General features: G+C 61.0%; 53 protein-coding genes and 3 pseudogenes (2 of these 56 cut by a window edge). 34 read left to right on the plus strand and 22 right to left on the minus strand.

The genetic code is table 11. From position 1 onward, the window contains the following. On the plus strand, positions 1-581 hold the 3' portion of the coding sequence (locus N4R57_08180) for an arylesterase (GenBank protein ID UYV38977.1). 79 nt of this gene lie to the left of the window's left edge; only the last 581 of its 660 coding nucleotides appear in the window; the start codon falls outside the window, past its left edge; it ends in the stop codon at positions 579-581. A gap of 105 nt (positions 582-686) precedes the next feature. On the opposite strand, the gene N4R57_08185 is transcribed toward N4R57_08180, so the two are convergent. From N4R57_08185 to N4R57_08205, 5 genes are all read right to left on the minus strand, one after another. Next, on the minus strand, positions 687-893 hold the full coding sequence (locus N4R57_08185; protein UYV38978.1) for a cold-shock protein: 207 nt from the start codon (positions 891-893) through the stop codon (positions 687-689). 261 nt (positions 894-1154) lie between these two features. Beyond that, a complete protein-coding gene (locus tag N4R57_08190; GenBank protein UYV38979.1) occupies positions 1155-2696 on the minus strand; it encodes a Ppx/GppA family phosphatase in 1542 nt (513 codons plus the stop codon). Between the two features lie 276 nt (positions 2697-2972). Next, a complete protein-coding gene (locus N4R57_08195) occupies positions 2973-5147 on the minus strand; it encodes an RNA degradosome polyphosphate kinase (GenBank protein UYV38980.1) in 2175 nt (724 codons plus the stop codon). Positions 5148-5255: 108 nt separating this feature from the next. Beyond that, on the minus strand, positions 5256-5930 hold the full coding sequence (locus N4R57_08200) for a DnaA/Hda family protein (GenBank protein UYV38981.1): 675 nt from the start codon (positions 5928-5930) through the stop codon (positions 5256-5258). Continuing rightward, on the minus strand, positions 5930-7042 hold the full coding sequence (locus tag N4R57_08205; protein UYV39537.1) for an AI-2E family transporter: 1113 nt from the start codon (positions 7040-7042) through the stop codon (positions 5930-5932). Before N4R57_08205 ends, N4R57_08200 begins: the two co-directional genes overlap by 1 nt. A 230-nt stretch (positions 7043-7272) precedes the next feature. On the opposite strand from N4R57_08205, the gene N4R57_08210 reads away from it, so the two are divergent. Together N4R57_08210 and N4R57_08215 are read left to right on the plus strand one after the other, a co-directional pair. Beyond that, positions 7273-8625, plus strand: a complete 1353-nt coding sequence (locus N4R57_08210) for a proline--tRNA ligase (GenBank protein UYV38982.1) — start codon at positions 7273-7275, stop codon at positions 8623-8625. Between the two features lie 533 nt (positions 8626-9158). Then, positions 9159-9899, plus strand: a complete 741-nt coding sequence (locus N4R57_08215) for a YebC/PmpR family DNA-binding transcriptional regulator (GenBank protein ID UYV38983.1) — start codon at positions 9159-9161, stop codon at positions 9897-9899. 148 nt (positions 9900-10047) lie between these two features. On the opposite strand, the gene N4R57_08220 is transcribed toward N4R57_08215, so the two are convergent. Then, positions 10048-10992, minus strand: a complete 945-nt coding sequence (locus tag N4R57_08220) for a LysR family transcriptional regulator ArgP (protein ID UYV38984.1) — start codon at positions 10990-10992, stop codon at positions 10048-10050. 89 nt (positions 10993-11081) lie between these two features. Here N4R57_08220 and N4R57_08225 point away from each other — a divergent pair, with 89 nt between their 5' ends. Then, positions 11082-11681 (plus strand): LysE/ArgO family amino acid transporter, encoded by a 600-nt coding sequence (locus N4R57_08225; protein UYV38985.1) that lies wholly within the window; start codon positions 11082-11084, stop codon positions 11679-11681. Here N4R57_08225 and N4R57_08230 read toward each other — a convergent pair. Further along, the gene (locus N4R57_08230) at positions 11641-12576 is read right to left on the minus strand and encodes a LysR substrate-binding domain-containing protein (GenBank protein UYV38986.1); all 936 of its coding nucleotides are present in this window, start codon (positions 12574-12576) and stop codon (positions 11641-11643) included. The genes N4R57_08225 and N4R57_08230 overlap by 41 nt on opposite strands. A 96-nt stretch (positions 12577-12672) precedes the next feature. On the opposite strand from N4R57_08230, the gene N4R57_08235 reads away from it, so the two are divergent. Next, the gene (locus N4R57_08235; GenBank protein UYV38987.1) at positions 12673-12972 is read left to right on the plus strand and encodes a hypothetical protein; all 300 of its coding nucleotides are present in this window, start codon (positions 12673-12675) and stop codon (positions 12970-12972) included. A gap of 48 nt (positions 12973-13020) precedes the next feature. Further along, positions 13021-13926, plus strand: coding sequence for a DMT family transporter (locus tag N4R57_08240; GenBank protein UYV38988.1), 906 nt, complete (start codon positions 13021-13023; stop codon positions 13924-13926). 91 nt (positions 13927-14017) lie between these two features. Here N4R57_08240 and choV read toward each other — a convergent pair whose 3' ends face one another. Genes choV through N4R57_08260 form a run of 4 tightly spaced genes read right to left on the minus strand, consistent with a single transcriptional unit; the run spans position 14018 to position 17623 of the window. Continuing rightward, positions 14018-15052, minus strand: a complete 1035-nt coding sequence (gene choV / locus N4R57_08245; GenBank protein ID UYV38989.1) for a choline ABC transporter ATP-binding protein — start codon at positions 15050-15052, stop codon at positions 14018-14020. 1 nt (position 15053) lies between these two features. Next, positions 15054-15887: a choline ABC transporter permease subunit gene (gene choW / locus N4R57_08250; GenBank protein ID UYV38990.1), complete on the minus strand. Its 834-nt coding sequence runs from the start codon at positions 15885-15887 to the stop codon at positions 15054-15056. After that, entirely contained in the window at positions 15888-16673 is a 786-nt protein-coding gene (locus N4R57_08255) for a GIY-YIG nuclease family protein (protein UYV38991.1), read from the minus strand. It lies immediately after the preceding gene. Positions 16674-16681: 8 nt separating this feature from the next. Beyond that, on the minus strand, positions 16682-17623 hold the full coding sequence (locus tag N4R57_08260; protein ID UYV38992.1) for a choline ABC transporter substrate-binding protein: 942 nt from the start codon (positions 17621-17623) through the stop codon (positions 16682-16684). Positions 17624-17722: 99 nt separating this feature from the next. Between N4R57_08260 and betI the strand changes: the two genes are divergently transcribed. From betI to N4R57_08295, 7 genes and pseudogenes are all read left to right on the plus strand, one after another. Further along, a complete protein-coding gene (gene betI, locus N4R57_08265; GenBank protein UYV38993.1) occupies positions 17723-18307 on the plus strand; it encodes a transcriptional regulator BetI in 585 nt (194 codons plus the stop codon). After that, positions 18304-19811 (plus strand): annotated as a pseudogene (gene betC / locus N4R57_08270) (choline-sulfatase). Before betI ends, betC begins: the two are co-directional and overlap by 4 nt. Positions 19812-19986: 175 nt before the next feature. Then, on the plus strand, positions 19987-20631 hold the full coding sequence (locus tag N4R57_08275) for a glutathione S-transferase family protein (protein ID UYV38994.1): 645 nt from the start codon (positions 19987-19989) through the stop codon (positions 20629-20631). 10 nt (positions 20632-20641) lie between these two features. Continuing rightward, positions 20642-22099, plus strand: coding sequence for a betaine-aldehyde dehydrogenase (betB, locus tag N4R57_08280; protein ID UYV38995.1), 1458 nt, complete (start codon positions 20642-20644; stop codon positions 22097-22099). Between the two features lie 50 nt (positions 22100-22149). After that, positions 22150-23808, plus strand: a complete 1659-nt coding sequence (gene betA, locus N4R57_08285) for a choline dehydrogenase (protein UYV38996.1) — start codon at positions 22150-22152, stop codon at positions 23806-23808. Positions 23809-24113: 305 nt separating this feature from the next. Further along, a complete protein-coding gene (locus N4R57_08290; GenBank protein ID UYV38997.1) occupies positions 24114-25136 on the plus strand; it encodes an amidohydrolase family protein in 1023 nt (340 codons plus the stop codon). A 178-nt stretch (positions 25137-25314) separates the two neighbouring features. Beyond that, positions 25315-25551 (plus strand): DUF465 domain-containing protein, encoded by a 237-nt coding sequence (locus tag N4R57_08295; GenBank protein ID UYV38998.1) that lies wholly within the window; start codon positions 25315-25317, stop codon positions 25549-25551. Here N4R57_08295 and N4R57_08300 read toward each other — a convergent pair. The 3 genes from N4R57_08300 to N4R57_08310 all read right to left on the minus strand — a co-directional run bounded on the left by N4R57_08300 (position 25548) and on the right by N4R57_08310 (position 29525). Continuing rightward, a complete protein-coding gene (locus tag N4R57_08300; protein UYV38999.1) occupies positions 25548-26375 on the minus strand; it encodes an alpha/beta fold hydrolase in 828 nt (275 codons plus the stop codon). The two genes, N4R57_08295 and N4R57_08300, sit on opposite strands and share 4 nt — an antisense overlap. Before the next feature lie 304 nt (positions 26376-26679). Next, a complete protein-coding gene (locus N4R57_08305) occupies positions 26680-28104 on the minus strand; it encodes a short-chain fatty acyl-CoA regulator family protein (GenBank protein ID UYV39000.1) in 1425 nt (474 codons plus the stop codon). A gap of 200 nt (positions 28105-28304) precedes the next feature. Continuing rightward, positions 28305-29525, minus strand: coding sequence for a multidrug effflux MFS transporter (locus tag N4R57_08310; protein UYV39001.1), 1221 nt, complete (start codon positions 29523-29525; stop codon positions 28305-28307). A gap of 264 nt (positions 29526-29789) precedes the next feature. Here N4R57_08310 and N4R57_08315 point away from each other — a divergent pair, with 264 nt between their 5' ends. From N4R57_08315 to N4R57_08345, 7 genes are all read left to right on the plus strand, one after another. Then, a complete protein-coding gene (locus tag N4R57_08315) occupies positions 29790-31322 on the plus strand; it encodes an acyl-CoA carboxylase subunit beta (GenBank protein UYV39002.1) in 1533 nt (510 codons plus the stop codon). Positions 31323-31419: 97 nt separating this feature from the next. Next, positions 31420-31830 (plus strand): DUF6497 family protein, encoded by a 411-nt coding sequence (locus N4R57_08320; protein UYV39003.1) that lies wholly within the window; start codon positions 31420-31422, stop codon positions 31828-31830. Positions 31831-32044: 214 nt separating this feature from the next. Then, entirely contained in the window at positions 32045-32185 is a 141-nt protein-coding gene (locus tag N4R57_08325) for a hypothetical protein (GenBank protein ID UYV39004.1), read from the plus strand. Positions 32186-32257: 72 nt separating this feature from the next. After that, complete coding sequence (locus N4R57_08330; protein UYV39005.1) at positions 32258-32626, plus strand: hypothetical protein; 369 nt, start codon at positions 32258-32260, stop codon at positions 32624-32626. A gap of 337 nt (positions 32627-32963) precedes the next feature. Then, a complete protein-coding gene (locus N4R57_08335; GenBank protein UYV39006.1) occupies positions 32964-33173 on the plus strand; it encodes a hypothetical protein in 210 nt (69 codons plus the stop codon). 141 nt (positions 33174-33314) lie between these two features. Then, a complete protein-coding gene (locus N4R57_08340) occupies positions 33315-35360 on the plus strand; it encodes an acetyl/propionyl/methylcrotonyl-CoA carboxylase subunit alpha (protein ID UYV39007.1) in 2046 nt (681 codons plus the stop codon). A 49-nt stretch (positions 35361-35409) separates the two neighbouring features. After that, positions 35410-35895, plus strand: a complete 486-nt coding sequence (locus N4R57_08345; GenBank protein ID UYV39008.1) for a hypothetical protein — start codon at positions 35410-35412, stop codon at positions 35893-35895. A gap of 10 nt (positions 35896-35905) precedes the next feature. Here N4R57_08345 and N4R57_08350 read toward each other — a convergent pair whose 3' ends face one another. After that, complete coding sequence (locus tag N4R57_08350) at positions 35906-36337, minus strand: DUF4174 domain-containing protein (GenBank protein ID UYV39009.1); 432 nt, start codon at positions 36335-36337, stop codon at positions 35906-35908. A gap of 114 nt (positions 36338-36451) precedes the next feature. Between N4R57_08350 and N4R57_08355 the strand changes: the two genes are divergently transcribed. The 9 genes and pseudogenes from N4R57_08355 (at position 36452) to N4R57_08395 (ending at position 43471) form a co-directional block, all read left to right on the plus strand. Then, positions 36452-37462, plus strand: coding sequence for a hypothetical protein (locus N4R57_08355; GenBank protein ID UYV39010.1), 1011 nt, complete (start codon positions 36452-36454; stop codon positions 37460-37462). Further along, a pseudogene (gene scpA / locus N4R57_08360) lies at positions 37425-39555 on the plus strand (methylmalonyl-CoA mutase). The gene N4R57_08355 and the pseudogene scpA overlap by 38 nt, the downstream one beginning before the upstream one ends. A 157-nt stretch (positions 39556-39712) precedes the next feature. Continuing rightward, the gene (locus N4R57_08365) at positions 39713-39871 is read left to right on the plus strand and encodes a hypothetical protein (GenBank protein UYV39011.1); all 159 of its coding nucleotides are present in this window, start codon (positions 39713-39715) and stop codon (positions 39869-39871) included. A gap of 8 nt (positions 39872-39879) precedes the next feature. Beyond that, positions 39880-40197: an MAPEG family protein gene (locus N4R57_08370; GenBank protein ID UYV39012.1), complete on the plus strand. Its 318-nt coding sequence runs from the start codon at positions 39880-39882 to the stop codon at positions 40195-40197. A gap of 2 nt (positions 40198-40199) precedes the next feature. Next, a complete protein-coding gene (locus N4R57_08375; GenBank protein UYV39013.1) occupies positions 40200-40814 on the plus strand; it encodes a VOC family protein in 615 nt (204 codons plus the stop codon). Continuing rightward, positions 40811-41290 carry a GNAT family N-acetyltransferase gene (locus N4R57_08380; protein ID UYV39014.1) on the plus strand — a complete coding sequence of 160 codons (480 nt, stop codon included), beginning with the start codon at positions 40811-40813 and terminating at the stop codon, positions 41288-41290. Before N4R57_08375 ends, N4R57_08380 begins: the two co-directional genes overlap by 4 nt. 72 nt (positions 41291-41362) lie before the next feature. Continuing rightward, positions 41363-42043: a molecular chaperone DjiA gene (locus tag N4R57_08385; protein UYV39015.1), complete on the plus strand. Its 681-nt coding sequence runs from the start codon at positions 41363-41365 to the stop codon at positions 42041-42043. A gap of 3 nt (positions 42044-42046) precedes the next feature. Then, positions 42047-43078, plus strand: coding sequence for an endonuclease (locus N4R57_08390; GenBank protein UYV39016.1), 1032 nt, complete (start codon positions 42047-42049; stop codon positions 43076-43078). Between the two features lie 117 nt (positions 43079-43195). Continuing rightward, positions 43196-43471: a hypothetical protein gene (locus N4R57_08395; protein UYV39017.1), complete on the plus strand. Its 276-nt coding sequence runs from the start codon at positions 43196-43198 to the stop codon at positions 43469-43471. Positions 43472-43480: 9 nt separating this feature from the next. Here the strand turns inward: N4R57_08395 and N4R57_08400 are convergent, their stop codons facing one another. From N4R57_08400 to N4R57_08415, 4 genes are all read right to left on the minus strand, one after another. Then, positions 43481-45019: a trimethylamine methyltransferase family protein gene (locus tag N4R57_08400; GenBank protein ID UYV39018.1), complete on the minus strand. Its 1539-nt coding sequence runs from the start codon at positions 45017-45019 to the stop codon at positions 43481-43483. 223 nt (positions 45020-45242) lie between these two features. Further along, positions 45243-46157, minus strand: a complete 915-nt coding sequence (locus N4R57_08405; GenBank protein UYV39019.1) for a TPM domain-containing protein — start codon at positions 46155-46157, stop codon at positions 45243-45245. Positions 46158-46220: 63 nt separating this feature from the next. Next, a complete protein-coding gene (locus tag N4R57_08410) occupies positions 46221-47396 on the minus strand; it encodes a pyridoxal phosphate-dependent aminotransferase (protein ID UYV39020.1) in 1176 nt (391 codons plus the stop codon). A 56-nt stretch (positions 47397-47452) separates the two neighbouring features. After that, entirely contained in the window at positions 47453-47815 is a 363-nt protein-coding gene (locus N4R57_08415) for an MmcQ/YjbR family DNA-binding protein (protein ID UYV39021.1), read from the minus strand. 173 nt (positions 47816-47988) lie between these two features. Here N4R57_08415 and cysS point away from each other — a divergent pair, with 173 nt between their 5' ends. From cysS to N4R57_08435, 4 genes are all read left to right on the plus strand, one after another. Further along, positions 47989-49413 carry a cysteine--tRNA ligase gene (gene cysS / locus N4R57_08420; GenBank protein UYV39022.1) on the plus strand — a complete coding sequence of 475 codons (1425 nt, stop codon included), beginning with the start codon at positions 47989-47991 and terminating at the stop codon, positions 49411-49413. Positions 49414-49615: 202 nt separating this feature from the next. Next, a complete protein-coding gene (gene cimA / locus N4R57_08425) occupies positions 49616-51229 on the plus strand; it encodes a citramalate synthase (protein UYV39023.1) in 1614 nt (537 codons plus the stop codon). After that, a complete protein-coding gene (locus tag N4R57_08430; GenBank protein ID UYV39024.1) occupies positions 51226-52215 on the plus strand; it encodes a lysophospholipase in 990 nt (329 codons plus the stop codon). The genes cimA and N4R57_08430 overlap by 4 nt, the downstream gene beginning before the upstream one ends. Continuing rightward, positions 52212-52976 carry a squalene/phytoene synthase family protein gene (locus N4R57_08435; GenBank protein UYV39025.1) on the plus strand — a complete coding sequence of 255 codons (765 nt, stop codon included), beginning with the start codon at positions 52212-52214 and terminating at the stop codon, positions 52974-52976. The genes N4R57_08430 and N4R57_08435 overlap by 4 nt, the downstream gene beginning before the upstream one ends. 37 nt (positions 52977-53013) lie before the next feature. Here the strand turns inward: N4R57_08435 and N4R57_08440 are convergent, their stop codons facing one another. From N4R57_08440 to cobA, 3 genes and pseudogenes are all read right to left on the minus strand, one after another. Beyond that, the gene (locus N4R57_08440; GenBank protein UYV39026.1) at positions 53014-54297 is read right to left on the minus strand and encodes an MFS transporter; all 1284 of its coding nucleotides are present in this window, start codon (positions 54295-54297) and stop codon (positions 53014-53016) included. 81 nt (positions 54298-54378) lie between these two features. After that, on the minus strand, positions 54379-55656 hold the full coding sequence (locus N4R57_08445; protein ID UYV39027.1) for a cobyrinate a,c-diamide synthase: 1278 nt from the start codon (positions 55654-55656) through the stop codon (positions 54379-54381). Further along, positions 55653-56512, minus strand: a pseudogene (gene cobA / locus N4R57_08450) (uroporphyrinogen-III C-methyltransferase). The gene N4R57_08445 and the pseudogene cobA overlap by 4 nt, the downstream one beginning before the upstream one ends. A 228-nt stretch (positions 56513-56740) precedes the next feature. Here cobA and N4R57_08455 point away from each other — a divergent pair. After that, on the plus strand, positions 56741-56807 hold the beginning of the coding sequence (locus tag N4R57_08455) for a twin-arginine translocase TatA/TatE family subunit (protein UYV39028.1). 158 nt of this gene lie beyond the right edge of the window; only the first 67 of its 225 coding nucleotides appear in the window; it begins with the start codon at positions 56741-56743; its stop codon lies off the right edge, out of view.

The raw sequence follows: 56807 nt of genomic DNA on the forward strand, positions 1-56807 counted from the left end.
CGGCCGACAAGCTGCGTATCCTTGCCTTTGGTGACAGTCTGACGGCGGGCTATGGGCTTGAGAGCGGGCAGGGGTTGGTGCCGGTGCTGCAAACATGGCTCGATGCACAGGGCGCGGAGGTTGAAATCGTGCAAGGCGGGGTGTCGGGGGATACCACGTCGGGCGGTCTCGCGCGGCTTGATTGGGTGCTGAGCGACGCGGTGCAGGGGATCATTCTGGAACTGGGCGCGAATGACATGCTGCGCGGTGTCGCGCCAGAGCTGGCGCGGGCCAATCTGTCCAAGATGATCGAAATCGCACAGGCGCGCGAGCTTGAAGTGTTGCTGGTCGCGATCCCCGTGGCGGCGAATTTCGGGGCTGACTACAAACGCGACTTTGAGGCGATCTGGCCCGATCTGGCAGAGCAATATGGCGTCACGCTTTACCCGGATTTCATGGCCGGACTGGGCGAAACACCGACCGAGGCGTTGCAGCATATGCAAGGCGACGCAATCCACCCCAACGCCGAAGGGGTGAAGCGCATTGTCGAGCGGCTGGGACCGCAGGTGCGTGCACTGGCCGAGCGGATCAGGGCAGAGTGAGGGGGTGGGTTTCCGTCTGGTTTTCCTCTAGCCAAACGAAAACGGGCGCCCCTAAAAGAGCGCCCGTTTACAATGCGTTATAGCGTGAAGCTAAACCAGAAAGGCTTAGGCCAGCGCGATGTTGATAGCGGCTTCGCGGCCATCGCGGCCGGGCTCGATATCAAAGGTCACTTTCTGGTTGTCGGCCAGACCGGTCAGGCCCGAACGCTCAACAGCCGAGATGTGTACAAACACATCTTTGCCGCCAGTTTCAGGTGCAATAAAGCCGTAGCCTTTGGTGGTGTTGAACCATTTGACGGTGCCATTTGCCATCGTCGTTTCTCCTAGTTTGGTCCTGCCCGCGGAGTGCGGCAGGTCGGCGTAGTCAGTGCAAGATCGAGTGACTGGGCCGTGTAGGAGCAGTGGTCGATAGTGGTAACGTCGCTATAAATAATTGGAATCGGGCGCGATGAAAATCAAGAAAAATTTTTGTAACAGCCTTTTAGGAAGGTGAAATAGGCGGGGATTTGCCCGTTAAACGCGAGTTTGGGATGCGCAATTAAACCGCTAGAGCCGCCAAATCGGGGCAAAAGGTTAACCGAGTTTCACATCCGCCGACGCCCCAAGCGCCGAGCAGAGAGACTGGAATCGCGCCTCGGCGACCTCACCATAAAGCGGGGCGGAATCGCGGTTGAGATGCAGCTCCAAGACCTTCTTCTTGGGGCGGTATTTAAGCTGGCCCAGCTCGGCGTCTTTCTTGAGCCAGAGCATCGCGCCAAAGCGCATCGCCTTGCCGACCACCTCGGCGGCGTTCTGCTCGGCTTCGGAGATCAGCGCGAATTGGTCGTCAAACCGCGTGCCCTTGCGCGAGTTGGAATAGCGGTGCAGCAGCGACAGCCCGAGGAAGATCCGCTCGGAATGGCGCAACCCCCCGAGGTTGGCGCGGGTGGCGTTGTCGAAACAGACCTCGGCGCGGTAATCGGGGTGGGCGCGCCATGTCACGTCATGCAACAGGCAGGCCGCCTTGATCAGGCGCTTGCGTTCGGGGGCGGCGGTGTTGAACAGCGGCAGGATAAACTCATAAAGTGTGCGGCCAAAACCGGGCAGGCGGGCGTCTTTGGTTTCGGCAAACTGGCAGGCTTCGATCAGCGGATCACGGTCACGCAGGCGTTGCGGCATCTGCTCGTAAAGCATGCCTTCGCGGATGCCATAGGAGGAGATCGCGATGTCGCGCGGATGGAAGGTTTTGACAACCTCGCGCAGCACTTCGAGGGCGACCGGCACCAGTGCCATCCGAGAGCTTGAGACGCCGCACTGTAGGCGCAGCTCTTCTGGATCATGCTTGGCGATATAGTCGGCGGTGGCCGAAACCGCTTTGCGGCTCATCCGATATTCATGAAGCACATGAAGGGGATAGCCGCGTCTGTGCATGTCGATTTTGGCGATTGCACGCCATGAGCCACCGACCAGAAACAGGCGGTTGTGTTGCTCGCCCATGGTATCGCGTAGGTCGGACATGACCGATTTGATGTGGGCCTTGCGCCCCTTCTTGCCGCCCTTGATCCCCTTGAGCTGGAGCGGGCCGAGGCGGGAGCTGACGCGGCGGCCGACCTCGCCGCCGTTGATCTCGGCCAGCTCCATCGAGGCGCCGCCGATGTCACAGACAAGCCCATAGGCACCGGGCCAACCGAGCAGCACGCCCTGAGCCGAGAGGCGCGCCTCTTCCAGACCGTCGATCACATGGAGTTTGAGGCCGGTTTCGGCCTCGACAAGGTCACGAAACTCTGACCCGTCTTCGGCGTCACGCACGGCGGCGGTGGCGACGGCGGTCAGCGGGCCGGTGTTCATCCCTTCGGCAAGGCGCTGAAAGCGGCGGATCGCCGAGAGGGCGCGAACCCGGCCTTGAGGGCTCAAACGGTTGGTTTCGCTGATGGATTCACCCAAGCCGCACATGATTTTTTCGTTGAAAAAATACGCCGGAGATCGGGCCGCCCCGTCAAACACCACAAGGCGGACCGAGTTGGAGCCAACATCGACCACACCAACACGCGACAGCGCGCGGGCAGAAGGATCATCGAAAAGCGGACGGCCAAAGGGGCCAAAATCGCCTGATGTCGCGTGAGTTTCGCCGTCCATCATAGTCCCCCTGCGGGTCGTTCAGCGCGGTTTTAGGACACCGAGGGAAACGGGTCAATGAAGGCATTGTCGCAGAGGCAAAAAAGCTCGGGCTGACCTTGGGTTAAGCTGGCAGAGGTTAAGAGAGCGCGCTGTGGCGTAAGTTTTGGCGTCCGGTCGAAAAGGGGGGGTGACATTCGGCTGACTCCCGGCTGACATCCGGCTGCCGGGGGGCGTGCGGTTTGGCGGAGGGGCAAAGTGTTAACGCAGGCACCCCTCGCTGGACCGGCTTGGCGCTCAATCCTCGCTATGGGTCAGCTGTGGCACATCCGACGCGCCAGCAGAGCCGCGACCCGACAGCGAAGGGTTCTCCATAAAGAAGCGATGGCAGTTGAACGAGAACACCCCTTCGGGGACTTCGGCGCGGGTAAAGGTGCCATCGGGCGCCATGACCCAGCTTTGCGATTGATCGGCCATATTGGCGGCCATGACCTGATCCGTGATCTGGGCTTTGACCGTAGCGTTCTTGATCTCGACCAGAGTTTCGACCCGCCGGTTGAGGTTACGCCCCATCCAGTCAGCCGAGGAAATGAACACCCGTGCCTTCTTGTGCGGCAGCCCCTTGCCGGCGCCGAAACAGACGATGCGCGAGTGTTCCAAGAACCGCCCGACGATGGATTTCACGCGGATATTCTCGGACAGGCCCTTGATGCCGGGGCGCAGGCCACAGATGCCACGGATCACGAGGCTGATCTTTACCCCGGCCTGGCTTGCGGCATAGAGCGCGTCGATCACTTCGGAATCGATCAGCGCGTTCATCTTGGCCCAGATTTCCGCCGGGCGGCCCGCTTTGGCGTGTTCGATTTCGGCGCCGATCATCTCAAGCAGTTTCGGCTTGAGAGAGATCGGCGAGATCGACAAGTTTTCAAGCGAATCCGGCTGGGCATAGCCCGACAGGTAGTTGAACACTTTGGTCGCGTCGCGCCCCATGCCGGCATCGCAGGTGAACAGCGACAGGTCGGTATAGATGCGCGCCGTGATCGGGTGGTAATTGCCGGTGCCAAAATGGGTGTAAGTGACCAGCTTGTCGCCTTCACGGCGCACCACGGTCGAAATCTTGGCGTGGGTTTTGAGGTCAAGAAAGCCATAGACCACATGCGCCCCGGCGCGTTCAAGGCGGCGCGATTGGCGGATGTTGGCGGCCTCGTCAAAGCGCGCTTTAAGCTCGACAAGGGCGGTGACGGATTTGCCATCCTCGGCGGCCTCGCAGAGCGCCGAGACGATCGGGCTGTCGCGCGAGGTGCGATACAGCGTCTGCTTGATCGCCACCACATCGGGGTCGGTTGCGGCCTGTGCAAGGAAGCGCACCACCATGTCGAAGGTTTCGTATGGGTGGTGCAGCAGCATGTCTTTCTGCTTGATCGCGGCGAACATGTCGCCTTCGAAATCCTGCACCCGTTCGGGGACGCGCGGCGAAAACGATGGCCACAGCAGATCGGGGCGCGAGTCGATCACCAGCTCGCCAAGGTTGGCCATGCCGATCATGCCTTCGACCTCGACGATCTCGTCATTGGTGACATGCAGTTCGCGCTTGATCATCTCAAGCAGGGCGGAGGGCGCATTGGCCGAGATTTTCATCCGCACCACTTCGCCGCGACGCCGCCGTTTGAGGGCGGTTTCAAACTCGCGCACAAGGTCTTCGGCCTCGTCCTCGACCTCGAGATCGCTGTCGCGCAACACGCGAAAGGCGCAATGGCCTTTGAGCGCGTAACCGGGGAACAGCGAGGTGATATGCTCAAGCAGCAGGTCTTCGAGCGGCAGGAAGCGGGTTTGCCCCTCGGGCGCGGGCAGGGCGACAAAGCGGTCGATCTGATGCGGGATCGGCAGCAAGGCCTGCAGCTTGCGCTTGTCGGATTTGCGTTCAAGTTGCAGCGCAAGGCTGAACCCGGTGTTGGGGATGAACGGGAACGGGTGCGCGGGGTCAATCGCCAGCGGTGACAGCACCGGGAAAACCCGGCTGAGGAACATATCCGCAAGGAACGTGCGGTCTTTCGCGCTCAGCGTGTCGCGCGAGCAGAGCACGATCCCGGCTTCCTCAAGCTCGGCGCTGAGGCGCACGAAGGTGGCTTGCTGATGGGCCATGAGGCGGCGTGCCTCGGCATGGATCAGGACCAGCTGTTCCGCCGGGGTTAGCCCGTCAGCGGCGGGGGTGGTGACGCCTTCATGGGTCAGCTCGCGCAGACCAGCCACGCGCACGGTATAGAACTCGTCCAGATTGGTGGCCGAGATCGACAGGAAGCGCAGCCGTTCCAACAGCGGCACACGCATGTTGTCGGCCTCTTCCAGCACGCGCCAGTTGAAGCCGAGCCAGCTAAGCTCGCGGTTAAAGAAGCGGGCGGGGCTTGTCGGGTCGAGCGCGGGCATCTCGGTGGCATCCGGGAAGGGGCTCTCAAGGAAATCAGCGTTTGTCATGTGGGCCTTATGGGGCGGAATTGTCACGGGAATATGAAGGCGAGGGCGGATTGTGCGCTTGTTGCGGTGGGATGTCCAGATGCGGGGCGGGGAGCGGGGTGTTCGCGCCTATCCCAGCATCCCGTCGAGCACATCTGCGGCGAGCTTGCGGTTGATCTCGCGCCCTTGCGACAGGGCGGCGGCGTCAAGCGCGCTGACCACCTGTCGGGCCATATCAAAGCTGCGGTCGATGCGGCGCAAAAGATAGGGCAGCGTGTCGGGCGTGGGCGAAAGCTGTCGGTCGGCAAAGAGCTTCATCAGCACCGCCGCAAGCAAGGCGTCATCCGGCGTTTCAACGATCACCGAGGCGGTGCCCTCCATCCGGCTTCTGAGGTCGGGCAGGCGCAGCCCCCAACGGCTGGGCGGCACATGCGCGGTAAAGAGAAGCGAGCGCCCCTCGGCAAGGGCGAGGTTGTGCAGGTGGAACAGCGCCACCTCGGCCTCGGCGTTGCCGGCGATCATGGCGACATCCTCGACCGCGATGTTGCTGCGCGCCAGCTCGGGAATGTCCAGCCGGGGCAGGGCCGTGGCAGGCACGATCTGTGCCGCCGCCATTTCGGCCCAGACATGGGCGAGATGGGTTTTGCCCGCGCCCGAGGGGCCGATCACGGCCAGCTTGCGGTTGGGCCAATTGGCCCAGTTTTCGACCATCCCCACAGCCGTCGCATTCGCGGGAGAGACGAAAAACGCCTCGCGCCCAAGCGCGGTTTTGGCGGGCAGGTCAAAGGAAAGCTGCTGTGGCATCACTCGACAGCGGTCCCGTCCGAGGCGGCCTCGCTGAGGTGTTTGGCCTTGATCTCGACCGCATCAAGCCCGCGATAAAGCCGGCTATCGCGATAGCGGTCGGCAAAGAACCGCGTCAGCACCCCAAGCGCGGCGGCCAAAGGCACGGCGACCAGCATGCCGACAAAGCCAAACAGCGAGCCGAACACCGACAGCGCAAAGATCAGCCACACAGGGTGCAGCCCGACCGAATTGCCAACCAGCTTGGGCGTCAGGAAATTGCCCTCGATCACTTGGCCGAGCACGAAAATCCCGGCCACAAGCCCAAGCGACAGCCAATCGCCCCAGAACTGGAACAGACCCAGCCCGATGGCGAGCGCGCCACCAAGGATCGCGCCGATATAGGGAATAAAGGTCAGCGCCCCGGCGACAAAGCCGACCACCAGCCCGAATTGCAGCCCGACCAGCATCAGCGCCACGGCGTAATACGTCCCGAGGATCAGGCACACGGTGCCCATACCGCGAATAAACGCGGCGAGCGTTTTGTCGATGTCGGTGGCCAACCGGCGGATCACCGGCGCATGATCGCGCGGCAAAAGGTCGTCGATCTTGGCGATCATCCGGTCCCAATCATAGAGCAGATAGACCGCGACAACCGGCACGATCACGAACAAGAGCACCACGTTGATGATCGAATAGGCCGAGCTGAGCACCGCGTTTAGCAGCTCTCCGCCACGTTCCTGCACTTTTTCGCCCACGGTGGTGAGCGAGTTGCGCAGCGTGCTGTCGGCATCCATCAAGGACGGGAAGCGATCGGTCAGGAAGGTTTGCAAGTCCTTGGCCAGCTGCGGCGCGGTATCAAACAGCGCAATCGCCTGTCCGACCAGCGTCGGAATGACCAGCAGCGCCATGATGACAAAAAGCAGAATGGCGACCAGCGTGATGATCCCCGTGGCCAACCCGCGCGACGCGCCCATGCTTTCCAGCTTGTCCGCGACCGGATCAAGAAAATACGCCACCGCCCCGCCCAGAACAAACGGCAGGATCACGTCGCCAAGGAACCACATCGCAAGGCAGAATACCACGGCGGCAATGCCCCAGTATTTAAGCTGATGCTGGACCGGTAATGCCATAAAGCCGTATTCCTTCCGCCTTTCGCGCGTCGATACGCCCGCGTCTGTTCCTATGTCGCCGTAGCGTGGTCGCATTTCAAGCCCCGAAATTGAAACCACCCGCTTTGCCGTAACCCCGCCGATATGCGCCGCTTTGGTTGGGTTGGCGCCGCGCGCGCTAGCGGATTGCTTGCCACAGTGCAGCAATTCCGTTAGCTCTCGCAGCGACACTTTTGACAGGATCAAGCCCCATGCGCCTTAGCCGTTATTTTCTGCCCGTCTTGAAAGAAAACCCCTCCGAGGCGCAGATCGTCAGCCACCGGCTGATGCTGCGTGCCGGGATGATAAAACAAGCCAGCGCGGGGATCTATTCGTGGTTGCCGCTCGGCTTCAAGGTGCTGCGCAAGATCGAGAATATCGTGCACGAAGAGCAGGTCCGCGCCGGGCATATTCCGCTGTTGATGCCAACGCTGCAGAGCGCTGATCTGTGGCGCGAGAGCGGGCGGTATGACGCCTATGGCCCCGAGATGCTGCGCATTCGTGACCGCCACGACCGCGACATGCTGTTTGGTCCGACCAACGAGGAAATGATCACCGATATTTTCCGCGCGCATGTCAATTCCTACAAAGACCTGCCGATGACGCTCTATCATATCCAGTGGAAGTTCCGCGATGAGATCCGCCCGCGCTTTGGCGTGATGCGGGGGCGCGAGTTCCTGATGAAGGACGGCTATAACTTTGACCTGACCAAAGAGGACGCGTTGCACGCCTATAACCGCCATCTCGTCAGCTATCTGCGCACCTATGAGCGGATGGGCCTTCAGGCGATCCCGATGCGCGCCGACAGCGGCCCGATTGGCGGCGATTACACGCATGAGTTCCTTGTGTTGGCCGAAACCGGTGAGTCCGAGGTGTTTTATGACAGCGAGATCACCGATCTGACCTTTGGTCAGCGCGAGATTGATTATGATGATGTCGATCAGTGTCAGGCGGTGATGGACGAGTTCACCTCGCGCTATGCCCGCACGGATGAGACCCACGACACCGAGGTGTTCGATGCCGTCCCCGAGGAGCGCCGCCGCGTGGCGCGTGGTATCGAAGTGGGGCAGATCTTCTACTTCGGCACGATGTACTCCGAGAAACTGGGCGCGACGGTGCAAGGCCCCGAGGGCAAGCCGGTGCATGTGCATATGGGCAGCCACGGCATCGGGGTGAGCCGTCTGTTGGGCGCGATCATCGAGGCGTCGCATGATGACAATGGCATCATCTGGCCCGAAGGGGTCACGCCGTTCCATGTTGGGATCGTCAACGTCAAACAGGGCGACGCCGAGGCCGACGCCGCCTGTGACGCGCTTTATGGTGCGCTTGAGGCGGTCGGGCTTGAGCCGCTTTACGATGACCGCAATGAGCGGGCAGGGGGCAAGTTTGCGACGATGGATCTGATCGGTCTGCCGTGGCGGATCACGGTCGGCCCGCGCGGGTTGAAAAACGGCGTGGTCGAGCTGACCTCGCGCCGCACCGGTGAAAGCGAAGAGATGCCGCCGGAAGAGGCGGTCAAGCGGCTGGTGGCGATCTATGAAGGGCACCGCGTGCGCGGGCTTTGAGGCCGGATTTCCCCTGCACGGAATCAAGGGCGTAGCCCGCCGTGCAGCGCCTGCCCGTTCCGGCGGGCTGGCGCTTTGGTGAGGGCGGTACGACGCCTTTGGGGCGCACGGATTTGGCAAGATAAACTGCCATCCACCAGCGTTAGAGGCGCCACCCCACGGGCAGGCGCAGCACTCCCTTGCACGGTACCAAAGGCGTAGCCCGCCCATTGCCGACAGGCGATTTTGCCTACGCAAAATCTGCCGAAAGGGTGCAGCGATGCCGCGCTCCCACGCGGCGGCGATTGGGTAGCGGTGCGCTCCCCACTTGCCGAGCACAGTTTTGGCCAGCATAAAGCGGCACTTGCAACGGTTGCATCGCCCCCGCGCGCGACAGCAATGCCCGGCTTTCGAATGGGACGATCCAGTCTCGTGGCAATTTTCATCCGCCCACCTGCCCCCCCAACCCAAACTCCTTGTCGTGCTTATCTTGAGCCTGCCCGCCCCTTCGCCTATAGAGACGCCAAGCAAGCAATTGAAGTCGGGAGAGCCAAATGGCCGGCCATTCTAAATGGGCAAATATCCAGCACCGCAAAGGGCGTCAGGACGCAGCACGTTCCAAGCTGTTTTCCAAGCTCGCCAAGGAGATCACCGTGGCGGCGAAAATGGGCGACCCGGACCCCGACAAGAACCCGCGCCTGCGCCTTGCGGTGAAAGAGGCCAAGTCGCAATCCGTCCCCAAGGACGTGATCGACCGCGCCATCAAGAAGGCCTCTGGCGGCGATGCCGAGAACTATGACGAGATCCGCTATGAGGGCTATGGCCCCAATGGCGTGGCCGTGATTGTCGAGGCGATGACCGACAACAAGAACCGCACCGCAAGCACCGTGCGCTCGACCTTTACCAAACACGGCGGCAACCTGGGTGAAACCGGCTCGGTCGGCTTCATGTTCGACCGCAAGGGCGAGGTCAGCTACCCCGCCTCGGTCGGGGACGCCGACACGGTGATGATGGCCGCAATCGAGGCGGGCGCCGAAGACGTGGAAAGCTCGGATGACGGGCATATCATCTGGTGCGCAGACACCGATCTGAACGATGTGTCAAACGCGCTTGAGGCCGAGCTGGGCGAAAGCGAAAGCACCAAGCTGGTGTGGAAGCCGACCACCACGACCGAGCTGGACCTTGAGGGCATGCAAAAGCTGATGAAGCTGATTGATGCGCTTGAGGACGACGACGACGTGCAGCGCGTCACGGCGAATTTCGATGCGTCGGACGAGGTGATGGACCAGCTTTGATGGGGCGGGGCGACAGGTTTCGCCCCGGTTCATAAGGCTGTCTGTAAGCTGTCTGTAAGCTGTCTGTAAGCCGTCTGGCGGGCGTGCGGCCCCGGATCATCTCCGGGGCGCGAAACACAGAGGTGGGCGGCAGAGATGGGCGTGGGCGTTAGCCCGCCTGACGCATCTCGTCCTCAACAGCACCCTCATCGGCGACCGGCTGTCCGACCAGAACCTCGCTGGCGCGGGCTTTGACCGCTTTGGTCAGCGGTTCAAGCACGGGGCGCATCATGCGGCTGACCTGCCAGTAGAGCGGCTTGTCAAAACTCGCGTTCTCCTCAACCAGCGGCACAAGGATACCGCGCCGCACGAGGCGGCTGACCAGCGGGGCGGGGTTCATGCCCCAGCCGATCCCGCGGCGGGCGGCTTCGACAAACGCCTGCGACGAGGGCATGCCGTGACTTGGCGGCGTGATGCCCCGACCGAATTGCGTGCTGAGCCATTCGCTCTGCAACCCGTCTTTTTCGTTAAATTGCAGCATCGGCGCGGATTTGAGCGCCTTGGGCGTGACCCCATCGGGGAAGTATGTCTTCATGAACTTCGGGCTGGCCGTCGCGATATAGCGCAGCGAGCCGAGGGGGATCACGTCACAGCCCTGAACCGGGCGCGAGGATTGCGTGACCGCAGCCAGAACCTCGCCCTTTTTAAGCCACTCTGCCGAATGGCTCTCGTCGTCGATCACCAGATCGAACAGCGTGTCATCCAGCCCGTCAAGCGCGCCGAGGAACCATGTCGCAAGGCTGTCGGCGTTGACGGCGACGCGCAGGCGCGCGTGGCCTTTGGCGGTGCTGGTTCCGTCCTGACCCAGATCGCGGCTGGCTTGATCCTCAAGCAGCGCGACGGCCTCGGCGTGGGCCGAAAGACGGCGGCCCGCGTCGGTGCCGACACATGGGCTTTCGCGCAAGACCAGCACGGTTCCGACCTGTTCTTCCAGCGCCTTGAGCCGCTGGGAGACCGCCGATTGAGTGATGTTTAATGCACCCGCCGCGGCCTCGAAGCTGCCAAGCCGTAGAATTGCGGAAAGTGCGGATAGATGCCTGCTATCAAACTGCATAAGACCCTCTGATTTTGTATTATTATGTTTAATTTGTCATAGCGTGAAACGCGGTTTAATCCAAGGAAAACGTTGATGGGATTTGCCAAATGAGTGCAGCATTTATCGCCGGGTTTTCGCTTGGCTTTTCTCTCATATTGGCGATCGGGGCGCAAAATGCCTTTGTTTTGCGTCAGGGGCTGCGGCGCGAACAAGTGCTGGCGACGGTGCTGATCTGTGCGGTTTCAGACGCGGTTCTGATCGCCGCCGGGGTGGCGGGGTTCGGCGCGCTGGCCGAGGCGCTGCCGGGGTTGGAAACCGTCATGCGCTATGGCGGGGCGGCGTTTTTGCTGGCTTATGGCGCGCGCAATTTCATCGCCGCGTGGCGTGGGGGCGCGGCGCTGAGCACCGATGGAGAGAGCCGCCATTCGCTGGCCGGTGTGGCGATGACGGTGGTGGCGCTGACCTGGCTGAACCCGCATGTTTACCTTGATACGGTGGTCTTGCTGGGGTCGATCTCGGCGCAATACGAGGCCAAGCTGGCGTTCGGGGGCGGTGCGGTGCTGGCCAGTTTCACGTTCTTTTTCGCGCTCGGCTATGGCGCGCGGTTGTTGTCACCGCTGTTTGCGCGCGCTGTGGCGTGGCGGGTGCTGGATGTGCTCGTCGGCCTTACGATGTGGGCGATTGCGGCGAAGCTGTTGTGGGGATGAGCGGGCGGGTTTCGGCGTCTTTTGCCGCCACTTCCTCGGCCCAATCGGCAAAGGCGCGGACCTTGGGGTTGCGCCAGCTGTCCTGCGCCGCAATCAGGCTATAGCGGCCAAAGTCGGTGGCGCAGGCCATGTCGGGAAAGGGCAGATGCAACGCGCCGCTGTCCAACTCCTCGCGACAGAGCGCAAGATCGACCATCAGAACACCGGTGCCAAAACGGGCCGCACGCGCCGCCATATCAAGGTTGGGAAAGCTTTCGCCTTGTGCCGCATCAACGCCGTTGATCCCGAAATGGTCCAGCCAGATCGCCCAATCGGTGCTGCGTGGCCGGTCATGCAAAAGCGTGGTCCGGGCCAGATCGGCAGGGCTGTCGAGCGGCAAAAGACCGGGGGCGCAGGCCGGGGACAGCAGCATGGGAAACAGCGGGCGGGCGGTGATATGCGCAGGCCGTCCGGGGATATGTTCCAGCGAGAGGCCAAGGTCGTATTCGGCGGCATCAAACCCGGTTTCGCCATAGAAATCGGTGGTCACGCGCAGATTGATGTCGGGGTGGCGCTCGCGAAAGGCCTGTAGGCGGGGAAACAACCAGCGGATCGACAGGGCGGGCGGGCAGATCATGCGCAGATCGTCGGCCCCGGCAGAGAGCCGCGAGGTTTCCCGCTCGATCCGCGCAAAAGCATCGGTGAGCACCGGCAAAAGCCGCTGCCCCGCAGTGGTCAGATCGACCCCCTTGGCATGCCTGCGAAACAGCGCCACGCCAAGATGCTCTTCGAGCAGTTTCACATGCCGGCTGATCGCGCCACGGGTGACGCAAAGCTCGTCCGCGGCGGCGATATAGCCATTGTGGCGGGCGGCGGCCTCGAAAGCGCGCAGGGCGTTGAGCGGGGGCAGGGGCATGGGCGTGCCTTTGGGTTAGGTTTGCTGAGCCATGGTACGAGGTTTACTGGTTTGATTGCAAACGCGATGCGCCGGTATCTTGCTTATGCGTAAGTCATGAGTGGAGCGCTGGCGATGGCGTTGGTAACAAGATCAACCAGCGGGCGGCTAACCCGGATCAGTTTTATTGCGCCTTGGATGACCCGTCTGGCGCGGCGATGGCGGGGCGCTTCCCTGCGCCGGGCGATGGAGGATGACCTGTTGCGCCTTGAGGAAACCGCGCCGCATTTGTTGGCTGATGTCGGGTTTGTCGAAAACAGGCAGGCGTCATGCGCGGCGCGAAAAGTGATGGTCGCGCCGGGGCATCGCCTAGAGCTTGATCAGATCGCGGCGCAGCGCCATGCGACACGACGTTAACATGTTTCAGACCTTGAAGCCCCCAAGCAATCGTGAACAGATGGCGGAATGCAGACCGAGCCAGTTTCAAACCCCGCCAAGGGTGTGCTTTGGATGATCCTCACCGGGTTTTTGTTCGTCGCGGTGAACGCGATGGTCAAGGCCATGGGCACGCGCATTCCCGCGCCCGAGGCGGCGTTTTTACGCTATGCCTTTGGTTTGTTGCTGTTGCTGCCGATGATCCGCCCGTTGATCCGGGCCAAGCTGACGCGCCGGCAGATGACGTTTTTCGCATGGCGCGGCGTGGCGCATACGGCGGCGGTGTGCCTGTGGTTTTATGCCATGGCGCGCATCCCGATTGCTGATGTGACGGTGCTGAATTACCTATCGCCGATTTATGTCACGCTGGGGGCGGCGTTGTTTCTGGGCGAAAAGCTGGCTTTGCGGCGGATTTTGGCGATTGTGGCGGCGTTGATCGGGGCGCTGATCATTCTGCGGCCGGGGTTTCGCGAGGTCGGAGACGGGCATTTGGCGATGCTGGTGGCGGCGGTGTTTTTCGCGGTCTCTTATCTGATTGCCAAGCGGATGGCCGATGACACCGGCGCGGCGGTGACGGTGACGATGCTCTCGCTGACTGTGGCGGTCGGCCTGTTGCCGCTGGCGATTATGAACTGGGTCACGCCGACCTTGTATGAGGCGGCCATGTTGTTCGGGGTGGCGGTTTTTGCCACCGCCGGGCATTACACCATGTCGGTCGCGCTGTCGCTGGCGCCGGTGACGGTGACGCAGCCGGTCGGATTTTTGCAACTGGTCTGGGCGGTGCTTTTGGGCTGGTTGGTGTTTGAAGAGGGCTTGGATGTCTATGTGTTGTTGGGCGGCGGGCTGATCATTGCCGCGATCAGCTTTATGACATGGCGCGAGGCGGTGTTGAAACGCCGGATGCGCACGCCGGTGGTGGGCGAGACCAAACTGTAAGCGGCGGGGGCCAGCCCCCGCACCCCCGGGATATTTTCGGTCAGATGAAGGGGCTCAGGGGGTGGGTCAGTCAGGCATTGTCGGGCTGGGTTCAGGCGCGGGGGTCGAGCAATTTGGCGAGCACGCGGTCCTTGGTGACCTGACCGATGAGGGTGCCGTTTTCTTCGACCCCGACGGGGGCGCCGGTGTGGCCGACCTTGTCCATGACTTCGCGGATGTCGGTTTCGGGCGGGACGCTGGTGGCCGGGGTGCCGGTGGCGGGTTCCATCACGTCGCGCGCGCAGAGCACGCCGAGCGGGTTCATATGGGCCACAAAATCGGCCACGTAGTCATTGGCGGGGTTCGAGAAAATCTCTTGCGGGGTGCCGCATTGCACGATGCGCCCGCCCTCCATGATGGCGATGCGATTGCCAAGTTTGAAGGCCTCGTCGAGGTCATGGGAGACGAAGATGATGGTGCGGTGCAGGCGCTTTTGCAGGTCGAGCAGCTCGTCCTGAAGCTTGTTTCGAATTAGCGGGTCGAGCGCCGAAAACGGCTCATCCATCAGCAGGATCGGCGCATCGGTGACAAAGGCGCGGGCGAGGCCGACGCGCTGTTGCATGCCGCCTGAAAGCTCGCCCACCTTGCGGTCGGCCCAATCCGACAGGCCAACGGTGGCGAGCTGTTCATCGACCTTGGCGCGGCGCGCCGCCGGGGCCATGCCGCCGAGCTCAAGCCCGAGGCCGACGTTTTCACGCACAGAGCGCCACGGCAGCAGGCCGAATTGCTGGAACACCATGGCGACATGGCTTTGGCGGATGCGGCGCAGGGCGGTTTCACCGGCGTTGGTGACATCGACATAGGCGTTGCCGTCGTGGACCTCGACCTTGCCGCGCACCACGGGGTTGAGCCCGTTGACGGCCCTGAGCAGGGTGGATTTGCCCGACCCGGAGAGGCCCATAAGCACGAGGATCTCGCCCTCGGCCACCTCAAGCGCGCAGTCATGCACGCCGAGCACTTGGCCGGTCATGCTCTTGATCTCTTCACGCTCGCCGCCTTCGTCCATCAGGGGCAGGGCGCTGGCGGGTTTGTCGCCGAAAACGATCGAGACATTGTCGAATTTGACGATGGGTTTTGCGGTGCTCATATCATCTCTCCACGCGCAGCATACGGTCAAGGGCGATGGCCACGGCGACAATCACGATCCCGCTTTCGAAACCGAGCGGCGCGTTCACCGTGTTGAGCGCACGCACCACCGGCACGCCAAGCCCGTCGGCGCCGACCAGCCCCGAGATCACCACCATCGACAGCGACAGCATGATCGTCTGGTTGAGACCGGTCATGATTTGCGGGAAAGCATAGGGCAGTTCGACCTTCCACAGGGTCTGGCGCGGGGTCGCGCCAAAGGCGCGGGCGGCCTCGGTCAGGGCGGTGGGCACTTGGCTCACGCCCAGTTGGGTCAGGCGGATCGGCGCGGGCAGCACGAAGATGAAGGTCGCCACAAGCCCCGGCACCATGCCGATGCCAAACAGCACGATCATCGGGATCAGATAGACGAATGTCGGGATCGTTTGCATCATGTCGAGCACCGGCAGGATGAACGAATAGAACCGCGGGTTATGCGCCGCGTAGATGCCGATGGGCACGCCCACGCCCATACAGAACGCCCCGGCAAAGAGGATCAGGGTGAGGCTTTCTGTGGTGGCCTCCCAATAGCCCTGATTGATGACGAAGAGGAAGCAGACCACCACCACCACCACCCGTTTCCAGTCACGCTGTAGCGCCCATGTGAGGGCGGCAAAGACCAGCACCATGACATAGGCCGGCAGGAACTGCAGCCCGGCCAGCACCACGTCAATGGTCGTGGACAGCACCGTTTCGACCACATCGAAAAAGCCGCCGGCCTTGTCGATCAGCCAATCAAACGCGTCCGAAACGTTGCGCCCGATCAGGAGTTTGCCGTCTTCATTGAGTAGAGCCATTCAAGTCGCCTTGTTCAGTGTTGTCCATCCCGCTTCAGTCTCAGCAAAAAGCGCTGCGTTTTCTGCGAGGAGGCGGATCGTTTTTGAGTGTAAAACGTCGTGTTTGGAAGCGTCGTTAAGTGAAACCGAAATATCGGTGCTAGTATCAAGAAGGACAATTTCATTGTCTACTAGGCATTCGCGGATCAGCTTGTTGACCCAGATGGAGGTTGACTGTGTGGCGCCGGGGGTCCGGTAATTCTGCATCCGCCGCCTCAGGTTGGTCGTTTCGCCGACATAGACACTGCGGCGGTGTGGAAAGCGAAACCTGTAGATGCCTGCAATCGGTTTCAGTATCGGAAAGAGAAGTTTCTCTAGACCGTCCAGCGCCACTTCGCCGCCACTGTGCCAAAGCAAGGCGGTCGTGATTTTGATGTGCGAAACCCCGGATGGGGCGGGCTTTGTGGCGGTTGGCTCTTGGGCTGCAACCGTGGCAGGAACTGGTTTGCCCGGCGGCACCGCCGGGCAGCGCCCGTCCGCCCCCCTGGGCGGGCGCTTCTCGCCCACCCGCGGACGGGCGCTGCCCTCAGTTGGCAATGCTGCGTGCACTTTTTCGGTGGGAAAATTCTGAATGGCTAAGCCGGGCTGTTTGTCACGTGAGATTAGACCCTCAGCTACCAATTTTCGGCAGCGGGCATTGATCTGTTGGTGTCGGGATGGGCCGCCCGGCAGGGCGTGCGTGAGCCCGGCATCGCTGATGCCGGGCCTTTGCTTGATTAGCTCGAATATGTCGTCGATCAGGGCCAAAAGCCGGCTTACATGCCCAGCTTGGCCTTGACCGCTGCGGCCGCGTCGCCGCCGTCCATCGTGGTCACACCTTCAAGCCATGCCATATAGGCGTCGGGGTTGGCTTTGAGCCAGGCGCTCGCCGCCTTGGCCGGGTCGGTCCCGTCATTCAGGATCGCGCCCATGATCTCGTTCTCCATGGCCAGCGTGAATTTGAGATTGCCAAGCAGCGCGCCGACGTTCTTGCACTCGGCGGCATAGCCCGCGCGGGTGTTGGTATAAACCGTCGCACCGCCCAGATCGGGACCAAAGAAATCGTCACCACCGGTGAGGTAGCCCATCTCGAAATTGGCGTTCATCGGGTGCGGTTCCCAGCCGAGGAAGACGATCGGTTCGCCCTTTTTGGAGGCGCGCGCAACCTGTGCCAGCATGCCTTGCTCCGAGCTTTCGGCAACTTGCATGCCCTTGAGGCCGAAGGCATCGGCGTCGATCATCGACTGGATCAGGCGGTTGCCGTCGTTGCCCGGCTCGATGCCATAGATCTTGCCGTCAAGCGCATCGGCATGTTTGGCGATATCGGCGAAATCCTTGATGCCCATGTCCATCGCGGCCTTGTTCACGGCCAGCGTATATTTCGCGCCTTCGAGGTTCTCGCGCAGGGTGTCCACGGTTTTGGCTTCGCGGTAAGGCGCAATGTCGCCTTCCATCGTCGGCATCCAGTTGCCAAGGAACACATCGACATCGCCATCGGCCATGGCGCGGTAGGTCACCGGCACGCTCAGCACCTTGATGTCGGTCTCATAACCGAGCGCCTCGAGCACAACGGTGGTGGCGGCGGTTGTGGCGGTGATATCGGTCCAGCCAACGTCCGAGAAGGTCACCTTGCCACAGGCGGCATGGCTCTCTGCAAAGGCAGGCGCGGCGCTCATCGCGGCAAGCGCAAAGGCGGAAAGGGTGGTTTTCAAGGTCATTTTCAGGTCTCCCGGTTGATTTCGTCATTTTTCTTGATTGACGAGTCAATAAAAACAAAACAAGCTAAATGCAACACCCCCATATTTTCGGAGTCTGGGATGCCAAAGCTCGGAATGGAGCCTATTCGACGCGAAGCACTAGTGAAAGCAACGATTGCGGAAATCGGTGTGCGCGGCACGTTGGATGTGACCGTCAGCCAGATCGCGCGCCGCGCGGGCATGTCGAGCGCGCTGGCGCATCACTATTTCGGCTCCAAGGAAAAGATCCTTTTGGCGGCCATGCGATATGTGATGGGCGTCTATGCCGCCGAGGTGCGCGGCGCGCTGGCCATGGCCGACACCCCTGAGGCGCGGGTCGAAGCGATCGTGCGGGCGTCATTTTCGGAACGGAATTTTCGCAGCGAAACCGTGGCGGGCTGGCTGAATTTTTATGTGCTGGCACAGACCTCGGACGAGGCGCGCCGCCTGTTGCATGTCTATCACCGGCGGTTGCATTCCAACCTGTGCCACGCGTTGCGCCCGCTGGTGGGGGCGCGCGCCGATGAAATGGCAGACCGTATCGCGGCGCTGATTGACGGCGTATATCTGCGCCAGTCGCTGGGGCGGGGGCAGCCCGACCGCGATGCGGCGGTCGCGCAATTGCGCCGCTGCGTGTCACTCGAGCTGAAACAAGGTGCAACATGAGCAAACCCAACATCCTGATCTTTATGGTGGATCAGCTGAACGGGACGTTGTTCCCGGATGGTCCGGCGGAGTGGCTGCATGCGCCCAACCTCAAGAAGCTGGCGGCGCGGTCGACCCGGTTTCAGAACGCCTATACCGCTTCGCCGCTCTGTGCGCCGGGGCGGGCGGCGTTTATGTCGGGGCAGTTGCCTTCGCAAACCGGGGTCTATGACAATGCGGCAGAGTTCGCCTCTTCGATCCCGACCTATGCGCATCATCTGCGGCGGGCGGGCTATCAGACCTGCCTTTCGGGCAAGATGCATTTCGTTGGCCCGGATCAGCTTCACGGCTTCGAGGAACGCCTGACCACGGATGTTTACCCGCCCGATTTCGGCTGGACCCCGGATTATCGCAAACCGGGTGAGCGGATTGATTGGTGGTATCACAACATGGGTTCTGTCACCGGCGCGGGCGTGGCCGAGATCACCAACCAGCTCGAATATGATGACGAGGTGGCCTATCACGCGACGCGCAAGGTCTATGATCTGGCGCGGGGGGTGATGCGCGGCCATGGTGCCTGACGGTGAGCTTCACGCATCCGCATGATCCCTATGTGGCGCGCAAGAAATATTGGGACCTGTATGAGGATTGCGAGCATTTGCTGCCCGAGGTGGGGCCGATCCCCTATGATGCGCAGGACCCGCATTCACAGCGGATATTCGACGCCAATGACTGGCGCAGTTTTGACATAAGCGAAGAGGATGTGCGCCGCTCGCGGCGGGCCTATTTCGCCAATATCTCTTATCTTGATGACAAGATCGGCGAGGTTCTTGAGGCGCTGGAGAGCACGCGGCAGGAGGCGATCATCCTGTTCGTGTCCGATCACGGTGACATGCTGGGCGAGCGCGGCTTGTGGTTCAAAATGTCGTTCTATGAAGGCTCGGCGCGGGTGCCGATGATGATCGCAGCGCCGTCGATGACGCCGGGATTGGTGCGCGAACCGGTCAGCAATATCGACGTTTGCCCGACGCTCTGTGATCTTGCGGGGGTCAGCATGGCAGAGGTCAGCCCATGGACCACGGGCGAGAGCCTTGTGCCGATGGGGCAGGGGGCGGTGCGCAGCACGCCCGTGGCGATGGAATACGCCGCCGAGGCGTCTTATTCGCCGATGATCTGCCTGCGGTCGGGGCGCTGGAAATACACCAATTGCGCGCTTGATCCCGAGCAGCTGTTTGATCTTGAGGCCGACCCGAACGAGCGGGTGAACCTTTGGCAAGACCCGGACCACGCCAAAGTGTTGGAGACATTCCGCGTTGAGGCCGCTGCGCGATGGGATCTGGAGCAATTCGACGCCGAGGTGAGGGTGTCACAGGCCCGCCGGTGGGTGGTTTATGAGGCGTTGCGGCAGGGCGGCTATTACCCGTGGGATTACCAGCCGCTTCAAAAGGCCTCGGAGCGCTATATGCGCAACCACATGGATTTGAACGTGCTGGAAAACAATCAACGCTTCCCGCGGGGGGAATGACGGTGGCCCGCCTCTTTCAAGGCGTTCCCACCCACCCTCCCCACGCCTTGAAAGGGGCGGGGGCTGGCGGTGCAGGCGTGGCGTTTGTGGCCGCGGTTTCGGGATGTGCCGAGACGCGGATCAGGCGCAGGTCTGTTCCGAACGCGCCATGTTGCGTGTCGGGCGAGGCGCTGTGATGGAGATGACGGTTTATGGCCGCGCGACCTCCTCCAATGTGCAGGCGTTGCTTTGGGGGATGGAGGAGCTGGGGCTTTCCTATGAACGGCTGGATTATGGCGAGGTTTATGGCGGGCTGGACAGTGCGGAGTTTCGCGCGATGACCCCGCATGGGTGCATTCCGGTGCTGACCATCGGCGATGTGGCGCTGTTTGAGACCGGGGCGATCTTGCGCCATCTCGCCGGGGAGCATGGGGATGAGGCGTTCTGGCCTTCCGAGCCACTCAAGCGCGCGCAGGTGGATATGTGGGCGGAATGGGCGAAATACGAGGTTGCCGCGCGTTTTACAGGCCCGGTGTTCTGGCGTCACACCCGCACCGCGCCAGAGCGGCGCAACAGCGCCTTGGTCACACGCAATCTGGTCACGCTGGAAAGTGAGCTTGAGAAGGCCGATGCGCGGTTGCAAGCGGCACGCTTCCTCTGCGGTGATGCGCTGACGCTGGCGGATATTCAGCTGGGACATGTGCTCTATCGGTATTTCGATATCGACATTGCGCGGCGCGATTTTCCGGCTTTGCGCACCTATTACGACGGGCTGTCTGCGCGGCCCGCTTACCAGCGCACGATCATGGTGTCCTATGACGCCTTGCGCGACACATTCTAAGGAAAGATCAATGAGTTACGACACGCAGCCCAAGGGCAGCCACTTTGTCAACGGACGTTATGTTGAAGACAGTGACGGCACGCCGTTCGAGGTGATCTATCCCGCCACGGGCGAGGTGATTGCGACCCTGCACGCGGCCACCCCGGCGGTGATCGAGGCGGCGCTGGCGAGCGCCCGAGCCGGTCAGGAAGCATGGGGCCAGTTGAGCGGGACCGAGCGGGGCCGGGTGCTGCGCCGGGCCGCCGATTTGATGCGCGCGCGCAATCACGATCTGTCGGTTCTGGAGACCCGCGACACCGGCAAGCCGCTGTCCGAAACGCTGGTTGCGGATGCCACATCGGGGGCCGATGCGCTGGAATATTTCGGCGGGCTGGCGGCGTCTTTGACGGGCCAGCATATCCAGCTGGGCGAGGATTGGGTTTACACCCGCCGCGAGCCCTTGGGCGTCTGTGTTGGCATCGGCGCGTGGAATTACCCGACCCAGATCGCTTGCTGGAAGGGCGCTCCGGCGCTGGCCTGTGGCAATTCGATGGTGTTCAAACCGTCGGAAACCACGCCTTTGTCGGCGTTGAAAGTGGCCGAGATCCTGCATGAGGCGGGCCTGCCTGCGGGCGTGTTCAACGTGGTGCAGGGCATGGGCGAGCTCGGCGCGGCGCTGATCGGCGACAGCCGGGTCGCCAAGGTCTCGCTCACCGGATCGGTGCCGACGGGCAAGCGGGTTTACGCAGCGGCGGCGGCGGGCATGAAGCACGTCACGATGGAGCTGGGCGGGAAATCACCCTTGGTGGTGTTTGACGATGCGACGCTGGAGGATGCGGTCTCGGGCGCGATTTTGGGCAACTTTTATAGCTCGGGACAGGTCTGTTCCAACGGCACGCGGGTGTTCGTGCAAAGCGGCATCCGCGCCGCGTTTCTCAAGCGCCTGTCCGAACGGCTAAGCCGCGCCGTGATCGGCGATCCTATGGATATGAATACCAATTTCGGCCCGATGGCGAGCGAGGCACAGCTTAACATCGCGCTTGATTACATCGAAAAAGGCAAGGCAGAGGGCGCGTGGCTTGTCCATGGCGGCAACCGGATCGACAAGCCCGGCGCGTGGATCGAACCCACGGTCTTTGCCGATGTCACCGACGATATGACCATCGCACGCGAAGAGATTTTCGGCCCCGTGATGAGCGTTCTGGAGTTCGAGACCGAAGACGAGGTTATGACCCGCGCCAATGCCACCGACTTCGGCCTTGCCGCCGGGGTTTTCACCAATGACCTCAAACGCGCCCATCGCGTGGTGGCGGGGTTCGAGGCGGGGACCTGTTACATCAACACCTATAACGACGCCCCGGTCGAGGCCCCCTTTGGCGGCTCGAAACTCTCGGGCGTGGGGCGCGAAAACTCGCGTGCGGCGATCGAGCATTATTCGGAATTGAAAACGGTTTACGTGCGCATGGGCGCGCTTGAGGCCCCGTTCTGACGCAGGCTTTTGCGGGCGCGGGAAAACGGGCAGACGAAGGAAGAAAACGGATGGAAGCGGATTATGTAATCGTCGGCGCAGGCAGCGCGGGTTGTGCCATGGCCTATCGGTTGGCCGAGGCGGGGCGTTCGGTTGTGGTGATCGAACATGGTGGCACGGACGCAGGGCCGTTCATTCAGATGCCGGCGGCGCTCAGCTATCCGATGAACATGAACCGCTATGACTGGGGCTATAAAAGCGAGCCGGAACCGGGGCTGGGCGGGCGGCAATTGGTGGCACCGCGTGGCAAGGTGATTGGCGGGTCGTCCTCGATCAACGGGATGGTTTACGTGCGCGGCCATGCCAGTGATTTCGACCATTGGGCCGAAACGGGGGCGACGGGTTGGGGCTATGCCGATGTGCTGCCTTATTACAAGCGGATGGAGCATTGGCATGACGGCGGCCATGGCGGCGACCCGGCGTGGCGTGGCAAGGATGGCCCGCTGCATGTCACCCGTGGGCCGCGCAAGAACCCGCTCTATCACGCCTTTGTCGAGGCCGGTCGCGAGGCGGGCTATCCCGTCACCGCCGACTATAACGGCCAACAGCAAGAAGGCTTTGGCGCGTTTGAGCAAACGGTGTGGAAGGGGCGGCGCTGGTCTGCGGCGAATGCCTATCTCAAGCCCGCGATCAAGGGCGGCAAGTGCACGGTGGTCAACGGCCTCGCCACGCGGATCGTTATCGAAAACGGGCGCGCCAGAGGGGTCGAAATTGCCCGCAAGGGCGGCAAAGAGGTGGTGAGCGCGCGCGTCGAGGTGATCGTTGCGGCCTCGGCCTTTAACTCGCCCAAGCTGTTGATGCTGTCGGGCATTGGCCCGGCGGCGCATCTGGCCGAACACGGGATTGATGTGCTGGTCGACCGCCCCGGCGTGGGCGCGAATTTGCAGGACCATCTGGAGGTGTATTTCCAGATGGCCGCCTCGCAGCCGATCACGCTTTATAAGCACTGGAATGTGCTGTCCAAGGCGCTGATCGGGGCGCAATGGCTGTTTACCAAGACCGGGCTGGGCGCGACCAACAGCTTTGAAAGCTGCGCTTTTATTCGCTCTGCCGCCGGGGTGGATTACCCGGATATCCAGTTCCACTTCCTGCCGTTTGCCGTGCGCTATGATGGCAAGGCCGCGGCCGAGGGGCACGGCTTTCAGGCCCATGTCGGGCCGATGCGCGCCGCCTCGCGCGGGGCGGTTACGTTGCGCTCTGCTGATCCTGCGGATGCGCCACGCATCTTCTTTAACTATATGAGCGAGGACAAGGATTGGCAGGATTTCCGCCGTGTTATCCGTCTCACCCGCGAGATTTTCCAGCAGGAGGCGTTCGCGCCCTTTGTGCGGCATGAAATTCAGCCCGGACCGGATGTGACCAGCGACGCGGCGATTGATGACTTCCTGCGCGAGCACGCCGAAAGCGCCTATCACCCCTGTGGTACTTGCCGGATGGGGCGCGCCGATGATCCGATGGCGGTGGTTGACCCCGAATGCCGGGTGATCGGCGTTGACGGCTTGCGCGTTGCGGACAGCTCGATCTTTCCGCGCATCACCAATGGCAATTTGAACGGCCCGTCGATCATGGTGGGAGAGAAGGCGGCGGACCATATTTTAGGGCGCGCGCCGCTGCCTGCCTCGAATGAGGAGCCTTGGATACATCCGGATTGGGAGACGTCACAGCGGTGAGGGGTTACCCCTTGCACGGGTTCAAGGGCGTAGCCCGCCGTGCATCGACGACGCGCCCCGACGCGGCGGCGATTTGGCTAGGGCAGTGCCCTGATCGTAAACCATACGGATTTGGCAAACATAAAGTGGTCAACAAGACCGTTGGATCGCCACCGCGCGCGTCGTCGATGCACGGCTTGTGGAGGCGCATCCCCGCACGGCGGCTGCGCCTTGATTCCGTGCCGGATGGTCCCTCTGACGCCGCGAAAGATTTGCGCTCCCCCCAAGCCGCCCCTAGGCTCAAGCGCGAAAGAGGAGGACACCCCATGCGCAGCCCCGAAGAGCAGGCCCAATGGCTCGCCAGCCACACCGAGGAGATCATCGACCCCACCCGCGAGATCACCGATCCGCACCACCACCTCTGGGCCGGGCGGCTGGGCACCGATTACGAACTGGCCGAGCTTTGGGAGGATACCGAGGCCGGGCATAACATCTCCAAAACGGTCTTTATCGAATGCGGCTCGGCCTATAAACGCGGCACGCCCGATCCCTTCGCCCCGATTGCCGAGACGCGCTATGTGGTCGAAATTGCCGAGGCGGCAGCACAGCAACCGGCCAAGGCCCAGATCGCTGGCATCGTCGCTCACGCCGATCTGCGCTTGCCTATCGAGACGCTGGACAAGGTGCTCGACGCTCATGAAGAGGCCGGGCAGGGGCTGTTTCGCGGCATCCGCCACGCCGGGGCATGGGATGAAGAGCGCGACATTTTCCTCTTTGCCGGACAGCCCACGCCGCAGATCTACCTCGATCCAGATTTCCAACGCGGCCTGCGCCACCTCGGCGCGCGTGGGCTGACCTATGACACATGGCATTTCCACCCGCAAAACGGCGAATTCCTTGCTCTGGCACAGGCTTGCCCCGACACCACGATCATCCTTGACCATTTCGGCACGCCGCTCGGGGTGGGCCGGTTCACCGACAAGCGGGAGGCCTATTTCGCGCAATGGCAGGGCGAAATGGCCGCGATCGCCGATTGCCCCAATGTGGTGGCCAAATTGGGCGGGCTGGCTATGCCGACCAACGGCTTTGGCTGGGACCGGCGCGACCACCCGCCAACATCGCAAGAATTCGTGGCGGCGCAGGGCAAATGGTATGATCACATGATCGCCTGTTTCGGCGCCGAGCGCGCCATGTTCGAAAGCAATTTCCCGGTGGATCGCCTGTCCGTCTCCTATGCGGTCTATTGGAACGCGATGAAACGGATCGCCGCCCCCTGCCAGAGGCGGATCAACAAGCGCTGTTTTCGGGCACGGCGAACCGGGTCTATGACCTGTAAGCGATGCGTTTGATATCGCCCGCGCCCATGATCACCCCCCGGCGGACACGACAAAAAGATCATCGTGCCGGTGCTGCTAAAATACCGCCCGAAAATCTCGTGAAACGGCTGCGGTTTGATCCGTATCAAAGCAGACAGCGCGGGGGCGGGCCTATGCTCGGCTGCAAGCAAACGCAACAGGAGCAACGCATATGTCCCACACCCCCCATGAGCTTCACGAAGAGTTCCCCGACCACGCCGACAAACTTGTCGCGCTCAAGGCCGAAAACGCCCATTTCGCCAAGCTCGCCGATGAGTATCACGAGATAAACCGCGCGGTGCATCGCGCCGAAACCAATGTTGAGCCGGTCGAGGAGCTGGCCGAGGTCGAGATGCGCAAAACCCGCGCCGCCCTCAAAGACGAAATCTACGCGATTTTGTCGGCCTAAGGCGCGCCAAAGCGGTCGATAAAGCGCCAAAGATCGGGCAGCACATCGCTTCGCCAAAGATCGGTGTGATGCCCGCCTTTGACCTCCCGAAACTGCTTATGAGAGGCGCGGGCGGCGGCATGGATTTGCCGCCCCTGCGCAATCGGGATCAGACTGTCATCCGTGCCATGCAGAACCAAAAGCGGCGCGGTTAACCGCTTGACCCGGCTCAACGAATCCCACTTGCTTTTCATCCGCTCGATCACCGGCGCAAGCTGGGGGTAGGCGTTGAGCGCGACGGCCCGCACCGAGGTGAACGGCGCTTCCAATACTACGGCGGCGGGCTGCACTCCGGCACGGTCCACCGCCGTAAGCGTCACGCCAGTGCCAAGGCTTTCGCCATAGATCACCACCGGCGCATCGCCCGTGAACTGGCCGATGCGTTGCAAAATCCGCCCCGCATCAAAGCTCAGCGCCGCCTCATTGGGTTGCCCGCTAGAGCCTGACGAGCCGCGATAGGCGGGCGCAACAACGCCGTAGCCGCGCGCCATAAAGCGTTGAAACCGCCCGGCGCGGGCAGCGAGATTGCCGGCATTGCCATGAAAATACAGGATGACGGGCTTGCCTTGGCTCGGCTGCGCCACCCAGACAACAAGCTGCTGCCCGCCGCTTTCAAACCGTTCGGCGCGCATCGAAAGGCCGATGTCGCGCGGCGATACTTCGGTGGGATCAAACGGATAGACCAGCTCGCGTTCGATGCGGTCAAACGCGAACAAGCCGCCAAAGCTGACGGTGAGCAGAAGGGTGGCGAGTTTGAGCAGGGTCATCACAGGTCTTTCGGTCATCGCGCGTCTAAAAGGATGCCATGGCCCTTGCCAAATCGCCAGCCCGCCGGACCGGGCAGGCGCTGCCCGGCGGCTTACCGGCCTTGCCGCTGGTAGACGCGAGCCGGACCATTGTCAGCCCCTGGGGTGACGATCCAACGACGGTTTCAAAGCGCTTTATCCCGGCCAAATCTTCCCACAGACCGAATGGCGCACTGCCTTAACCCAATCGTCAGCCCGTGGGAGGGGCTGACAATGGACCGGCGGCCTGCGGCCTTTGATCCGGTCCGAAATCCGGTCCGTGATCCGGTCCGAAAGCGCCCCTTCACCCCACCTCGTAAGGCAGAACGCCACGCGCATTCGCGTCAATCGTCAAGCGCCGCTCAAGCGGCGGAACCGAGCGTTGGTGGCATTGCACCCGCTCGCAAATCCGGCAGGAAATGCCAATCGGTTCAAAGCTTTGCCGCTCGCTGACATCCAGACCATCGGCATAGATGATCGCATCGGCATGGGTTACCTCACAGCCCAGAGCAATCGCGAAACGGCGCACCGGCGCGCCATAAGAGCCGCCCGGTTTCGACACATCCCGCGCAATCGAGATATAGCGCACCCCGTCCGGCGTTTCCGCCAGCTGGCGCAGAAACCGCCCCGGCGTCTCGAACGCCTGATGCACATTCCACAGCGGACAAGCCCCACCAAAACGGGCAAATTGCAGCCGCGTCGCCGAATGGCGCTTGGTGATCGTGCCGGCCTGATCGACGCGCACGAAAAAGAACGGAATGCCCTTGGCACCGGGGCGCTGCATCGTGCTCAGCCGGTGGGCGACCTGTTCGATCGACGCCCCGAAATGTTGCGCCAGCCGCTCAAGATCATGGCGCGTTTCCTGCGCCGCCGCCAGAAACCGGCCATAGGGCATCAAGGCGGCCCCGGCGAAATAATTGGCCAGCCCGATTTTGGCGATGCTGCGGGCCTCGTCGCTTTGAAACCGCGCCAGATCAAGCGTGGCTTCCAGCAAGGCATCTTGCTTGACCAGCGCCAGTTGCAACAAAAGCTGAAAGGCGCGGGTTTCCGGCGCGGCGCGTGACGACAGCGTCAACAAACGCGCCGCCGGGTCGAACCGGCGCAGCGCGGGGTCGTCGCTTTCCTGAACCCGAATGCCCTGCGCCCCAAGCGCCCGGCTTGCCTGTGCCATGATCGCGCCGACGCTTGCATTGGCGCCCGCGCCATTGGCGAAATGCTCGGCGGCGCGATCCACCGCGTCGATGTAATTGTCGCAATAATGAAAGAAGTCGCGCACCTCGTCCCACGGGCTGGCAAGGCGCGATGCCTCTGGCGTGCGCGCATCCTCGCGGCCAAGGGCCTCGTCCAGACTGGCAAGCCGCTCATGGGTCTGGCGATAGGCGCGGTGCAATTCCAGAAAAGCCCGCGCCAGCCCCGGCGCATTCGAGGCCGTCAGGCGCAGATCGGCCAAAGGCGGCGGATCATCGGCAAACACCGGATCGGCCATCGCCTCGCGCATGTCACTGACAAGACGCTCGCTGTCGCCGCTGGCAAGCTCGGTCACGTCAAAGCCGAACTCCTGCGCAAGGGCGAGGACCACGGTGGTGCTGACCGGGCGTTTGTTGTTTTCCATCTGGTTGAGGTAGGGCAGGCTCACGCCCAGCTTGGTGGCGAAATCCTTTTGGGTAAGCCCAAGACGTCGGCGCGTCTCGCGAAGCTTGGCCCCGGCATAGATTTTCGGGTTGGCCATGATGTGTCTCCACTTGCAAAGCTGCAAACTGCATATTGCAAATGGATGGTTTTGCATAGCCCCGGCTGCGCAAGCGGGCGCTGCATTAACTTAATGCGCGTTAACCGGTGCGACACGCCCGGCAGCCGAGAGTCAGCCGGATGTCAGCCGGGAGTCACCCCCCTGTTTCGGCTCTCGCTCAAAAGGTTAACGCCAGCCGATCAAAGCGCCGCGCCCAGCCGCGCCTCGCGTCGCATCACCAGCAAGATCGAGATCAACCCCCCGGCCAATGTTGCGGTGATCAGAAACACCAGCGGTGCGTCGCTTGAGGCGCCGACCAACAGCACCCCGGCCAGCGCCGACAGGGCCGCGCCGCCGCTCAGCATCATCGACCCGCCAAGCCCCGAGGCCGTTCCCGCCAGATGCGGGCGCACCGAAAGCTGCCCCGAGACGGCGTTGGGAATGCTCATCCCATTGCCGATACCAACCGGCACCATCACCGCGAAAAAGCTGAACGGCGTTTGCAGGCCGGTCAGCGACAGCCAGATCGACAAGACCATCCCCGACAGCGCCACGATATAGCCCCAAAGCACCATGCGGTTCATGCCGATGCGCTGTGAATAGCGCCCGGCGATATAGTTGCCAAAGAAATAGCCGATGCCGGGGGCCGCGAAATAAAGACCCAGCTCCTGAGGGCTCAGCCCGAACAGCTCTTTTGCCACAAAGGGCGCCCCGCCGAGATAGGCAAAAAACGCCCCGCTCGATAAGGTTGCAGCCATGCTATACCCCCAGAAACGCGGGCTTTTCAGCAGGAAAGGGATCTCGCGGAATTGCTGCCCAAGGGACAAGCCGCTTGGCCGGGCCGTCTCGCCCAGATCGCCAAGGGCGAGGACAAAAACCGCCAGTCCGGCGGCAAACAGCGCCCAGAAATTCGCGTGCCAGCCATAGTTTTGTTCAAGGTATCCGCCGATCGCCGGGCCAATCATCGGGATCAGCGACATGCCCATAGAGACATAGGCGATTTTGGCGCTGGCCTGATCCGCCGGGGTGGTGTCCCGCACCACCGCGCGCCCCAGAACCATCGCCACCGCGACCGATGCCTGTAGCATGCGAAAGGCCAGAAACATCGTCGCGCTGGTCGACCAGATACAGCCCAAAGTCGCCAGCATATAGATCGCCAACCCTGCAAGGATCACCCGCCGACGCCCCAGATTGTCCGAGATCGGCCCGATCACCAGCTGCAGCAGCGCGTTGACCAACAGGTAAACCCCGACCGACAGGCTCATCACCGCCGGAGTCGTGTCGAAATACTCGGCCATACCGGGCAGCGACGGCAGGAACAGGTTCATCGACAGGGCCGACACGCCGGTCAACGCCACCAAGGTCCCGATCTTTGGCGGGCTGCGGCGGTCAAGAAATTTCGGCGGAGGGAACGGTGTCATCAAGACTTCTTAAACTGGTTGCGATACAAAACGTGCAAGGCGACCAAAATGCCACCGATTGCCACTCTGACGCGACTTGATCATCTTATTTTAGGAAGTTCCAGAGGTGGCGGCGATTTTTGTTAACGCAACAATAACCAGTTTGCGGGTTTGCAGTTAACAGTTGTTAACTTTTCGGAAGTTTGCAAATTTGCGGAAAATCGCTTTCAGGGGTCAACGCTTGGCCTTATGTTGCACCCAATCGTGCAAGATGAGGGGACCCCCATGAAAGACATTCTTCAGGAGCTTGATGAGCGCCGCGCCGTGGCCCGCAAAGGCGGTGGTGACAAGCGGATCGAGGCCCAGCACGCCAAGGGCAAGCTGACCGCTCGCGAGCGGATCGAGCTGTTGCTTGACGAGGGCAGCTTTGAAGAGTTTGACATGTTTGTCACCCATCGCTGCACCGATTTTGGCATGGAAAAACAAAAGCATGCGGGTGATGGCGTGGTCACGGGCTGGGGCACGATCAATGGTCGCATGGTCTATGTCTTTAGTCAGGATTTCACCGTCTTTGGCGGCTCGCTGTCGGAAACCCACGCCCAGAAGATCTGTAAGATCATGGACATGGCAATGCAGAACGGCGCGCCGGTTGTTGGCATCAACGATTCGGGCGGCGCACGTATTCAGGAAGGCGTGGCCAGCCTCGCCGGTTATGCCGACGTGTTCCAGCGCAACATCATGGCCTCGGGCGTGGTGCCGCAGATTTCCGTGATCATGGGCCCCTGCGCCGGCGGCGCGGTTTACAGCCCGGCGATGACCGACTTTATCTTTATGGTCAAAGACTCGTCCTACATGTTCGTGACCGGCCCGGATGTTGTAAAAACCGTGACAAACGAGGTGGTTACCGCCGAAGAGCTGGGCGGGGCAAGCACCCACACACGCAAAAGCTCGGTCGCGGATGGGGCGTTTGAAAACGATGTCGAGGCGCTGGCCGAGGTTCGCCGTCTGGTCGATTTCCTGCCGCTCAACAACCGCGAGAAACCACCCGTGCGGCCGTTCTTTGACGACCCCGCGCGACGTGATCAGAGCCTTGATACGCTGATCCCCGAAAACGCCAACACGCCTTACGACATGAAAGAATTGATCGTAAAGGTGGCGGACGAGGGCGATTTTTACGAAATTCAGGAAGACTTTGCCAAGAACATCATCACCGGGTTTATCCGTATCGAAGGCCAGACGGTCGGCGTGGTCGGGAACCAGCCGATGGTGCTTGCCGGTTGTCTTGATATCGACAGCTCGCGCAAGGCCGCGCGCTTTGTAAGGTTCTGTGATGCCTTTGAAATTCCGATCCTGACCTTTGTTGACGTGCCCGGATTTTTGCCCGGCACAAGTCAGGAATTCGGCGGCGTCATCAAACATGGTGCCAAGCTGCTCTTTGCCTATGGCGAGGCGACGGTGCCCAAGGTCACGGTGATCACCCGCAAGGCCTATGGCGGTGCCTATGACGTGATGGCGTCCAAGCATCTGCGCGGCGATTTCAACTATGCCTGGCCCACCGCCGAGATCGCGGTGATGGGGGCCAAGGGCGCGACCGAGATCATCCACCGCGCCGACCTTGGCGATGAGGAAAAGATCGCGGCCCATGCGGCGGAGTATGAAAAGAACTTCGCCAACCCGTTCAAGGCGGCCGAGCGGGGCTTTATCGACGAAGTGATCATGCCCCATTCGACCCGCAAGCGCGTGTCGCGGGCTTTTGCCAGCCTGCGCAACAAGAAGCTGCAGAACCCGTGGAAAAAACACGATAATATCCCGCTTTGAGGCGATGTTAATGCACCGATTTCCCGCCATAGCCCGCCAGAAATGCGCGGGCCGGACACCCCCGGCCGGAGGAGCCCGCACTTGCGGGGGCTGGGGGGTGTTTGCCTTTGGTTTGGCGGTGGGCGCGGGGCTGTTCGTCGCGGGGCAGGGCATGGCCGAGGGGGTCTATCCGGTGCCAAAGCTGCCCTCGGGGCTGGCTGTCGAGGTGCTGGACAAGTTTCTTGACGTCAAGGCCGACGGCGAGCTGACATTCGGGCGGTTCCGCTTTCTGGCGCCAGAGCTGCCCGACACGGCGGCGATGGCCTATGAGGTGCGGCTCAAAGACATGGATGTGCTGTGCGCCGACTACGCGCTGCCGCATGTCAAAGTCACACCCGATCCGGTGGACCGGATCGTGATTTCAATCTCGGACAAGCCGATCAAATTCGGCGAAACCGCGCCCGGCGTGGTGCAGTTTTTTGAGGTTTATCGCATCGAAAACGGTGCCTGTATTTGGGAGGAATTCTGATGCAGCCACTACATCTTGGGGCGCGACGGGGGGCAGACATGGCGACTGAGGCTTTGGAGTCACAGGCTGTGGGTATGCTTGTGGACAAGTTCCAATTATCCCCTGATTCCGATATGTTGCGCCGGAGTGTCCACCCTTGGGCGCTTACCTCGTACGAGGGGCAGGATGGGTTTCAAAGCCCGGAACTGTCCGAACATAGAGACAGGAGAAACAGATGTCGAAAGCCATCAAGAGCATTCTGGCGCTCGGCCTTGCAGCCTTCGTGGTTGCCTGCGCCCAGCAGGAAGAAGAATTTGTCGTGGTCGACCCAGAGCCGATCTCGACTGAGCCGGTTTACACCGGCAAATACAAGTAACGACCGGACGGGGCGGGACCAAGCGCCCGCCCCGACCATCCGCCTTTGCCCCATGCGTTCGGGGGGCAAATCATGCTAAAGCATCGCGGCTTTCCCGGACGTCTTACCGGTACAGATTATCAATTCACCATCCGGCGGGCCAACCCGCGCGGTGTGACGGCGATCACCGAGCGCGAACGCTATCGTGACCGCCGCCCGGCCGACAAACGCGCCGATCAGGCGTTTCTGGCCGCCCTGTGGGAGCATTTTGGCGAAGAAGTGTTCGAGCGCGGCAATCTGGACGCCGGGCGCATCAGCTGGCTGTTTGAGCGCGAGGTGGTGCCCGCCGAAGACCCGTTTGACCCTGCAAGCTATGACGCGCTGTTGCGGCTTGATGTCGAGGTGGCGCGGCGGAACTTCCCGGATGTGTTTTCAGGTGATTTCGACGAGGGGTCGGCATGATTTCGCTTGGAGATATGAAAACTAAGCGAGTCCGCGCCCATTTTTCGCCTATACGGCGAGTGGGCTTGGAAACAGGTCATCTGCGAGACAGAGTAAGGAACGTAGTGGCGGTCCCATGTGGGGCCGAGACGCATTGTCTGAACCGTTACCCTTCCCCTAAGGGGCGGACTGGTAGTCCCCAAGGCCGTCCGCCCCATTTTTTCGTCCAGACTCCAATGTGTTGCATGATTCGGCGAACTACTGCCAATGTGCCGGATTCACGAAAATTTTTCTTTCCATGGAACGATAAAGCGGTCATTTCGTTAAGTATAAGAAGAACGAAAAGAGGCACTTTATCATGCGAACACCACTCACGGTCCGGCTCCTTGCCCTTGCATCGCTCGGGTTTGTGGCCGCATGCGGCGATACCGCAGTTGAACAGGCGCTCATGGGCGGCGGAGCCGGCGGCGCGGCGTCGCTCCTGCTCGATGGCAATGTCGCAACCGGCGTCGTCGTCGGCGCGGCGGCCAATGTCGCCTATTGCCAGAAATACCCGACGCGCTGCTGATGCGCGTCTGACACGAGTTCCGGCGCAGGCCGGGGTAAAGAATAACACGGCCATCGCAGGGCACGCGCCCGGCGGTGGCCTTTTTTATGCCAATGACCTGAGGCGGACCACGCCCGGGCACCACGACGGAAGGGACGAGCCATGTTCAAGAAGATCCTGATTGCCAACCGGGGCGAAATTGCCTGCCGGGTGATCAAGACCGCCCGCAAGATGGGGATCAAGACGGTCGCCATTTATTCGGACGCCGACAAGCAGGCGTTGCATGTGCAAATGGCGGATGAGGCCGTAAACATCGGCCCGCCGCCAGCGAACCAGTCCTATATCGTGATCGACAACGTGATGAAGGCGATCCGCGAGACCGGCGCCGAGGCCGTGCACCCGGGTTATGGTTTTCTGAGTGAAAACAGCAAGTTCGCGCAAGCTCTTGAAGCTGAAGGCGTGGCGTTTATCGGCCCACCCGTAGGCGCGATTGAGGCGATGGGTGACAAGATCACCTCGAAGAAGATCGCCCAAGACGCCGATGTCAGCACCGTGCCCGGCTATATGGGGTTGATCGAGGATGCGGATGAGGCGGTGAAAATCTCGAACGAGATTGGCTATCCGGTGATGATCAAGGCCTCTGCCGGGGGCGGCGGCAAGGGGATGCGGATTGCATGGAGCGACGAGGAAGCGCGCGAAGGGTTCCAATCGTCCAAGAACGAAGCCGCCAGCAGCTTTGGCGATGACCGGATTTTCATTGAAAAATTCGTCACCCAGCCGCGCCACATTGAAATTCAGGTGCTGTGCGACAGCCACGGCAACGGGATTTATCTGGGCGAGCGGGAATGCTCGATCCAGCGGCGCAACCAGAAGGTTGTGGAAGAGGCGCCGTCGCCCTTCCTTGACGAGGCAACCCGCAAGGCGATGGGCGAACAGGCCGTGGCGCTTGCGCAGGCCGTGGATTACGCCAGCGCGGGCACGGTGGAATTCATCGTGGATGGCGCGAAAAACTTCTATTTCCTTGAGATGAACACCCGTCTTCAGGTGGAGCATCCGGTGACTGAGCTGATCACAGGTGTCGACCTTGTGGAGCAGATGATCCGCGTTGCCGCGGGCGAAAAGCTGACGCTTGCGCAGAAAGACGTGAAGCTGGAAGGCTGGGCGATTGAGAACCGGCTTTATGCCGAAGATCCCTATCGCAACTTTCTGCCCTCGATTGGCCGCTTGAGCATGTATCGCCCACCTGCCGAAACGGCCGCGGGGCCGCTTTTGGTTAACGGCAAATGGCAGGGCGAGGCACCCGAAGGGGCGGCCGCCGTGCGCAATGATACCGGCGTTTACGAGGGCGGCGAAATCAGCATGTATTACGACCCGATGATCGCCAAGCTGTGCACATGGGCGCCAACGCGCGACGCGGCGATCGAGGCGATGCGCATCGCGCTCGACAGTTTCGAGCTGGAAGGGATCGGGCACAACCTGCCGTTCCTGTCGGCGGTGATGGATCACCCGGTGTTTATGGCCGGAGAGATGACAACCGCCTTTATCGAGGAGCAATATCCCGAAGGATTTGAAGGGGTTGAGCTTCCCTCCGAGACCTTGCGCCGGATCGCGGCCTCGGCGGCGGCGATGCACCGGGTGGCCGAAATTCGCCGCACACGGGTGTCGGGCCGGATGGACAACCACGAGCGGCGCGTTGGCACCGATTGGGTTGTGACGCTTCAGGGCGAGAGCTTTGATGTGACGATTGATGCGGATCATGACGGATCAACCGTGCGCTTTGCCGACGGCAGCACCATGCGTGTCGCCAGCCGCTGGACTCCGGGCGACAGTTTGGCCGAAATCACGGTCGATGGTGCGCCGCTGGTATTGAAGGTGGGCAAGATTTCGGGCGGCTTCCGTCTGCGCTCTCGCGGGGCGGATTTGAAGGTGCATGTCCGCTCGCCCCGTCAGGCCGAACTGGCCGCGTTAATGCCTGAGAAACTTCCGCCTGATACCTCCAAGATGCTGCTGTGTCCGATGCCGGGTCTTATCGTCAAGATCGACGTGGAAGTCGGGCAGGAAGTGCAAGAGGGGCAGGCGCTCTGCTCGGTTGAGGCGATGAAGATGGAGAACATCCTGCGCGCCGAACGCAAGGCCGTGGTCAGCAAGATCAACGCCGGGCCGGGCGACAGCCTTGCCGTGGACGAAGTGATTATGGAGTTCGAATAGGGCGATGTGGTTTGCCGGGTGTCATGCAGGAGCCAAACGGGGCAGCGTCATGCTCGCCCTTGCGGCCTTGGTGACGCTCGGCGGCTGTGCACGCCATTCAGAGGATGAGGCGCGTGCGCTGATGGCCGGTTGGGTCGATCTGGGGGAGACGCTCTATTTCGAAAGCCGGCACGGGTGTACTGCGGCTGTGTTTCGGATCAAAAGCGCCGAGGTCAAGTCGCGGGTGCCGTTGTTTGACAGCGCCGAGGCGGTTGTGGGCGCAGGGCAGCAAGGCAAGCCATTTGCGATTTCCGTGCCTGGCAAGACTGCGGATCAGCTGTTTATCGACCTGATGAATGTGGATCGCCCCACTGGCGTGGCCATACAGTCGGTCGGGCTTGCGGCGAAACCCTGTTTGAGCGGCAAGGCCAACAACACGTTTTACGCCGCTCTCAATGCAGATCCGTCCACGGTGGTGTTTTCGCGGCAAGACGCGGCTTTTGCCGTGCTTGACCCGCTGCGCGGTCTCGTTGTGTTGACCAGCGGGGATCTGTGATGACCCTTTGTTATTTGCGCAATTCTTGTCGGCGGAGCGGCATTTTGTCGATGGAGCGGGAGATTTCCCGTGTGCTCCAAGGCAGCGGTTTGCGCAGATATACGCTTCCGTCCTTGCCCATCAGCACAAGCATAAACCCACGCGGGCGGAATTTAAGGCGCAACGCAGACTCGGCATCGGGGTTGGTGTCCGTCAGCAGGACGACATCACGCTCGACCAGATCACCGGTGCGGGTTTCAAGAAGGGTCATTTGCTCGATGAAGCGCGGGTCTCCGGGGCTTTCCGCGAAGATCACCAGCAGGCGTTTTTTCCATAGAAATTGTGACAAGTCGAGCGCATCGCCGTCTGGGGCAAGCAATTCCACAACCGGTTGCGGCACGGTTTGCGCAAGGCCCGGAACGGCGAAAAGCGCAGCAAATACAAAGCTCAAGAATGATTTCATCGGGCCTCCTGTCCTGCATGATATAGGGGGATTTGCGGCAAATGCGAGATTGAATATGCCGCAAGTGAAAAAAATCGTGCCTGTTAAACACATTGTCAGGATTGGGGGGACAGTATGACAGCCGAAACTATTTCCCTGTCGCGGCATGCGGCGTTCACCGGCAAAGTGTTTAGTGTCATGAAAGTTATCCTTCATATCGGGGCGCAACGAACTGCGACCACCTCTTTTCAGGCCTACTTGCGGGGCAATACCGATTGGCTGAGTAAGCGTGGCGTTGGCTATTGGGGCCCGCATAGAACCCGGCGTGGCGGGCTGTTCAGCGGCTTGGTGCGCGGTTCAGAGCAAGAGCTTGCGGGAGAGATTGAAAAGGCAAAGCGCGAGATCGGCGCGCGGGTTGAGCGATTGGCAAAACAAGGCAAGACGCACCTGATTGTCAGCGATGAGAATATGCTGGGCACCGCGCGTCTCAATGTGCGAGCCAAGCAACTTTACCCCGATGCAGCGCAGCATCTTGAACGGTTTGCGCGCGCCTTTGATGGGATGGTGAGCGGTGTGGTTCTGTCGGTGCGCTCACTTGAGACTTATTGGCCTTCGGCGCTTGCGTTTTCGTTGGGGCGCGGCGGGCATCTGGCGCGCGCGGATGAGCTTGACCAGATTGTCGAAGGGCCACGCGGATGGCGCGATGTTGTCTCTGATACATCCGCTGCGTTTTCAGGTGTTGACGTCACGGTGGACAGCTATGAAACCTATGCGCCCCAGCCGGAAAAGCGGTTGGCCTATATGACGGATGGGGCGGTGGAACTGCCTGAGACACATGCGCGGCTCTGGCTGCATCGCTCGCCTGATCTGGCGCAATTGCGCCGAGCCTTTGCGCAGCGTGGCGGCAACCCGGCCAAGCTCCCCTCTGGGGAGGGGCGCTGGCTGCCGTTTGATGAGGTGCAAAGCGCGAAATTGAAAGAAAACTACGCTGATGATCTGTTCTGGCTGCATGCCGGGGCCGGGGGCGTGGCGACATTTGTTGAGGAAGATCAGCCGGATCAGGCGGGAGCAAACCCGTCGGGCGGTGCAACGACAAGAGGACACAAGAATGACGGAAAAGACGGACGCATGGCGCGCGCTGGCTGAGAAAGAGCTGCGCGGTCGCCCGCTCGACGAGCTGACATGGAACACCCTCGAAGGGATCGCGGTCAAGCCGCTCTATACCGAGGAAGACACCGAGGGGCTGCCGCATATGGGCAGTGTGCCGGGCGTGGGGCCATTCACGCGCGGCGTGAAGGCAACGATGTATGCCGGGCGCCCTTGGACCATCCGGCAATATGCCGGGTTTTCTACGGCTGAAGAGTCGAATGCCTTTTACCGCCGGGCGCTGGCCGCAGGGCAGCAAGGCGTGTCGGTTGCCTTTGATCTGGCGACGCACCGGGGCTATGACAGCGACCATCCGCGCGTGGTGGGAGATGTCGGCAAGGCGGGCGTTGCGATCGACAGCGTCGAAGACATGAAGATCTTGTTTGACGGTATTCCGCTCGACAAAGTGTCGGTCAGCATGACGATGAACGGTGCGGTGATCCCTATCTTGGCGAATTTTATCGTCACGGGCGAAGAGCAGGGCCATGACCGTTCGGTTCTGTCCGGCACCATTCAGAACGATATTCTGAAAGAATTCATGGTGCGCAATACCTATATTTATCCGCCGGAACCGTCGATGCGGATCATTTCGGACATCATCGAATATACCTCGAACGAGATGCCGAAGTTCAACTCGATCTCGATCTCGGGCTACCACATGCAAGAGGCGGGGGCGAACCTTGTTCAGGAGCTCGCTTATACGCTGGCGGACGGACGCGAATACGTGCGCGCCGCAATTGAGGCGGGCATGGATGTGGACAAGTTTGCCGGGCGGTTGAGCTTCTTCTTTGCGATTGGCATGAACTTCTTCATGGAAGCGGCCAAGCTGCGCGCGGCGCGGCTGCTCTGGCACCGGGTGATGAGCGATTTTGGCGCAAAATCGGAACGCTCGAAAATGCTGCGCACCCATTGTCAGACCTCGGGTGTGAGCCTTCAGGAGCAGGGACCCTTATAACAACGTGATCCGCACCGCCTATGAGGCGATGGCGGCGGCATTGGGGGGCACACAATCGTTGCACACCAATGCTCTTGACGAGGCGATCGCCTTGCCGACCGATTTTTCTGCACGAATTGCGCGGAATACGCAGTTGATTTTGCAGGAAGAAACCGGGGTCACCAATGTCGTCGATCCGCTGGCCGGATCGTATTACGTCGAAAGTCTGACGGCGGAGTTGGTTGATCGGGCTTGGGCCTTGATGGAAGAGGTTGAGGAAATGGGCGGCATGACCAAGGCCGTGGCCAGCGGCATGCCAAAGCTGCGCATCGAAGAGAGTGCTGCGACCCGTCAAGCAATGATCGACCGCGGCGACGAGGTGATTGTTGGCGTCAACAAATATCGTTTGGACAAGGAAGACCCGATCGACATTCTTGACGTGGACAACATGGCGGTGCGTGACGGGCAGATTGCACGATTGAAAGAGATGCGCGACAGCCGCGACGAGGCCGCCTGCACCGCCGCGCTGAATGAATTGACGCGGCGCGCCAAGGAAGGCGGCAACCTTTTGGACGCCGCAGTTGATGCGGCGCGCGCACGCGCCAGCGTGGGGGAAATCAGCATGGCAATGGAAGAAGAATTCGGGCGGCACCGGGCCGAGGTTAAAACCCTCGCCGGGGTATATGGCGCGGCCTATGAAGGCGACGAAGGCTTTGCTGCGATCCAGAAAAGCATTGAGAGTTTTGCCGAGGAAGAAGGGCGCAGGCCCCGGCTCTTGGTGGTCAAGATGGGGCAGGACGGCCACGACCGGGGGGCCAAGGTGATTGCCACGGCCTTTGCCGATATCGGCTTTGACGTGGATGTTGGCCCGCTGTTCCAGACGCCGGAAGAAGCGGCGCAAGACGCGGTGGACAATGACGTGCATGTGGTTGGCATTTCAAGTCAGGCGGCAGGGCACAAAACCCTCGCGCCGCAGTTGATTGCCGCGCTGAAGGAAAAGGATGCGAGCGATATTATCGTGATCTGTGGCGGGGTTATTCCGCAGCAGGATTACGATTTCCTCAAGAATGCGGGGGTCAAGGCAATCTTTGGGCCGGGCACCAATATCCCGGAAGCCGCGCAGGATATTCTTGAGCTGATCCGCGCCGCACGCGGGTAGGCGAGACCAATTTTAGAGGGAGAGAGGGCCGATGGCCTTCTTTCCTATTTTTTTTGGCGGCGGTTGAGGCGGCTTGTGCCGCCGCGTTGATTTCGGGCTTGCAAATCGTGGTCGAGCGCCGCGAGGATGGCGCGGAAACTGTGAGGGAGTGCGCAACGTGTCGAAACGCGCAAAAACACTGGCCGGAATTGCTTTGGCGTTGGTCTGGTCGGTCGGTATTCTATGGTGGCCGCAAACGGTAAAACCTCCGTTCATACCGCTGAACACGGCGATGGTTATGGCGCTGTTGCCGGGGGAATTGTGTGCACAATATTGATTGCCCTATTGGCGCTGCGCCGTTTTTTTGACGACAGCGCGATGGCGGGCGGGGCGTTTCACCCCGGGTCCGCCGGAGAGGTTGATCAGCGGGTTCTGACCAACACGATCGAACAACTTGTGCTGGCAATTGTGCTTTGGCCCTTTGTGGCGCTAACGCTGGGGGCGTTGGTTGTGCTTTACATGGGCGTCGGGTTTGCGATTGCGCGGCTGGTGTATTGGGCCGGCTATCACTTGGCTCCGCCGCTGCGCACCTTCGGGTTTGGGGCGACGTTTTTCCCCACGGTGTTGGGCTTTCTTTGGGCAGTGATGAAATGGGCGGTGTGAACATGATGAAGATTGACCATATTGCCGTCGCTTGCGAGACGCTGGACGCCGGGCGCGCGTGGGTTGAGCAAAGCCTTGGGGTGACGCTTTTGCCCGGTGGGCAGCATGCGCGGTTTGGCACGCACAACCTGTTGCTGGGTTTGGAGGAAGGGCTTTACCTTGAGGTGATCGCGATAGATCCGACAGTGCCAGATCCGGGACGTCGACGGTGGTTTGATCTCGACGATTTCACAGGCGCGCCGAGGGTGACGAACTGGATCTGTGCAGCAGATGACCTGAGCGCGGCTTTGGCAAAAGCGCCGGCCAGGATGGGAGCGCCGTTTGATATGAAGCGGGGCGCATTGGAGTGGCAGTTCGTTGGTGGCGAGGAGGGGCGGCTTCCCTTTGGTGGCGGATTTCCGGCGATGATCGACTGGGGCGACAGTGTGCATCCGGCGACGCGGCTGGCGAACACCGGCCTGCGGTTGGAGCGGCTGGTGATCACCACGCCTGACGCCGATGCGCTGCGCGGGGCGTTGGCGCCGCTGATCACGGATCGCCGCGTTGAGATTAAACAGGGGGCGCGGTCGATGCGCGCCGAGTTCGCTTCGCCCGATGGTCAAAAGGTTTTGGCATGATCCTGAGACAGGCGGAGGCGCGCGACGCCGCAGAGATATCTGCGTTTTGGGCGCCGATGATCCGTGACACGATCATTACGTTTTCGACCGAGGAAAAGACCGCCGCCGATGTGGCCGCGATGATTGAACAGCGCGGTGCGGCGTTTATCGTGGCCGAGCTGGATGGGCAGGTGGTTGGGTTTGCCACCTTTGGGACGTTTCGCAATGGGCCGGGGTATCGCCATTCCGCGGAGCTGACTATCATCCTGTCGGATCAGGCGCGCGGCAAGGGCGTCGGGCGCAGCCTTATCGCTGCGCTGGAAGAGGCGGCGCGGGGGCAGGGGATACATGTTTTGGTGTCCGGCGTGAGTGCGGAAAACAGCGGTGCGGTGGCGTTTCACAATGCCTGTGGATTTGTTGAAACCGGGCGAATGCCAGAAGTCGGGCGCAAGTTTGGCCGTTGGCATGATCTAGTTTTGATGCAAAAAACCGTGTGACGCGCTTTTGTTTTGATGCCCTGTGCGGTTTTGCACGATGACTTCGCTGCATCGCCGCATTAGAGTTGTCTCATGTCGATTTGGACCCGTATAACCGCCGCCGTTTCCGCCCTTGCCAGTGGTGAGCCGCTTTCGGCAGTGTTTGAACATCTTCGCACGCCACCGGAGCGCAAGGTGGGGTTTGCCATTGCGGTGATCGCTCTTGGGGCGAAAATGGCCAAGGCCGACGGGCAAGTGACCCGCGATGAGGTTGCGGCCTTTCGCGAGGTGTTCCAGATCGCGCAGGAGGATGAGGCCGGAGCCGCCAAGGTGTTCAACCTGGCCCGTCAGGACGTGGCGGGGTTTGAGGATTACGCCCAGAAGATCGCCACGATGTTCGGTGCGGGCGATGAGGCGCTTGTCGATCTGATGGAGGGGCTGTTTCACATTGCCATGGCGGATGGCACCTATCATCCGAATGAGGATGCGTTTCTGATCCGGGTGGCCGAAATTCTGGGCATAGAGGAACAGCGGTTTCGCCGCCTGCGCTCGCGCTTTGTGCCCGATGCGGTGCGCGATCCTTACGAGGTTCTGGGCGTTGCCCATGATGCCCCGATGGAGGCGGTGCGCAAGGCGTGGCGGAAGCTGGTCCAAGAGACCCATCCCGACCGGATGATCGCACGCGGCGTGCCCGAAGAGGCGATGAAACTGGCCGAAAGCCGGATGGCGGCGATCAACCTCGCATGGGAGGAAATTCAGGCCGAGAGGGGCTGAGGGATGCGCATCGCCACCTATAATGTTGAGTGGTTCAACAGTCTGTTTGACGACGACGGGCAGTTGCTGGTCGATGACCAATGGTCCGGGCGACGGGATGTGAAACGGGGCGAGCAGATCGAGGCGTTGGGCGTTGTGTTCACGGCGCTGGATGCGGATGCGGTGATGGTGATCGAAGCGCCGGATCACAACGGCAAACGCGCCACGGTGCCTGCGCTGGAAAATTTTGCGCAGGTGTTCGGGTTGCGTGCCCGCGAGGCGATTGTCGGCTTTCAAAACGACACGCAGCAGGAAATTGCGCTGCTTTATGATCCGGATTTTTTGACAGCAAAACATGACCCCATAGGCGACGAAACGGGAAAGAAGGGCTCGCGTGTTGCGCCGCGGTTTGACGGGGTGTTTCGGATTGATCTGGACGTGGATGCAACCGAGGATCTGGTGCGGTTTTCCAAGCCGCCGTTAGAGTTGGCGATGGCAACAAAAAGCGGTTTCGCCTTTCGGTTGATCGGCGCGCATTTGAAATCCAAAGCCCCGCATGGTGCGAAGACCAAAGCCGACGCAATGAAGCTGTCGATTCAAAACCGGCGCAAGCAACTGGCACAGGCGATTTGGTTGCGCCAGCGGGTTGAAGAGCATCTTGCGGCGGGCGACGCTCTGATGGTGATGGGCGATTTGAATGATGGTCCGGGCCTTGACGAATACGAAGACCTGTTTGGGCGCTCCTCGGTCGAGATTGTCTTGGGCGAAGGGGATGGTAACAAGTTGTTTGATCCGCATGCTCAGGTGGCGTTGCAGCGCCGATTGGGGCCGCAGATCAGCACCGCAAGGTTTTATATCAAGGCGCAGAAGCGGTTCTTGCAGGCTTTGCTGGATTACATCATGGTGTCGTCCGATTTGCGCAGTAAATCGCCGGAGTGGCGTATCTGGCACCCGTTCGATGACCCTGATTGCTGGTCTATGCCTGAGCTGCGCGAAGCTTTGTTGACGGCGTCCGATCATTTTCCGGTCACGCTTGATATTGCGCTTGGTTCTTAAAATCGTCACCGGGATGCGCTATATTGGTGTCATGAAACAGATACTCAGCCTGACTTTTGCCGCGTCGCTTGCTGCTGCGCCCGTGCTTGCCGAAGAGAGCAAGGGGGGAGTTCGCTCATGGAAGAGGGGGCGAAGCTTCTGTTGCGGGGGTTCATGCAGGAGATGGAACCGGCGATCGACGATCTGAAGAAATTCAGCGAAGAGGTCGAGCCGGGTTTGCGGTTGTTCGTTCAAAAGATGGGCCCGGCTTTGCACGATCTGATGGGAAAAATCGACGATATCACGGCCTATCATTCGCCCGAAGTTATGCCGAACGGCGACATCATCATCCGGCGCAAGACGCCGGATGAGATCAAGAAAGACAAGGGCGAAGGCGGCGAGATTGATTTGTGACCCCGGCGTCTAGCGCGGCAAGTGGATATTGAACCTTGCGCGGAGTGCCGCATCGAGGTCCGGCGCGAAAAGCGCGCCAGAGAGCTCTGCCAAGATCGCTTCTTTTCGCGCTGTGGCCTTTTCGTTGAGGTCCGGTTTGCCGATTTCATCCCATTCTTTGGGGGACGTGCGATCACCCAGTGCCGGGTAGACATGATCGCTCTGCATCCGGCCAAGAGTTTCGGCGGTGCCGAGGTAATGCCCCGGTCCGCCCATGCAAACGCTGCGCATTTGTTCAAGGGCGAGGGTGGTGTCATCGACTTCGATCCCGCGCACACAGCGCAGCGCCTGACCGATGATGTCGTTCCCGAGGATCAAGCTCTCGTGGCAAAAGCCGAGCAGGGATGCGTGCATCCCGGCGGATTCATAGACCATGTTGAGACCTGACAGACCGGCGATCACATTCGAGCACATCTGCTCCCAACCGGCCTGCATGTCGGGCAATTTGCTGTCAGCGATACCGGCGGCGGCACCACCGGGCAGGCCATAGAATTTGTGCATCTGAGAGCAGCCCGCGGTGAGCAGCGCCTGTTCGCCGGACCCACCCGTCATCGCACCAGAGCGCAGGTCGAGGCCGAAAGGCCATGTGCCAAAGATCGCGGGATGCCCCGGCGAGATGGCATTGACATAGACAACACCGGCAAGGCATTCGGCGACCGCCTGAGTGATGGCGCCCGCGATGGTAGAGGGCGCGGTGGCCCCGGCCATGCCCGCAGAGAGCAACAGCACGGGCATGCCACCTGCGATGACCTTTTCCATCACAAGACAGCTTTCGGTGGCGAATTTTAAGGGCGGCACAACGAAACAGTTGGAGTTTGACACGAAGGGGCGCGCGCGCCATTCGGCCTCTCCGCCCGCGATCATATGCAGCATCTCAAGCGCGTCATCGACAAAATCGGGTTCGGTAAAGGACACGCCGACATGTTTGGTTGTCCCCGAACAACAGGCATAAATCGAGTTGAGGTCGAGTTCGCGGCTGTCGGTTATGTCTCGGCACACCATTGGGCGTTGCAGGAAGTGGATATTGTCGAGCTGGTCGACGATGCGGGCGGCGTCATGCAAGTCTTGCACCGTGCTTTCGCGATAGGCGCGCCCTTGGACATCGACCATGTGAACGGCCGCGCCAGCCGTGCCATAGTGCACGCGGTTGCCCGAGAGGGTGAGGTCGTTTTTGCCATCGCGGCTATTGAGATTTACCTCTTTGGCGGCCAGCGCGAGCATGTCTTCGACGAGGGCGCGGGGGAAGCGGAGACGACCATCGTCACCCATGATCGCTCCCGCGCGGGTCATGATGTCTATGCCAGAGGCTGGCGCATCGACCAGCCCGATTTCTTCCAACGCGCGCAGGGCGGTTTCGTGGATTCGGGCCATGTCGGTATCGGTCAGGGGTTTGAACCTGCCGCCCTCCATGCCGGGGCGGATGGGACGTACGGCCTCGGAGAGGGGGGCGCTTCGGGCTGCGTGGCGGGCGTTGCGGCCGCCGGCGCGTCTTTTAAGGGGTGCGTTCATGTTGGAAGCCTTTGGTTGGAGTTCTGATAAGGGATGTCAGAACAAACCCGGCCTTCCACGCGCCGCGCGACCACGTTCGGCACCGATGGTGCGGATAACAAGACTGATTTTGCAGCCCGGTTCCTGCATGGGCGTACTCCTGTCTGCTGCAAGCCAGATTGACCGGGGTTTTCCAGTCAATCTGTGCCATTTGCGACAGGAGGTCGTTTTCAGAGGATGGGCGTTACCATTTGCCGGTCGCGCCGCCGCCGCCGGATTTGCCGCCGCCCATATCGGGCTTTGGTGGTTCGTCATCCTTGCCGCGGGCTGCGATCGTGTATTCCTTGACCTCGCGGTGGCCGCAGTTTTCGCATTCGGTGACAGTTTCACCGCGTCCGGGTTTGGTTTCGGTCGGCTCTTGGAGGTGACTATGGCTGACCTTGAGGCCGCGATTGCCGCATTTGGGGCATTTGGCGAGTTTGGACTTCAAAGCGCCCCAACCGATCAAGGCGGCGAAAGGCGCGAATATGATCGCGGCCCACCAAGCGCCAAGCCCACCGGATTCTTCGCCGTCTTTGGGTTGGCCATCGGCAGCGCCACCAGCCGGAGGAAGGGTGTCAGAGGCCGCGCCCGAGGCGTCGGGCTTGGGGGCGTCCTGTCCGGCGATGTGGTTTGTGATGATGAGGTCGATTGTATCGGTGACCCCGGCGCGGATACCATCGTTATACCGCTCTTCCTTGAACGCGGGGATGACCGAGCGGTTGAGCACGATCTGGGTCGCCACTTGCCAGTCGTAGCCGTAGGCTTCGCCGAGTTCGATGCGCATTTCGCGGTCGGTGTGAAGGACAAGGAACAAGACTCCGTCGTTTTTCTCGGCATTGCCGATTTTCCATTGTTCAAAGAGCCCTTTGGAAAACGCCTCGACGCTTTGATCGGGGGCGAACATGTCCTTGCGCGACAGGGTCACGACGGTCATCACGACGCCGGTGTCTTTTTGCAATGCTTCGAGCTGCGCCACCAGTTCGGCTTCGCTTTCTGGTGGGAGCAGATTGGCGAAATCATTGACCGTGGTTGCGGACGGATCGGGATAGGTTTGGGCCGCAATGGGACCGGTGAAAAGAAGGGCCAGCGCAAGCCAGCTAAACAGAATGCGTTTCATATCTAGTCTCTCAATTCTTTAAATACTGGAGACAGAATAGGCCCGCAAAGGTGATTTAGGCAATCATATTTGGGCAGCGGCGAAGCGCATGACCTCTTGCAGGGCGGCTGCAAAGGCGTTGTCTTCGACCGTCATGGCGACGCGGATATGGCCCGCGGCCGCCTCTCCAAAGCTTTCGCCGGGCATCACCGCGATCTTGCGCTCTTCGAGCAGGCGGGCGGCAAAATCGCTGCCTGAAAGGCCGGTCGCGCGGATGTCGAGCATCATATACATAGCCCCTTGGGGCGGCACGCTGCGCACAAGGTTTTGCTGGCCAAGGATGTCGAGCGCGATGAGGCGGCGGCGGCGGAATGGCTCTGCGATGGCCTCTTCAAAGCGCGGGCCTTGTTGCAGGGCGAAAAGCGCGGCCTCCTGAATGTAGCCCGGCACGCCATAGGTGGTGTGGGTCGACAGGTTGATAAGATTGGAGACAGCGGCTTCGGGGCCGACGATCCAACCGACGCGGCTTCCGGTCATGGCGTGGCTTTTGGACATGGAACCGACGACCAGCGTGCGATCTGCCATGCCGGGAAGGGCGCGGATCGAGATGTGCTCGCCGTCCCAGAGTTGGGTGTCGTAAACCTCATCAGAGATGACCCAGAAATCATGGTCCTTGGACGCTTCGGCGATCCCGTCGAGCGTTTCGCGGGAATAGACCACACCGGTAGGATTGTTGGGGGTGTTGATCAACAGCGACGCGGCATTGGTGACGGCTGCCGTCTTGGCGATCTCGGCCGGGTCGGGTTGGAAGCCGTTCTCAGCAAGGGCGGCAATGGGGCGGGCCACCGCGCTGGCCCCGCGCAGGGTGCCGGGGTAGGTGGCATAATAGGGATCAATATAGAGCGCGGTTTGACCGGGATCGCAGACGGCCATATGGGCCGCGAAAAGCGCGGCCTGGCCACCGGGGGTGATAACGACGTTCTCGCGCTTGGTCGGCACGCCGGTGGCCGCGGTGACGCGCTCGGCAATCACATCGCGCAGGGCGGGGATGCCGGGAATGGCGGCATAGCCTGTGTGCCCGGCAAGCGCGGCGCGGTGCATTTCGTTCAGGATCGCAGGATCGGTGCGGATGTCGTGTTCGCCGATGGTCAGTTCGGTGATGCTCTCACCGGCGGCGACCATGGCGCGGGCCCGCAGATAGATTTCCCACCCTCCCGACGCATCGGGGGTCAAGGTGGTGATCCGGTTCGAGAGCTGCATCGTGATTCTCCTTGGTCTGTCCGTGCGCCCATGCAGACGCGTGCAGGCAAGGGAAGTCAATCAGCGGCAGAGGTGTCACGCTGCGGCAAGCTGGCCTGAAACTTTTTGGTCAACCCAGAGCGGATCGTGTCATAGGCCACTTCGAGGCGGTGTCGGAGTTCGCCCTCGTCCAGCGTGTCAAAAGGCATATGCAGCCATGAGCGGTGAAAATAGGGGGCTTTGATGCCAGCACCCGCGTCAATCAGCATTTGCGCGGTTTCGATGTCGGGCGTTTTGAGCGACACACCGTCCCCGACTGCACCAATGCAGGCAAACACCTTACCACCGATTTTCCACGCATCATGACCGCCGCCCCAAGGGTCCGAACGCTCAGCCCCGGGGAAGGTGGCGGCGATGGTATTGACCATGTCTCGGCTCATGTCATTCTCCGGCTTGGCAAAATGCGTTTCCTCCGCTAAAGCTTAGCACATGACAAGAACCTGCAACATTATCTGCTGCATTACCTGCTGACATCGTCAGGCGGGCCGTTCTTCTTGTTTCCACTCACATCGGAAGTTGATATGCCCGCCGCGAGGCCGCGTGCGAGGACGCTATGACCGATATCAAACTTTACAACACCCGGACCCGCAAGAAGGAGGCATTCGCCCCGATCGACCCGGAAAATGTGCGGATGTATGTCTGTGGGCCAACGGTTTATGATCGCGCCCATATTGGCAATGCGCGCCCGGTGGTGGTGTTTGACACACTCTACCGCTTGCTGCGCTATGTCTATGGGGCCGAGCACGTCACCTATGTGCGCAATTTCACCGACGTCGATGACAAGATCAACGCCCGCGCCGCCGAGAGTGGGCGCACGATTGGCGAGATCACGGCAGAGACAACGCAATGGTATCTCGATGATATGGGCGCGTTGGGCGCGCTGGAGCCTTCGATTAAGAACGATCCAGATCATGCTAAAGCGATGCCACGCGCCACGCAGTTCATTCCTGAGATGGTGGCGATGATCGACGACCTGATCGCGCGGGGGCATGCCTATGCCAAGGAGGGGCATGTGCTGTTCCGGGTGCGTTCATATGAAGGGTATGGCGGGCTTTCGGGTCGCTCGGTTGACGACATGATCGCCGGCGCGCGGGTTGAGGTTGCGCCCTTCAAGGAAGACCCGATGGATTTCGTTTTGTGGAAACCATCGAATGATGCGCAACCGGGCTGGGACAGCCCGTGGGGGCGCGGGCGTCCGGGCTGGCATATTGAATGCTCGGCGATGGCCTATGAGCTGTTGGGCGAGAGTTTTGACATTCATGGCGGGGGGAATGATCTGATGTTCCCGCACCATGAGAATGAGATCGCGCAAAGCTGCTGTGCCCATCCCGAGGGAGAGTTTGCCCGCGTGTGGATGCATAACGAGATGTTGCAGGTCGAGGGGAAGAAGATGTCCAAGTCTTTGGGCAACTTCTTTACCGTGCATGATTTGCTGGACAAGGGCGTGCCGGGCGAGGTGATCAGGTTTGTTTTCCTGAGCACGCATTATCGCAAGCCGATGGATTGGACGGAGAAGAAGGCGCGGGAGGCGGAGGCGACTTTGAGAAAGTGGCATGGGCTTGTTGATGGGGTTGAAGCGTCATCGGAGCCGGCGAAGGCGGTCATGGAAGCCTTAAAGGATGATCTTAATACCGCTGGAGCGATTGCGGAACTTCACAAGTTAGCCAAAACTGGCGACTACGCTCAACTCGCCGCAAGCTTAGCTATCCTTGGATTGGAAGATTTGGAGACCGCAAGCGGTGTTGTGGCGTCGTTTGGCTTTTCGCAAGACCTAGAGGTCCTCGACGCAGCTAATTCAGTTATCCGGCGATGGATGGAGCTAAGAGAGGCCAAAGACTATGCGGCGGCCGACACTTTGAGGGAGAGAGCATCCGATATTGGTCTTGAACTCGTGGTGGAGAAAATTGATGGCAAACTCAATGGCTCATTCCATGTTTCAGGTAGTCCCACCGTTAGGCAAATAGAGGCTTTGATATGAGCGGGATAGAGGTGGAAACGTGGGTAGAATCTCACACCCGGCGCGACTGCGCCATGCCCGACCTCCCCCCAGGGAGGGCATTTTGCCAACAGAAGTCACGCGCGTTGCATTCGCAGTGGAAAGAACGAGTGTTGCACCTGGATTCACCGGCCCTCCCGAGGTCGGGCATGGCGCAATCACGCCTCGAGATGGGAGAAGTGCAATGACCGAACGCCTTTATATCTATGACACCACGCTGCGCGACGGACAGCAAACGCAGGGCGTGCAATTCTCGACTCCGGAAAAGCATCAGATTGCCGCGATGCTGGATCAGTTGGGCGTCGATTATATCGAAGGCGGCTGGCCGGGGGCAAACCCGACCGACAGCGACTTTTTCAACGAAGCGCCCAAGACGCGCGCCACGTTCACGGCCTTTGGCATGACCAAGCGGGCCGGGCGCAGCGCCGAAAATGATGATGTTCTGGCCGAGGTAATGAACGCAGGCACGCAGGCCGTGTGTCTTGTTGGCAAGTCACATGATTTCCACGTCAAAACGGCGCTTGGGATTGAGTTGGACGAGAATGTCGAAAATATCCGGGCCTCGGTTGCGCATATCGTGGCGCAAGGGCGTGAGGCGCTGTTTGATGCCGAGCATTTCTTTGACGGCTATAAGGCCAACGCGCCTTATGCTCTGAAGTGCGCGTTGGCCGCCTATGAGGCGGGCGCGCGTTGGGTGGTGCTGTGTGATACCAATGGCGGGACGTTGCCCGGTGAAATTCACGACATCACCCGCGCTGTGATCGAGGCCGGTGTGCCGGGAGATCATCTTGGTATTCACACCCATAACGACACGGAAAATGCCGTGGCAGGCTCGCTTGCTGCGATTGATGCGGGCGCGCGACAGGTGCAGGGCACGTTGAACGGGTTGGGCGAGCGATGTGGCAACGCCAATCTGACCACATTGATCCCGACGCTGCTTTTGAAAGAGCCCTATGCCAGCAGCTTTGAGACCGAAATCACGCTTGACGCGTTGAAGTCGCTGACGCGGGCGTCGCGGCAATTGGATGACATTTTGAACCGCGTCCCAATGCGACAGGCGCCCTATGTAGGGGCCAGTGCGTTTGCGCATAAGGCGGGGCTGCATGCCTCGGCGATCCTCAAAGATCCGTCCACGTATGAGCATATCGTGCCCGAAACAGTCGGCAACGGGCGGATCATCCCGATGTCAAACCAAGCCGGTCAATCCAACCTGCGCCGCCGTTTGGCGGATGCGGGAATTGATGTGGCTGCGGGTGATCCGGCGCTGTCACGCATCCTTGATGAGATCAAAGCACGTGAGGCGCAGGGTTATACCTATGACAGTGCGCAGGCGTCTTTTGAGTTGCTGGCGCGGCGTGAATTGGGGATTTGCCCGGAGTTTTTCGAGGTGAAACGCTATAAGGTCACGGTCGAGCGGCGCAAAAACAAATACGACAGGATGGTGTCCCTGTCCGAGGCGGTTGTTGTGATCAAAGTGGACGGAGACAAGAAGCTTTCGGTTTCAGAAAGCCTTGATGAAGACGGGTCAGATCGCGGGCCGGTGAATGCGCTGTCCAAGGCGCTGGCCAAGGATTTGGGGCGCTATCAAGCCCTGATCAACGACATACAGCTTGTTGATTTCAAGGTGCGTATCACCCAAGGCGGCACCGAGGCCGTGACCCGTGTCATTATTGACAGCGAAGACGGGCAGGGGCGGCGTTGGTCAACGGTTGGGGTGAGCCCGAACATAGTGGATGCCTCGTTTGACGCGCTGCTGGATGCGGTCAATTGGAAGCTTCTGCGGGACGGGGCGACGTGATTTTCAAGCTGCTCAGCTTTGTTGCCATTAGCGTTGCGATTTATTTTGCGATTGCGTTTGGTTTGATCCTGTCGCAACGCCCGTCAACGGCTGTTGCGGCTGATCAAGGGTTGGATTTTCAACGCATTCTCGGTGATGGCTTTGCCTTGCCGGTGGATGAGGCTGCGGTTGTGCGCAGCGAAGTCGAGTTGAGGGATGGCAGCGCGCTTGAGCTTTTGACCCTCCGCAGGGGAGACGCGCCGGACCTGCCTATCTTGCTTATGGTGCATGGGTCAGGTTGGCACGGCGCACAGTTTGAGCGGTTAGGGTGGGCGCTTGCCGATCTGGCCGAGGTGCGGATCGTGACGTTGCGTGGGCATGGCGCGACCCCGGATAGGCGCGGTGATGTCGATTACCTTGGTCAGTTCGAAGACGATTTGGCCGATGTTCTGAAGGATGCGGGGGATCGTGAGGTTTTGGTGCTCGGCCATTCTTCGGGCGGGGGGCTTGTCGTGCGAATGGCGGGCGGTGCGCATGGCGGCTTGATCGACCGGGCAATCTTGCTCGCTCCGTTCTTGCAGCATGATGCGCCAACGACGCGCGCAAACTCCGGTGGTTGGGCAAAGCCGCTGACGCGGCGGATCATCGGGTTATCCATGTTGAACATGGTGGGTGTTCACGCGTTCGATCACTTGACAGCGATCCAGTTCAACATGCCCAAAGCAGTGCTTGACGGCCCAATGGGTCACACGGCGACGACCGCCTATTCTTGGCGATTAAACCAGAGTTTTGCACCCAGGCGCGATTGGCAGGGGGATGTGGGCAAGCTGCCCGAGTTTTTGTTGATTGTCGGGGCGCGGGACGAGGCGTTTGATGCGGCGCTCTTTGAGCCGACATTGAAAGAGATAACGACAAAGGGGCAATATGAGATTGTGCCTGATGTCGGGCATCTCGACGTGGTTAACGCGCCCGAGACTTTGGCCATGATCCGTGAATTCCTGCGATGAATGATGATTTGAATGCATGCGCGGGGATTGTCGAAAAGGGTGATCCGCCGAGGTTTCGCGCCGTCATGTCCGCGCCACCCACCGCACGTGAGGCGTTGTTTCCGCTCTATGCGTTCAACGTTGAAGTGGCGCGCGCGCCTTGGGTCACGTCAGAGCCGGGGATCGCCGAGATCAGGTTGCAATGGTGGATCGACGCCTTGGGAGAGATCGCAGGCGGCGGCATGGTTCGGCGGCACGAGGTCGTGGTGCCGCTCGCTCTGGCCATCGCGCCAGAGCAGGCACAAGCGCTTGTGCCGATGGTCGAGGCGCGCAGCCGCGATATTTACAGCGACCCGTTTGCTGATGAGGATGCGTTGCTCCGCTATCTTGATGTGACATCCGGTGGGTTGCTTGAAGTCGCTGCGGGCGTTTTGGGCGATGGGGCGGGTGAGGCTGCCAAGGCTGCGGGCCGGGCGCAGGGGGTGGCGAATTGGCTATTGGCGGTGCCAGCGTTGAAGGCGGCGGGGCGGCAACCGCTCCCTGATGAGACCGAGGCAGGCGTTGCGCGATTGGCAGAGGCAGGGCTTGCGGCTCTGCGTGAGGCGCGTTCAGCGGCGCGGCCCAACTCCGTGCGCCCGGTGTTCAACGTCATGGCAGGCGTTGGCCGGGTTTTGACGCTTGCGAAACGACAGCCGGAGCGCGTTTTGGCCGCAACGTTGGAGCCGGCACCTTTGTCAGCGGCTTTGGCGCTGATGCGGGCGTCTGTTTTGGGCCGCTGGTAGCAACGGTGCATTAGCGAAACGGCAGGCTACTGCTAACTTAAACCGTGTCGTTGCGCCGGAAAGCGAGCCAGATCAGCGCCCCGCCAGCGAGCATGAGGAACGGAGCCATAGCAAGGTTAACCGCGCTCCAGCCTTCCTGAGCGTTGCCGCCAGAGCAATTCATCAAACCGCCAGAGGCGAGCGACGCCATTGTCACCCCGCCAAACACGATCAGGTCGTTCATACCTTGCATCCGGCCACGCTCTGCGGGGGTGTGAGACCCGGCGAGCATTGTGGTTGCACCGATAAAGCCAAAGTTCCAGCCGATGCCGAGAAGCACCAGCGCGACGTAGAAGTTTTCAAGCTTGACGTCCTGAAGCGCGACGGCGCCAGCGCCAGCAAGAATGACAAGCCCGGTGGCGACGATGGTTTTGACGCCGAAGCGGTTGATGAGGTGGCCGGTAAAGAAGCTGGGCACATACATGGCCAGCACGTGCATCGACACGATATTGGCGGCAAAGCTTCTAAAGCGAGAGAGTCGTTCCTCTTCGCTGAGCCCTGCGAGAGAGCCTGCATCAACCAGCGAGCCATCAAGCCCGCAGCCGACCACGGCGAGGGGCGTTGAAGTCATCACGAGGTTCATCAGCGCATACGACACCATGGCGGCAATCACCGAGACGGCAATCGCGGGTGTGGCAAGGAGTTCCAGTCGCGAGCGACCCTTGGGCGCGCCTTCTTCGGGCGGTGTCGGCGTGGGAATGTCGAGGAAAAGAAACAGCCCCGAGCCGATGATATTCACAAGGATGACGGCGAGATAGGTTCCCATGAAGGTGATCGCCATCACGTCATCGGTCAGTTTGACCAGTTGCGGCCCGATAATAGCCGAGGCCAAGCCGCCGGCCATAACGTAAGAAATCGCCTTGGGGCGGAAGGACTCCGACGCGGTATCGGCGGCGGCGAACCGGTAAAAGCCATGGGCGGACATATAAACGCCAGTTAGCAGAGACCCGGCGAGGAAGATTGGAAATGAGGCTTGATAAAGCCCATATGCCCCCACCGCACCGCCGAGAGCACCGAAGCTTGCGCCAACGAAAAACCCCGTTCTGCGGCCGTATTTCTGCATAATCGCAGACACCGGAGTTGCCGCGAGCATTGAGCCGAGCACGATGAGAGAGATTGGCAATGTTGCGAAACAAAGGTTCGAGGCAAGTGATTGCCCGGCCAAGCCGCCAACAATGAACAGCATCGGCATTTGAGACCCAAGAAAGGCCTGAGCCAGCACAAGTATGATCACATTGCGTTTGGCGCGGCTGTCTTGGGCGGGGAGAGCGGTATTTGTCATGTCAAATCGCCTATCTTTTTGGCGCGGGGGCTGCAAGCCCGCAGTGATGTCGTTGGCGTGTTCATAAAGCGTGATGTGAGATCAGGGGGAGGTCAGGTCGATGAGATGCGCGAATGACCCCGAAGCATTGCCCTGAATGAGGCCCATGTCAGGCAGCGCGTCGCCTTCGGCGTTGCTTGCGGCAAAAAGGGCGGGTGCCTTGCCGGTGCTGATCGTGCTGACATAGTGGAATTCATGGGCGGCAAAGTGACCTGTGAACGGGCCGCCCAGTGCCGAAAGGCGGCGATACCCGAGGTGCAGCTTGCGATTTTGAAACGAGGTCGTGAGCGGCAAGAGCCCCAGCATTTCATGGGCAGCCCCTTGGGCATCAATCAAGCTTTGGCCGAGGGTCATATAGCCACCGCACTCACCATAAATCCGGGTGGTTTCGGAGGCGCGCCTAATGCTGTCGCGAAAGCGGTGCGCGGCCGCCAGACGGGCGGCGTGAAGTTCCGGGTAGCCGCCGGGCAGATAGATGAAATCTGCAGGCGGCACCGGCTCATCGGCGAGGGGAGAAAAGAAGCGAACCTCGGCGCCTTGGGCGCGCCAATCGTCCAGCAGATGCGGATAGGAGAAGGCAAATGCCGGATCGCGGGCGACGGCGATGACCTGACCCGGAGGCGCAGATCGTGGGGGGGAATACGCAGGAGGGGTCAGCGGCGCGGCGAGAGAGAGAAGCCTATCTATATCAAGGCTTTGTCCAAGGGCGTGGGCGGCGTTGTCGAGAAAGCGGTCGAGGTCGGTGCGTTCTTCCGCCTGAACGAGGCCAAGATGGCGCGAGGGCAGGTTGAGATCAGCGCTGCGGTGAAGAGCTGCGAGAACCGGAAGGCCCAAGGGCGCGAGGGCGGCGCGGAGCATGGCTTCGTGGCGGTCCGATCCGATATTGTTGAGGATGACCCCGGCGATGTGCACGTCGGGGTCATGCGCGGCGAAGCCCCGCACCAATGCGGCAACCGATTGCGCCATATGGCTGGCGTTGACCACAAGGATGACCGGCAAGCCAAGTGCGCGCGCGACATCAGCGGCGGAGCCTTGGCCGTTGGGTGGTGTGCCGTCAAACAGGCCCATGGCCCCTTCGACGATCAGGAGGCCGCTCCCCTTTGCCAATGCCCGTAAGCGATCCGGGGACATGGCCCACGCATCGAGATTGGGGCAGGCTAGGCCACAGGCAGCTTCGTGAAACCGCGGGTCGATATAGTCTGGCCCAGATTTTGCGCCGCGCACCTTGATCCCAAGGCTTTTGAGGTGGCGCAAAAGGGCAAGCGTTACGGTGGTTTTCCCCGCGCCAGAGCCCGGCGCGGCGATAAGCAGGCCGCTCATGCCTGTTCGGCGGGTTTGCCACGGCCCAGCGGGTCAAGGTTGCGCGGGGCTATGCCGTTGGCCATGCCTTGCCAGTCGAGCACCTGCCGCATGAGAACAGAACGCCCGATGCAAACGATTGCGGGCGGCTCGAGTCCCGAGGCCGCGATATCAGCCGCAAGCGCGCCAAGCGTGGTTTCGAGCACCTGCTGATCGGGCGTTGTGGCCTGACTGACGACAGCTACGGGTTCATCAGCGGGGCGGCCTGCGGCGATCAGCTCATTCGCGATACGTTCGGCGTGTTTCATGCCCATGTAGATCACGAGGACCTGACCGCCCTGCGCCAAAGCGGCCCAGTTGAGTGTATTGGGCGTGTCGCCGGTTTGATCATGGCCAGTGACAAAGGTAACCGCCTGATTCACATCGCGGTGCGTGACCGGCACACCGGCATAGGCCAGCCCGCCGATCCCGGCCGAAATGCCGGGGATGATACGCACGTTGATGCCATGCTGCACAATGGTTTGCGCCTCTTCGCCGCCACGACCGAACACAAAGGGATCACCCCCTTGAGTCGCAACACACGTTTGCCCGCGCGCGCAAGTTCGACCAGCTGTAGCGATATATCGCGTTGTTTGGCCGATGGCTTGCCGCCACGCTTGCCGGCATAGATCATTTCGGCCTGCGGTGCCCATTCGAGAATGCGCGCGTCAACCAGCGCGTCATAGATCACCACATCGGCCTGTCGCAGGGCATTAAGCGCGTGCAGGGTCAACAGGCCGGGATCACCCGGACCGGCCCCGCAAAGCCAAACCCAACCGGGTTCAAGTTCGGGCCAATCACCCGGCGGCAGTGTGGTGTTTTCAATCGAGTCGCTCATGCGGCCCTTATGCCGCGTTTAAATGGCGCTTGGAAAGAGCGCCAAACGGCCATCGAGCGCGAAAATAGTAGTCTTGCGGGGGGCGAGCAGAGAGAAAAATGAGAAAATCCTGCCTCTGCGTCGAGTTGCGTCTTTCATCCTTGTCGTCAAGCCACTAGATAGTTTTGCAGCAAACGTTTCGGAATGTGCACCACTCCCGTGCGCGCGCCGGATAAGGGAGAAGAAGTCATGCTCAATAATATCGGCCTTCCGGGCCTTCTGTTGATTGCCGTTGTCGTGCTTGTGCTGTTTGGGC

Source organism: Rhodobacteraceae bacterium D3-12 (genome assembly GCA_025916135.1).
Taxonomy (GTDB): Bacteria; Pseudomonadota; Alphaproteobacteria; order Rhodobacterales; family Rhodobacteraceae; genus JAKGBX01.

What these genes read in the sequence shown, in the direction of transcription:
- N4R57_08185 (UYV38978.1), bottom strand. Translation starts at nt 893, where the DNA reads ATGGCAAATGGCACCGTCAAATGGTTCAACACCACCAAAGGCTACGGC.
- N4R57_08190 (UYV38979.1), bottom strand. Translation starts at nt 2,696, where the DNA reads ATGGACGGCGAAACTCACGCGACATCAGGCGATTTTGGCCCCTTTGGC.
- N4R57_08195 (UYV38980.1), bottom strand. Translation starts at nt 5,147, where the DNA reads ATGACAAACGCTGATTTCCTTGAGAGCCCCTTCCCGGATGCCACCGAG.
- N4R57_08200 (UYV38981.1), bottom strand. Translation starts at nt 5,930, where the DNA reads ATGCCACAGCAGCTTTCCTTTGACCTGCCCGCCAAAACCGCGCTTGGG.
- N4R57_08205 (UYV39537.1), bottom strand. Translation starts at nt 7,042, where the DNA reads ATGGCATTACCGGTCCAGCATCAGCTTAAATACTGGGGCATTGCCGCC.
- N4R57_08210 (UYV38982.1), top strand. Translation starts at nt 7,273, where the DNA reads ATGCGCCTTAGCCGTTATTTTCTGCCCGTCTTGAAAGAAAACCCCTCC.
- N4R57_08215 (UYV38983.1), top strand. Translation starts at nt 9,159, where the DNA reads ATGGCCGGCCATTCTAAATGGGCAAATATCCAGCACCGCAAAGGGCGT.
- N4R57_08220 (UYV38984.1), bottom strand. Translation starts at nt 10,992, where the DNA reads ATGCAGTTTGATAGCAGGCATCTATCCGCACTTTCCGCAATTCTACGG.
- N4R57_08225 (UYV38985.1), top strand. Translation starts at nt 11,082, where the DNA reads ATGAGTGCAGCATTTATCGCCGGGTTTTCGCTTGGCTTTTCTCTCATA.
- N4R57_08230 (UYV38986.1), bottom strand. Translation starts at nt 12,576, where the DNA reads ATGCCCCTGCCCCCGCTCAACGCCCTGCGCGCTTTCGAGGCCGCCGCC.
- N4R57_08235 (UYV38987.1), top strand. Translation starts at nt 12,673, where the DNA reads ATGAGTGGAGCGCTGGCGATGGCGTTGGTAACAAGATCAACCAGCGGG.
- N4R57_08240 (UYV38988.1), top strand. Translation starts at nt 13,021, where the DNA reads ATGCAGACCGAGCCAGTTTCAAACCCCGCCAAGGGTGTGCTTTGGATG.
- choV (UYV38989.1), bottom strand. Translation starts at nt 15,052, where the DNA reads ATGAGCACCGCAAAACCCATCGTCAAATTCGACAATGTCTCGATCGTT.
- choW (UYV38990.1), bottom strand. Translation starts at nt 15,887, where the DNA reads ATGGCTCTACTCAATGAAGACGGCAAACTCCTGATCGGGCGCAACGTT.
- N4R57_08260 (UYV38992.1), bottom strand. Translation starts at nt 17,623, where the DNA reads ATGACCTTGAAAACCACCCTTTCCGCCTTTGCGCTTGCCGCGATGAGC.
- betI (UYV38993.1), top strand. Translation starts at nt 17,723, where the DNA reads ATGCCAAAGCTCGGAATGGAGCCTATTCGACGCGAAGCACTAGTGAAA.
- N4R57_08275 (UYV38994.1), top strand. Translation starts at nt 19,987, where the DNA reads ATGGAGATGACGGTTTATGGCCGCGCGACCTCCTCCAATGTGCAGGCG.
- betB (UYV38995.1), top strand. Translation starts at nt 20,642, where the DNA reads ATGAGTTACGACACGCAGCCCAAGGGCAGCCACTTTGTCAACGGACGT.
- betA (UYV38996.1), top strand. Translation starts at nt 22,150, where the DNA reads ATGGAAGCGGATTATGTAATCGTCGGCGCAGGCAGCGCGGGTTGTGCC.
- N4R57_08290 (UYV38997.1), top strand. Translation starts at nt 24,114, where the DNA reads ATGCGCAGCCCCGAAGAGCAGGCCCAATGGCTCGCCAGCCACACCGAG.
- N4R57_08295 (UYV38998.1), top strand. Translation starts at nt 25,315, where the DNA reads ATGTCCCACACCCCCCATGAGCTTCACGAAGAGTTCCCCGACCACGCC.
- N4R57_08300 (UYV38999.1), bottom strand. Translation starts at nt 26,375, where the DNA reads ATGACCGAAAGACCTGTGATGACCCTGCTCAAACTCGCCACCCTTCTG.
- N4R57_08305 (UYV39000.1), bottom strand. Translation starts at nt 28,104, where the DNA reads ATGGCCAACCCGAAAATCTATGCCGGGGCCAAGCTTCGCGAGACGCGC.
- N4R57_08310 (UYV39001.1), bottom strand. Translation starts at nt 29,525, where the DNA reads ATGACACCGTTCCCTCCGCCGAAATTTCTTGACCGCCGCAGCCCGCCA.
- N4R57_08315 (UYV39002.1), top strand. Translation starts at nt 29,790, where the DNA reads ATGAAAGACATTCTTCAGGAGCTTGATGAGCGCCGCGCCGTGGCCCGC.
- N4R57_08325 (UYV39004.1), top strand. Translation starts at nt 32,045, where the DNA reads ATGTCGAAAGCCATCAAGAGCATTCTGGCGCTCGGCCTTGCAGCCTTC.
- N4R57_08330 (UYV39005.1), top strand. Translation starts at nt 32,258, where the DNA reads ATGCTAAAGCATCGCGGCTTTCCCGGACGTCTTACCGGTACAGATTAT.
- N4R57_08335 (UYV39006.1), top strand. Translation starts at nt 32,964, where the DNA reads ATGCGAACACCACTCACGGTCCGGCTCCTTGCCCTTGCATCGCTCGGG.
- N4R57_08340 (UYV39007.1), top strand. Translation starts at nt 33,315, where the DNA reads ATGTTCAAGAAGATCCTGATTGCCAACCGGGGCGAAATTGCCTGCCGG.
- N4R57_08345 (UYV39008.1), top strand. Translation starts at nt 35,410, where the DNA reads ATGCTCGCCCTTGCGGCCTTGGTGACGCTCGGCGGCTGTGCACGCCAT.
- N4R57_08350 (UYV39009.1), bottom strand. Translation starts at nt 36,337, where the DNA reads ATGAAATCATTCTTGAGCTTTGTATTTGCTGCGCTTTTCGCCGTTCCG.
- N4R57_08355 (UYV39010.1), top strand. Translation starts at nt 36,452, where the DNA reads ATGACAGCCGAAACTATTTCCCTGTCGCGGCATGCGGCGTTCACCGGC.
- N4R57_08375 (UYV39013.1), top strand. Translation starts at nt 40,200, where the DNA reads ATGATGAAGATTGACCATATTGCCGTCGCTTGCGAGACGCTGGACGCC.
- N4R57_08380 (UYV39014.1), top strand. Translation starts at nt 40,811, where the DNA reads ATGATCCTGAGACAGGCGGAGGCGCGCGACGCCGCAGAGATATCTGCG.
- N4R57_08385 (UYV39015.1), top strand. Translation starts at nt 41,363, where the DNA reads ATGTCGATTTGGACCCGTATAACCGCCGCCGTTTCCGCCCTTGCCAGT.
- N4R57_08390 (UYV39016.1), top strand. Translation starts at nt 42,047, where the DNA reads ATGCGCATCGCCACCTATAATGTTGAGTGGTTCAACAGTCTGTTTGAC.
- N4R57_08395 (UYV39017.1), top strand. Translation starts at nt 43,196, where the DNA reads ATGGAAGAGGGGGCGAAGCTTCTGTTGCGGGGGTTCATGCAGGAGATG.
- N4R57_08400 (UYV39018.1), bottom strand. Translation starts at nt 45,019, where the DNA reads ATGAACGCACCCCTTAAAAGACGCGCCGGCGGCCGCAACGCCCGCCAC.
- N4R57_08405 (UYV39019.1), bottom strand. Translation starts at nt 46,157, where the DNA reads ATGAAACGCATTCTGTTTAGCTGGCTTGCGCTGGCCCTTCTTTTCACC.
- N4R57_08410 (UYV39020.1), bottom strand. Translation starts at nt 47,396, where the DNA reads ATGCAGCTCTCGAACCGGATCACCACCTTGACCCCCGATGCGTCGGGA.
- N4R57_08415 (UYV39021.1), bottom strand. Translation starts at nt 47,815, where the DNA reads ATGAGCCGAGACATGGTCAATACCATCGCCGCCACCTTCCCCGGGGCT.
- cysS (UYV39022.1), top strand. Translation starts at nt 47,989, where the DNA reads ATGACCGATATCAAACTTTACAACACCCGGACCCGCAAGAAGGAGGCA.
- cimA (UYV39023.1), top strand. Translation starts at nt 49,616, where the DNA reads ATGACCGAACGCCTTTATATCTATGACACCACGCTGCGCGACGGACAG.
- N4R57_08435 (UYV39025.1), top strand. Translation starts at nt 52,212, where the DNA reads ATGAATGATGATTTGAATGCATGCGCGGGGATTGTCGAAAAGGGTGAT.
- N4R57_08440 (UYV39026.1), bottom strand. Translation starts at nt 54,297, where the DNA reads ATGACAAATACCGCTCTCCCCGCCCAAGACAGCCGCGCCAAACGCAAT.
- N4R57_08445 (UYV39027.1), bottom strand. Translation starts at nt 55,656, where the DNA reads ATGAGCGGCCTGCTTATCGCCGCGCCGGGCTCTGGCGCGGGGAAAACC.